We start from the raw sequence: 55,407 nt of genomic DNA on the forward strand, positions 1-55,407 counted from the left end.
TGCTGTGCAGCAGGAACAGCCCGTGCGGCGGCAGGCAGCGCCGCACCACCTCGAAGTAGGCGCGGTAGTTGCGCACGCCCACGTGCTCGAACATGCCGATCGAGAACACCGCGTCGAAGCGCTCGTCCACGTCACGGTAGTCCTGCAGGCGGATCTCGATCGGCAGGCCGGCGCACAGGCGTTGCGCGTAGGCGGCCTGCTCGGCGGAGATGGTCACCCCTACCCCGGACACGCCGTAGCGCTCGGCCGCGAACTTCAGCGCCTCGCCCCAGCCGCAGCCGATGTCCAGCACGCGCATGCCCGGCTGCAGCCGCAGCTTGCGGCAGACCAGGTCCAGCTTGGCTTCCTGGGCGGCGTCCAGGTCGGCGGCGTCGCGCCAGTAGCCGCAGCTGTAGACCAGGCGCTTGCCGAGCATGGCCGCGTACAGGTCGTTGCCCAGGTCGTAGTGGCGACGCCCCACCTCGCCGCTGCGGCTGCGGGTCTGCGGATTGCTCAGGCGCGCGACCAGCACGTCGCGCAATTCGGCCAGGCCGCGTACCTTCTCCCCCAGCCGCGCCTGGATCAGGCGCAGCAGCAGGCCGTCCAGCGAGCCGGTGTCCCACCAGCCGTCCATGTAAGACTCGCCCAGTCCCAGCGAGCCCTGCGCCAGCAGGCGCGTCCACAACCGCTCGTCACGTGGCTGCAGGTCCCATTCGCGATCCCCGCCGATCCTGACGTCCGCTTCGGCAAGCAACGCTTCGACCCGACGCCTGGCAAGGGATCCCGCCCCCATCAGCGTCCTCCTACTGCACGAACAGTGCCTGGTACTCCCCGGCCACGTAGGGCAGCAGCGTCGCGGCCGGCACCTGGGCGTACTGTACCCCGTCCGCGTAGGGGCCGACCTGGTAGGGCGGGAACACGAAGCGCAAGGCCGCGATCCGCCCGTCGGGGGCCGGCACCGGCTCGAACTGGGCGAAGTTGGCCGGATCCGGCCCGGTCCCCTCGTCGATCATCCGCAGCGCCGAATCCAGCAGGCTCTTGCGCTCCTGCGGGCTCAGCGCCCCGTCGATCGCGCGTACCTGGGCGGACGCGGCCAGCTGCTCGGCCACCTGGCGCGCCACCACCTGCCACCCTTCCGCCGAGGGGACCAGGCGCTCGGCGGTCAGCATCTCGCCGCGCCCGGGCAACCACACGAAGCGCGCCACCAGCGGCTGGCCGTGGGCGCCGCCGGTGTAGACGCTGCCGTCGGCGGCCACCGCAACAAGCTGCGGGCTCTGCATCAGCAGGCGGAAGCCCAGGGACAGGTCGTACGGTGCCGCCGGCGGTGCGTCCAGTGCCTCCACCGCCTGCATCAGCTCCTCGCGTGCCTGCTGTGCATAGGCCTGCAGGGCGGCCGCCAGTCCCGGATAGGCCTCCATCCCGGGCGGATAGCTGATGCCCACCATGTAGCGCGGGTCGCGCTCGATCACGTCCTCCAGCCGCACCGGCGCAGCCGGGGCCGCACCGGCTGCATCGGGGGCGACCACGTCCTCCGCCGGCGCGGCGGGGGCCGGCGCGGAGTCGTCGCGGCAGGCGGCCAGGGGCAGGATCAGGAGGGACAGGACGGTCCAGGTCCGGATGCGGCTCATGCATGTTTCCTTGGCGGGCGCCGCCGGCGCGCGCCTTCAACCGGCAAGGGTGTCGGCGAACTCGGGGTGCCGGGTAACCCAGGTCGCGGCGTACGGACAGGCGGGAACGACGCGCAAGCCCGCCTGGCGCGCGTGCTCGAAGGCGGTGCGGACCAGCTCCCCGGCGATTCCCCTGCCGCCGATGGCCTGCGGCACCAGCGTGTGGTCGATCAGCATCAACCCGCCCTCCAGCCGGTAGGACAGTTCGGCCTGTTCGCCGTCGGCTTCGGCCAGGAACCGGCGCGTGGCCGGGTCGTGGCGCACGGAAGGAGTCGCGGACTGGATGTTCATCGGCACCCCCTGTTGTCGGCGCGCGCCATTCTCCGCAGGCGGCGACAAACCCGCGTGAGGGCCGGACTTGCAAGCGCAACCGTGCTGAGGTTTGATTCAGCCATGTGAAGACGGCCGCAAAACAGACGGCTCATGGGCATACCGCAGCCACCGGGCGACGCGAGGTCGCCGCAACAACAGCAGCAATGGGACCAGGCCGAGGCCTCCCTGCTGGAAGGCCTCTACCAGATGGCCGTGGACGGCCGCACCGAAACCTCCGAGTGCAGCCGCCTGGCTTCGGATGTCTACCGCCGGCTCGAGGCGGCCTACAGCGACGAGCCACCGGCCAGCCCGGAACCCTCGCCCGCCGCCTGAACAGGCGGCGGGCGCCGGGATCAGCGCTGGTCGCGGCGGCGCTGGTTGCGGCGGTCGTGGGTGCTGGCGCTGCCCTGGGTCGCCCGCGCGCGGATCTCGCCCTGGTGCAGCTCCTGCTGCTTGCCCGCCACGTCGGGCGAGGCCTCCGCCGTGACCGTGCTCCCGCCGCTGGCCTGCTGGCCGTCCAGCAGGCGCCAGGCAGGCACCTGGCGCGCCTGCTCGTTGTGTGCCTCGAGCAACTCGTGCGTGCGCTGCAAGGCCTCTTCGGGCGTGAGCCTGCGCGGGCGCCGCCGGGCGCCGCCCGCCGCCCTGCGTGGCGTCTTCGCGGCGCGGGCAGCGGTGGACTTCCTGGCCGCGCCCTTCTTCGCAGCCACCTTCTTCGTGGCTACCTTCCTCGTCGGGGCCTTCTTCGTCGCAGTCTTCCTGGCCGTGGCCTTCTTCGTGGCGCTCTTCCTGGCTGCCGCCTTGCGCGCTGGCGCCTTCCCGGCGACGGTCTTGCGCGCGGACGTCCTTGCCGGCGCCTTACGGGCAGTCGACTTCCCGGCGACGGCCTTCTTGGCCGTTGCCTTCTTGGCCGTTGCCTTCTTCGCCGTTGCCTTCTTGGCCGTGGCTTTCCTGGCGGTGGCTTTCCTGGCCACCGTCCTCTTCGCGGCGGTCGTGCCGGCGGCGCTCCTGCGCGCCGCGGTCTTCTTCGCCGCGCTCGCGCCGGACTTGGTGCCCGACGCCGCCTTCTTCCCGGCGGAACCAGCCGCGCGGCGCGCGGGAGCCTTTCGTGTCGCCATGGGTGCCTCCGTCGCTGGGTCGCCCCGCGAGGCTGGCATGCCCGGCATTCAGGCCAGGTGATCCCCGCTCAGCGGAAGCGCGGGTTGACCAGCTGCTCCCAGAACACCTGCAGCACCTGCGGCTCCATCGCCACCATGAACAGTACGCCGTAGGCGGCACCGGCCAGGTGCGCGCTGTGGTTGATGTTGTCGCCGCCGCGGCGGTCCATCCAGATGCTGTAGCCGACGTAGAACAGCGCGTACAGCACCGCCGGCATCGGGATGAAGAACACGAAGATCAGCGACCACGGCGAGACCATGATGAAGGCGAACAACACCGCCGACACCGCGCCCGATGCGCCCAGGCTGAAGTAGCGCGGGTTGTCCTGGTTCTTCAGGTAGCTGGGCAGGATCGCCACCACGATGGCCGACAGGTAGAACAGCAGGAAGGTCAGCGGACTGCCGGTCAGCTGCAGCATCAGGCGCTCGATCAGGCGCCCGAAGAAGAACAGCGTGACCATGTTGAACAGCAGGTGGGGGAAGTCCGCGTGCAGGAAGCCGTGGGTCAGCAGCCGCCAGTATTCGCGCTGGCGGGCGATGGCCGGCGGCCACAGGATCAGGCGGTCGACCACGCGGCGGTCGTTGAATGCCCGCCAGGACACCAGCACGGTGACGGCAATCAGGGCCAGGGTCACGAGGGATTGCATGCTTGCTCAGGCCTTGCGGTAGTTGTCCTGCATCGGATAGCGGCGGGCGTAGGCGGCGAACGCCAGCGCGGCGAGGAAGGCGAAGCCGGCGAAGAAGAACATCAGGAACGCGTTCTCGCTCAGCCCGGTGCCGGCGATGCGGCCGATCACCGCCTCGTTGCGCACCGCCGCGTTGGTCAGCAGCACCCACAGGCTGCCGAAGGTGCTGGTCAGGTACCAGAAGGCCATGATCACGCCCTTCATCGCGTGCGGCGCCTGGCTGTAGGCGAATTCCAGCGCGGTGGCCGAGACCAGGATCTCGCCGAAGGTCAGCAACAGGTAGGGCAGGCCCTGCCACGCCAGCGAGACCGGGGCGCCGCCGTCGATCTGCAGCTGCAGCACGGCGGCCACGATCCAGGACGCGCCGGAGATTGCGATGCCCCAGCCCATCTTGCGCAGCGGCGTGATCCGGAAGCCCAGCCGCTCCAGCAGCGGGAACAGCACCAGGTTGTTGAACGGGATCAGCAGCATCACCAGCATCGGGTTCAGCGCCTGCATCTGCGCCGCGTCCTGCACCAGCCAGCTGGGCCACCACGGGGCGTCGTGCGGGATCACCATCTCCCGGCCCTGGATGATCCAGGTCGAGGCCTTCTGGTCGAACAGCGACCAGAACGGGGTGACCAGCGCGAACACGATGATGATGCGCAGCACCGCGCGCACGCCGTCCACCGCCAGGTCCGGATGCACCCCGCGGGCGCGCTCCAGCTGCAGCGAGGCGCCCCAGCCGCCCAGCGCGATCACCACGCCCAGCGCCAGGCAGGCGGTGATGACGAAGTTGAAGCCGGCCGGCCAGGCGCGCAGCCCGGTGGTGGCCGACAGCGCCCACAGCAGCAGCATCGCCGCCGCCACGGCCACGCCGGCCAGCGCCACGAACAGCCCCGGGCGGCCCTGGCCGGGCCGGCGCGCGCGCAGCGCGGTCTTGACCACCTCGAAGAACGCATGCGGGTCGCGCCCGGCCGCCGGCACGTTGACGTAGCGCCGGCGCCCCAGCCAGAACACGAAGGTGGCGACGAACATCAGCGCGCCAGGGATGCCGAACGCCACCGCCGGGCCGAAGTGGCGCAGGAACAGCGGCGACAGCAACGAGGCGAAGAACGAGCCGAAGTTGATGATCCAGTAGAACGCGTCGAAGACGACCTTGGCCTTGTCCTTGTTGCCCTGGTCGAACTGGTCGCCGCAGAAGCTCACCACCAGCGGCTTGATGCCGCCGGAGCCGAGCGCGATCAGGAACAGGCCGGTGTAGAAGCCGGTGGCGTTGTTCTCGAACAGCGCCAGGCAGGCGTGGCCGGCGCAATAGACCAGCGAGAACCACAGGATCGTGTGGTACTTGCCGAAGAAGCGGTCGGCCAGCCATCCCCCCAGCAACGGGAAGAAGTACACGCCGATCACGAACATGTGGAAGATGTCCTTGGCCGCGCCGTCGCGCTCCGGTCCGGCCGGCAGGTATCCCAGCAGCGCCGAGCTGATCAGGAACGGCACCAGGATGTTGCGCATGCCGTAGAAGCTGAAGCGCTCGCACGCCTCGTTGCCGATGATGTAGGCGATCTGGCGGGGCATGCGCCCCTGGCCGGCGGTGGTGGTGCTCATCCCGGGTCCGTCGCAAAAGAAACTGAGGGTACCCGATCCCGGCCCCGCGCCGGTACCGCCGCCAGCCATGGCTGCCGCCCGCCGGCGGCGCTGGCATCATGGCCGTTTTCGCCCCTGGTACCGCCGATGTCGTTCCGTTTCCGCCTCCCTCCGGCCTGGCTGCTGGTCGCGGCCTGCGCCCTGCCGCTCCCCGCCCCCGCTTCCGCCGATCCGCTGTCCACCGTGGCCGAGCGCTCCGGCTTCCAGCGCACCGGCCGCTACGACGAAGTCCCGGCGCTGGCCGCCGCCTTCCAGGCGCGCTGGCCGGACAAGGTGCGCGCGCTGAGCTTCGGCACCACGCCCGAGGGCCGGCCCATGCAGCTGCTGGTGGTCACCGCCACCGGCGCGTTCGAGCCGGAGCAGGCGCGCCGCCGCAAACTGCCGGTGGTGCTTGTCCAGGGCGGCATCCACGCCGGCGAGATCGACGGCAAGGACGCCGGCTTCCTGGCCCTGCGCGAGATCCTGGAAGGCAAGGCCGCCCCGGGCGTGCTGGACAAGGTGGTCTGGCTGTTCGTGCCGGTGTTCAACGTCGACGGCCACGAGCGCTTCGGCGCCTGGAACCGCCCCAACCAGCGCGGCCCGGAGGAGATGGGCTGGCGCACCACGGCCCAGGGCTACAACCTCAACCGCGACTACCTCAAGGCCGACTCGCCGGAGATGCAGGCCATGCTGGCCCTGGTGCGGCAGTGGGACCCGCTGGCGATGGTCGACCTGCACGCCACCGACGGCGCCCAGTTCGAGCACGACGTGTCGGTCCAGGTCGAGCCGGTGCATGCCGGCGACGAGGCCCTGCGCCAGGCCGGCCGCCAGTGGCGGGACGGGGTGATCGCCGACCTCGCCCGCGCCGGCTCGCTGCCGCTGGACTTCTACCCGTCCTTCATCGTCGAGGACGACCCGGCCTCCGGCTTCGCCGACGACGTCTCGCCGCCGCGCTTCTCGCACGGCTACTTCCTGCTGCGCAACCGCTTCGGCATGCTGGTGGAGACGCATTCCTGGCGCACCTATCCCGAGCGCGTGCGCACCACCCGCAACGCGGTGGTCTCGGTGCTGGAGCAGATGGCCAGGCACGGCGCCCGCTGGCGCGCCCTGGCCGAGGCCGCCGATGCCCGCGCCGCGCGGCTGGCCGGGCGCAGCGAGGCGCTGGCCTGGGATACCACCGACCAGGCCCGCACCATCGACTTCCGCGGCTACGCCTACACCCGCACGCCCTCGGAAGTGTCCGGCGCGCTGATGACCCGCTACGACGAGACCACGCCGCAGGTCTGGAAGCTGCCGCTGCGCGACCAGGTGGTGCCCACCCTGGAGGCAACCGTCCCCGCCGGCGGCTACCTGGTGCCGCCGGCCTGGGCAGCGCGGGTGCAGCCGCTGCTGGACATCCACGGCGTGCAGTACCGGCGCCTGGACGCGCCGCGCCCGGCGCTGCCGGTGCGGGCCTTCCGCGCCGAGTCCATCACCTTCGCCGCGCATTCCTCCGAAGGCCACCAGCGGGTCGAGCTGCAGGGCCGCTGGCAGGATGAGCGCCACGACGTCCCCGCCGGCAGCCTGTACGTGCCCGCGGCCCAGCCGCTGGCGCGCCTGGTGCTGGCCATGCTCGAACCGCAGGCGCCGGACTCGCTGGCCGCCTGGGGCGCGTTCAACAACGCCTTCGAGCGCAAGGAGTACATGGAGGACTACGTGGCCGAGCAGGTCGCGCGCGAGATGCTGCGCGACCCGGCGCTGCGGCGCCAGTTCGAGTCGCGCCTGGCCTCCGACCCGGAATTCGCCGCCGACCCGGCCGCGCGCCTGGAGTTCTTCTACCGCCGGCACCCGGCCTGGGACGAACGCTACGGCCTGTACCCGGTGCTGCGGCTGGAGCAGCCACTGCGCTGAACGCCTGCGGGCTTAATGATTCGAACACGCCGCCTTCGCGCCTGCGCGGCAGGGGAGCGCCTAAGGTGTCCGCTCCCTTCCCCCACCCCAGGAGCCCCCATGAGCAAGCTCACCGGCAAGCGCGTCGCCATCCTCGCCAGCAACGGTTTCGAGGAATCGGAACTGCTCGAGCCCTTGCGCGCCCTGCGCGACAACGGCGCGGAAGTGGACGTGGTCTCGCCCGAGCAGGGGCAGATCCAGGGCATGCGCCACTTCGACAAGGGCGACACGGTGGCGGTGGACCAGGCCGTGGCCGAGGCCGACGCCTCCGACTACGACGCCCTGGTGATCCCGGGCGGGCTGTTCAATCCCGACGCGCTGCGCGCCGACGAGCACGCGATCCGCTTTACCCGCTCGTTCTTCGAGGCCGGCAAGCCGGTCGGCGCGATCTGCCACGGTCCCTGGGTGCTGGCCGACGCCGGCGTGGTCGGCGACCGCGAACTGACTTCGGTGCCCAACATCCAGCGCGACCTGCAGAACGCCGGCGCGCGCTGGGTCGACCGCGAGGTGGTGGTCGACCAGGGCCTGGTCACCAGCCGCACGCCCGACGACCTGCCGGCGTTCTGCTCCAAGCTGGTCGAGGAGATCGCCGAGGGCCGACACAAGGGCCAGGAGCGCTCGGCATGACCCGCGCCGCGTACGCGCTTGCGCCGTTGCTGGCACTTGTCCTGGCCGGGTGCCAGCGTGATGCCGGACCCGCGGCGGAGGCGCCGCCGCCCGCCAGTCCCGCGGCCGATGCCGCGGCGGCCACCGGGATGGACCCCGCCGGCCCCGGCATGCCCGACGAAAGCGTCGTGGAAAGCCGCTGGCAGTGCGGCGAACAGCACCTGTCCGCCCGCTTCGACAACGGCGCCGGCACCGTCACCCTGACCCACGAGCGCGGCGAACTGGTGTTGCCGCAGGCCCGCTCCGCCTCCGGGGCGCGCTACGCCGACGCCAACGGCAACGAGTTCTGGAACAAGGGCGACGGGGCGACGCTGACCCTGTCCGGCCAGGAGGCCCGGCAGTGCCAGGAGGTCGCCGCCGGCACGGGCTGAGCGCCGGCGTAGTCCCCCAGACGCAACGGCCCGCCGGATGGCGGGCCGTCCTGCATCCGCGGTCGGGCGCCTCAGGCGGCGGCCGAGGCGCGCAGCGCCGCGATCCGCTCCGCCAGCGGCGGATGGCTCAGGAACAGCCGGCGCAGGCCCTCGCCCATGCCGCCGGCGATACCGAAGGCGGCGATCTGGTTCGGCAGGGTGCTGTGGCCGTGGTTGAGCGCCAGCTTCTCCAGCGCCGCGATCATCTTGTGGCGGCCGGCCAGCTGCGCGCCGCCGGCGTCGGCGCGGAACTCGCGCCGGCGCGAGAACCACATCGCGATCATGGTCGCGAACAGGCCGAACACCATCTCCAGCACCAGCACGATGGCGAAGTAGGCCATGCCGCGGCCCTCGCCCTCGCGGTTGCCGGACAGGTAGCCGTCGACGATGCCGCCGACCACCCGCGCCAGCACGATCACGAAGGTATTGAGCACGCCCTGCAGCAGGGCCATGGTCACCATGTCGCCGTTGGCCACGTGCGCGATCTCGTGGCCCAGCACCGCCTCGGCCTCGTCCGCGCTCATGTTGCGCAGCAGGCCGGTGGACACCGCTACCAGCGCGTTGTTGCGGTTGGCGCCGGTGGCGAAGGCGTTGATTTCCGGGGCATCGTAGATCGCCACCTCGGGCATGCCGATGCCGGCGGCCTGGGCCTGGCGGCGCACGGTATCGACCAGCCAGCGCTCGGCCTCGCTGCGCGGCTGGGTGATGACGTGGGCGCCGGTGGCGCGCTTGGCCATCCACTTGGAGGTCAGCAGCGAGACCAGCGAGCCGCCGAAGCCGAACATCGCGCCGAGTACCAGCAGGCCGGCCATCTGGTCCGGGCTGACGCCCAGCAGCGACATCACGATGCTGGCCAGGAACAGCACGGCGAGGTTGGTCGCGAGGAACAACGCGATACGGGTAAACACGAAACGGACTCCGGTGGGTTGCGTCGATGACACCGGGAAGATGGGCATGGCCACGCTTGAAATCAAGTGCGGCCGGCCGCGACCATGGCGCGATGGCGCAGGCATCCCAGGCATCCGACGTTCCCTACCGCGGCCGCTTCGCGCCCTCGCCCACCGGTCCGCTGCACGCCGGCTCGCTGCTGGCCGCGTTTGGCAGCTGGCTGTTGGCGCGCGCTGCCGGCGGCCAGTGGCTGGTGCGGATCGAGGACGTGGACCGCCCGCGCGAGGTGCCCGGAGCCGCCGAAGCGCAGCTGGCCACCCTGTCGGCCTTCGGCCTGGAGTCCGACCTGCCGGTGGTGCGCCAGAGCGAGCGCGAGCCCCTGTACCGCGCCGCCCTGGAGCGCCTGCTCGAGGCCGGCTTGGCCTTCCCCTGTTCCTGCAGCCGCAGCGACCTGGCCGCGGCCGGCGGAGTCCACCGCCGCTGCGTCGCCGCCGCCCCGCGCCCGCGGCCGGCGGTGCGGCTGCGGGTGGCCGACGGCAGCCAGGTCGCCTTCGAGGACGGCCTGCAGGGGCGCTTCGCCCAGGACGTGGACCGGGAGGTCGGCGACTTCGTCCTGCTGCGCGCCGACGGGTTCTGGGCGTACCAGCTGGCGGTGGTGGTCGACGACGCCGAGCAGGGGGTGACCGACGTGGTCCGCGGTGCCGACCTGCTCGATTCCACCCCGCGCCAGATCCTCCTGCAGCGCGCGCTGGGCCTGCCCACCCCGCGCTACCTGCACCTGCCCCTGCTGCTGGACGCCTCCGGGCACAAGCTGTCCAAGTCCAGCGCCGCGCTGCCGGTCGATCCCGCGGATCCGCTTCCCGCACTGCGTCATTGCTGGACCCTGCTGGGCCAGGACCCGGCACCGCTACGGGGCGAAAAACGGTTGGATGCACTGCTATGGCGCGCGATTTCGCACTTCGATCGTGCAAGGCTGCCGGCGCGCTTGCACTTTCATCAGCCCCTCACTACAACTTCGCCGGACATGTCTGAATAGCCGGGGCACCCGGCAGGGGCCTTGATGAACAGTCGCGTCGCACTTGTTACCGGCGGAACCGGCGGAATCGGCACCGCCATCTGCAAGCGCCTGGTGGACATGGGCCACCGCGTCGCAACCAATTACCGCAACGAGGAAAAGGCCCTGGCCTGGCAGCAGCAGATGCGCGAGGCCGGCTACGAAATCACCCTGGTCCCCGGCGACGTCGGCACCCCGGAGGGCGGTGCCGCCCTGGTGCGCGGGGTCGAGCAGGCGCTGGGGCCGATCGAGATCCTGGTCAACAACGCCGGCATCACCCGCGACACCACCTTCCACCGCATGAGCGCCGAGCAGTGGCACGAGGTGGTCAACACCAACCTCAACTCGGTGTTCAACGTCACCCGCCCGGTGATCGAGGGCATGCGCGAGCGCAAGTGGGGCCGGATCGTCCAGATCAGCTCGATCAACGGCCTCAAGGGCCAGTACGGCCAGGCCAACTACGCCGCGGCCAAGGCCGGCATGCACGGCTTCACCATCTCCCTGGCGCGCGAGAACGCCAGGCTGGGCATCACCGTCAATACCGTTTCCCCCGGCTACGTGGCCACCGACATGGTCATGGCGGTGCCGGAGGAAGTCCGCGCCAAGATCGTGGCCGACATCCCCACCGGCCGCCTGGGCCGGCCCGAGGAAATCGCCTACGCGGTCGGTTTCCTGGTCGCCGAGGAGGCCGCCTGGATCACCGGCTCCAACCTGGACATCAACGGCGGCCACCACATGGGCTGGTAGCCCGTCAAGGGGACGGGCGGCAGTTGCATGCGCTGCTGCGGTGCGCCATGCTCGGGCAACGTTGAAGACCCGAGTGAGCGCTCTAGATGGCTGCCACCCGCATCATCAAGAAGTACCCGAACCGCCGGCTGTACGACACCGAAATCTCCAGCTACATCACCATCGAGGACGTGCGCCAGCTGATCCTGGACGGCGAGTCCTTCGAGGTCCGCGACGCCAAGAGCGGCGAGGACCTGACCCGTTCGGTCCTGCTGCAGATCATCGCCGAGCAGGAGCAGGACGGCGAACCCATGCTGTCCACCCAGCTGCTGAGCCAGATCATCCGCTTCTACGGCGACTCGCTGCAGGGCTTCATGGGCAACTACCTGGAGCGCAGCATGCAGCTGTTCCTGGAACAGCAGCAGACCTTCCGCCAGCAGATGGGGAACCTGCTGGGGCAGACGCCGTGGACGGCGATGAACCAGCTCACCGAGCGCAACCTGGAACTGTGGCAGGAGTTCCAGCGCGGACTGGCCGGCAGCCTCGGCCGCCCGACCACGCCCCGCGAGCGCGACACCACCCCGCCCGGCAAGACCCGCCGCTAAGGTCGCCCGCTGCCGGCGTCACTGCCGGCAGAACCTCTCCCGGTACTCCATGGCTCTGGGCATCAGCGCCTGCAGGGTCTGGATGCGCGTGCCCGGGTTCGGGTGGGTGGAAGCGAACTCCGGCGGCGCCTGCCCGCCGGAGGCGCCGGACATCCGCTCCCACAGCCCGATCGCCGCGTTCGGGTCGTAACAGGCGGCCGCCGCCAGCATCAGCCCGACCTCGTCGGCCTGGGTCTCGTGGGTGCGCGCATACGGCAGCAGGTAGCCGTAGCCCATCGCCGCCATGACCATCTGCTGCTGTTGCGGGTCCAGCCCGCCGGCGGCGCCGGCCATCTGCCCGATCTGCGCCAGCTTCTGCTGGCTCATCCGCTGCGCGCCGTGGCGCAGCAGGGCGTGGGCGATCTCGTGGCCCATCACCACCGCCAGCGCGTCCTCGCTCTGTGCCACCGGGAACAGGCCTGTATAGACCGCCATCTTGCCGCCGGGCAGGCAGAACGCGTTGGCCTGGTCGGAAGGAATCACGTTGACGTCCCACTCGAACTGCCGCCAGTGGGTCGGCGCCTCCAGGCCATTGGCCGCGGCCAGCTCCGCAGTGACCTCGTCCACCTTGTCGATCAGCCGCGCGGCGATGCGCGCCACCTGCTGCGCCGCCGGGTCCGAGCGTGGCAGCGGCGGCTCCTGCGCCAGGATCTCCTCGTAGGCCTGCAGCCCCAGCGCGCGTTCCTGCTCCGGGCCCAGGCTGGCGTCGATCAGCACCGTCTGCCCGGTGTACGGGTCCTGGGTGCGGTTGGACAGGTAATAGCAGCCGCCGTAGGCGAGGAAGGCCAGCACCACCACCAGGCGCAGCCCTCCGCCCAGGCCGCCGCCGCGCCGGCGGGCGACCTGCCCGCGGTGAGGATCCATGCGCATCGCTCCCCCCTCCTCTGCCCTAGATGCTGCGCACCACGCGGAAGCCGATGCGCGCGCTGGTCACGTCCGAATCCACCCGCGAACGCCAGGCCGAGCGGGTCTGCGCCGGCGAACCGGCCCAGGAACCGCCACGCACCACCCGCGCCCGGCAACCGGGGTTGTACCAGGGCGCACCGTCGGCCGGGGCGCGCCGGTAGCTGGCATGCCAGCAGTCGGCGACCCACTCGGAAACATTGCCGGCCAGGTCGTGAAGACCCCATGCATTGGGCCGGAAGCGCCCGGCCGGGGCCACGCCCCAGTAGCCGTCGCCATAGCCGGGAAAGGCGTTGTTCCAGGTGCGGCCGCCGGGCGAGACGTCGTCGCCGCCGGTGAAGTTGCCGCTCTCCGGCGGCGGCACGCCGTGGTCGCCCCAGGGATAGCGCCCGGGGTTACCGGCGCGCAGTGCGTACTCGAACTCGGCCTCGCTGGGCAGGCGGTAGTGGCGCCCGGTCTGTTCCGACAGCCAGGCGGCATAGGCCTCCGCGTCGCGCACGCTCACGTGCAGCACCGGGTCGCCGGGGTCGGCGGGGCGGCCGTCGTAGCCGGAACGCCAGTCCACCCCGCTGCGGCGCACGAAGTTGCCGCTGCGCTCGTCGTACACCAGCGAGTTTCCGCGCCGGGTCGCGCGCGGGCGGGCGCCGGCCGATTCCACGAAGCGCGCGAACTCGGCCACCGTCACCTCGGTCAGGGACATGGCGAAGCCGCGGTTGAAGCGCACGTAGTGGGCCGGCTTCTCGGCGTCGGAGGCCAGCGGGTCGGAATCCTCCGAGCCCATCCGGAACGCGCCGTGCGGCACCACCACCATCTGCGGGCCACGGCTGCCGTCGGCCAGGGCGTCGGTGAACACCTGGCCCGGGCGGAACGGGCCGTAGTAGGTGACCAGGTCGATGCGCTCGCGCAGGTTCGCCGCCACCGGGTCGCCCGGGCGGGCGATGCGCAGCACCTCGGCCAGGCGCACGCGGGCGTCGCGCACGCCGTTGGGGCGCAGCAGGTCGCGCAGGGCGGCGTCGCGCAGGCCGGCCACCGCGCGCGCGCGCTGCGCCTCGATCCGCGCGCGCGCATCGGCCACCGCCCCGGCCATGTCGCCGCGCACCGCGCCCGCCTGCTCCAGCCAGCCGGCGGCCGCGTCGAACTCGAGCCGGTCGGCTTCGCCCTGGGCGCGGTCGACCAGGGCGCTTTCCACCGCGCCCAGGCCCTGGCGCGCATCGCGGTCCTGCGGCTCCAGCGCCAGGGCCTCGCGGAACCAGGCCAGGGCCCCGTCCAGCTGGCCGCCGCGCAGGTCCTCGCGCCCGGCGCGCACCAGCGCCGCCACCCGCCGCGCGCGCTCCACCCGCTGCTGCAGGCTGCGCACCCGGCGATCCTCGGCATCCAGGGTGCGCGCCACCGCGGCCAGGGCGACGGCACGCTCCAGGGCGCCGGACTGCGGATCGGTGGCGGCCTCGGCCAGGGCGCGGTCGGCGGCCGCCAGCACCGCCGTGGTGGTACGGCGCAGGCCGTCGCGGGCCTGCCGGTCCTGCGGATCGGTACGCGACAGGGCCAGGTAGATCGGGGCGGCGGCCGCGGCATCCTCGTACAGCCGGCCCTCGCGCAGGGCGGCCTCGGCCTGCCGGCGCAGGGCACGGCGGTCGGCGTCCTCGCCGATCTCCACGGCCGGCGGGGTCCAGGCCTCTACCACGTGGGCGCTTTCGTCGCCGCTGACGGTCACCCTGGGCAGGGCGATGTCCGGCGCTTCCGGCTGCGCCTGCGCGGTGGCGGGGGCCTGGCCGGCAGTCTCGTCCGCGTCCTGCGGCTGCGGGCCGCCGCAGGCGGCCACGCCCAGCAGCATCCCCGTCCACAGCAATGCCCGACCGCTCGCGCGCAAGACGCCTCCCTGGAGAAAACCTGCCGCCCGCCGGCGGATTTGCCGTTAGGCTATCCCAGCCAATACGCGCAAGACCACGCAAGACCGGAATCCCTAAGTGTCAGAAGTCCTCTGGATCGACCAGCCCGCCGAACTGCTGCGCCGCCTGCAGTCGGCGCCCTCCCGCATCGGCCTGGATACCGAATTCATCCGCGAACGCACCTTCTGGCCACGCCTGGCCCTGGTGCAGATGGCCGTGGACGGCGACGTCCTCCTGGTCGACGCCCTCGTCCCCGGCATGGCCGAGGCCATCGCCGCCTGGCTGGACGCCCCCCACGTGCTCAAGGTGATGCACAGCGCCAGCGAGGACCTGGTCACCTTCCGCTGCGCCTGCGGCACCGTGCCGCGGCCAATGTACGACACCCAGGTGGCCGCGGCCCTGGCCGGCTTCGGCGCCGGCATGGGCTACCAGCGCCTGGTCGCCCAGGTCACCGGCACCACGCTGGCCAAGGGCGAGACCCGCTCGGACTGGATGCGGCGCCCGCTGAGCCCCGCCCAGCTGGAGTACGCCGCCGACGACGTGCGCCACCTCGACGCGCTGTACCAGGCCACCCTCGCCCGCCTGCGCGAGCTGGGCCGCGAGGCCTGGCTGGAGGAGGACATGGCCCGCACCGCCGAGCAGGCCGCGCACGACGAGCCGGAGCGGTGGCCACACCTGGGCCTGCGCGCCGCGCAGTTCCTCGATACCGCCGGCCAGCGCCGGCTGTTGCGCCTGCTCCGCTGGCGCGAGCAGCAGGCGCGCGCCCAGGACCATCCCCGCAGCTGGATCCTGGACAACGACCTGGCCCTGGACCTGGCCCGCGACCCGCCGGCCGACGGCACCGCCCTGCAGGCGCGCCTGGAGGCCACGCCCAAGGCCCCGCGCAAGCTCGGCAAGTCGCTGTGGCAGGCCCTGACCACCGCCGTGGCCGACGAGGAGCAGATGCCGGCCGTGGCCGCCGAGCCGGACCGCAACGCGGTGCGCCGGCTGCAGGACGCGGTGGCCCGGCGCAGCGCCGACCTGGGCCTTCCCGACGGAGTCCTGGCCTCGCGCAAGCAGCTGGAAGCCCTGCTGGAGAGCGGCAGCTGGCCGCAGCCCCTGCAGGGCTGGCGCCGGCGCGAACTGGAGCCGGTGCTGCAGCCCTTGCTGGCCCGCACCGGCGCCGCGGGCTAGAATCCGCCCCTTTCCGGGCGGGCCGCGCCCCCGGCTCCGCCCGTTCCGGGCCGCCCGGCGGCCCCGACCGCGGCGCCGGCCGGGCCGGCGTCCCGGCCGCGTCCCGGCCCGCAGCCAGCGCCGGAGCCACTCACCGCAGGAATCCCCCGCCCGCCCCGCACCGGCGTCGCGCCGGTCCCGCGGCGGCTTGCGGCCCCGCCCGGTCGAGAGAACACCGTCCGCCCGATGCAGTCCCAGCCACGCCCCACCCCCAGCGGACCCCGCTTCGTCCGCCAGCTGGCCCAGCTGGCCGGCACGGCGGCCGACGCGCCAGCGCATCCGCTGTCGCAGCTGCTGAGCCACTGGCTGGAATGGAAGCAGGCGGTGGCGCTGGCACGGGTGCTGGACGCACCGGCGGGCACGGGCCCGGCGGCCGTGTCCCCGGCCGTGTCCCCGGCCGGGGACGCGGCGGCGGAACTGGCCGAGGCCCGCGCCGCGCTGGCGCAATCGATCGGCCGCGACCGCGCCTTCGCCGCGCCGCCCGAAGGCCCGCGCCCACCGTTCGAATGGAGCTACTTCCAGCAACGGCACATGGCCCTGCAGCACCTGCTGGAAAGCGGCAGCGGACGCTTGCGCGAGACCCTGCGCCAGCGCCTGGCCGCCCGCTCCCCGGCCCTGGCGCGGCTGGCCGCGGTGGACGCGGTGATGGAACAGGCCCTGGCCCGTCCCACCCGCAGCCTGCTGGGCCGCGCCACCGCGGTGCTGGAACACCGCTTCCAGGAACTGCTGTCCGCCAGCGACGAGGCGCCCGGGACCGAGGCGCCCGCCTGGCTGGAACGCTTCCGCCACGACATGCACGAGCTGCTGCTCGCCGAACTGGATATCCGCCTGCAACCCGCCGAAGGCCTGCTTGCCGCCCTCGGCCCCGCCCCCGATGGAACCCATGCAACGAATCCTCCCTGAACTGGCCACCTTCCTCGCCGGCCTGGCCGTGGTGTGCTGGATCGGCGCCGGCTATGCCGCCGGCCACCCGCTGGCCCTGCTGTTCACCCTGCTGGTGCTGGCCTTCTACCTGTTGGGCGCGCTGGAACTGCGCCGCTACCGCCAGGCCACCACCGGCCTGGAGCGCGCGCTGGACGGTCTGGACGCCGCGCCGGCCAGCCTGGAAGCGTGGCTGGCGCAGCTGGATCCGGGCCTGCGCGAGCCGGTGCGCCTGCGCATCGAGGGCGGCCGCCTGCCACTGCCGGGCCCGGCGCTGGTGCCGTACCTGGTCGGCCTGCTGGTGCTGCTGGGCATGCTCGGCACCCTGCTGGGCATGATGACCACGTTGCGCGGCACTGGCGTGGCCCTGGAAGGCACGGCCGAGCTGGACGCGATCCGCGATGCGCTGGCCGCCCCGGTGCGCGGCCTGGGCTTCGCCTTCGGCACCTCGATCGCCGGCGTGGCCGCTTCGGCCGCGCTGGGCCTGCTGTCGGCGCTGTGCCGGCGCGGCCGCGCGCGCGCCGCGCAGCGCCTGGACGCCGCCGCCGCGGGCGTGCTGCGCCCGTGGTCGCAGGCGTACCAGCGCGAACAGACGGTGCAGCTGCTGCAGGCCCAGGCCGGGCTGCTGCCGGCCCTGGTGGAACGCCTGGAACGGATGGCGGCCGCCCTGGAGCAGCGCGAGGCCGCCAGCGCCGAGCGCCAGCTGGCGCAACAGGAGGCCTTCCACGCCCGCACCGAGGCCACCTTCCGCGAGCTGGCCGGCTCGGTCCAGGCCACCCTGTCCGACAGCGTGGCCGCAAGCGCGCGCGAGGCCCGCGCCGCGGTGCAGCCGGTGCTGGAATCGACCCTGGCGGCGATCGCCGGCCACGCCGAGTCGACCCGCGACAGCGTCACCAACGCGGTGCAGCGGCACCTGGACGGCGCCGGCGAAAGCCTGCGCGCGCTGGGCGGGGAGATCGCCGCGCAGTGGAGCCAGGCGCTGCAGGCCCAGCGCGAAGCCGGCGCGGCCCTGCTGCAGGACCTGCGCGGTGGCCAGGAGCAGCTGGTCCAAGCCATGGGCCAGCAGGCCGAAACCCTGGTGGGGCGGATCGGCGCGCAGCTGGAACAGGCCGGCAGCGGCCTGGCCGCCGGCTGGGAACAGGTGCTGGCGCGCCAGGACGAGGCCAACCGCGCCGCCACCGAACAGCAGCACCAGGCGCTGGCCGAGGCCGCCGGCGCGATCGAGCGCCAGTCCGCCGCCCTGCTGGACTCGCTGGAGCAGGCGCACGCGCAGCTGCAGGCCGCCTTCGCCAGCCAGGAGCAGGAACGCCTGGCCCGCTGGAGCGCCACCCTCGAGCATGCCGGCGCCGCCCTGCGCGAGCAGTGGCAGCAGGCCGGCGAGCAGGCCGCGGCGCGCCAGCAGGCGGTGTGCGACACCCTGGCCAGCACCGCCACGCAGATCAGCGAGCGCACCCAGGCCCAGGCCGAGGCCACCATCGCCGAGATCTCGCAGCTGGCCCGCACCGCCGCCGAGGCGCCGCGGGCCGCGGCCGAGGTCATCACCGAGGTGCGCCGCCAGCTGTCCGAAAGCCTGGCCCGCGACACCGCCCTGCTGGAGGAGCGCAGCCAGCACATGGCCATGTTCGGCCAGCTGCTGGAAGGCGTGAACCGCGCCTCCGGCGAGCAGCGCGCCGCGCTGGAATCGCTGGTCGAGTCCACCGCCTCCCTGCTCGAGCGCACCGGCGCCCGCTTCGAGGAGCAGGTGCAGGCGCGCGGCGGGCAGCTTCAGGAAGCCGGCGCCCAGGTGGCCGCCGGCGCCGCCGAGGTCGCCAGCCTGGCCGAGGCCTTCGGCGCCGCGGTCGAGGCCTTCGCCCAGGGCAATGCCCTGCTGGTGGAGCGCATGCAGCAGATCGAGGCGGCGCTGGAGAAGGCCGCCGCGCGTAGCGACGAGCAGCTGGCCTACTACGTGGCCCAGGCCCGCGAGGTGATCGACCTGGGCGTGCTCAGCCAGAAGCAGATCGTCGAGGACCTGCAGCGCCTGTCGGCGCGGAGCGCGGCATGATCGAGCACGCCGGCGAAGAGGACGGCCTGGCGGCGCCGGTCTGGGCAGCGTTCGCCGACCTGATGGCGGTGCTGCTGGGCGTGTTCGTGCTGATCCTGGTCTGCGTGATCGGGGTGCAGCTGCAGCTGTCGGCGCGGCTGGACGAGGCGGTGCGCCAGCGCCAGGCCGAGGCGCAACAGCGCCAGGCGCTGGAACAGGCGCTGGCCGCGCCACTGGCCGACGGCCGCATCACCCTGGTCGACGGCCGCATCGGCATCCGCGGCAACGTGCTGTTCGCGCTCAATTCCGACCAGCTGCAGCCGGAGGGCCGCCAGGTCCTGCGCGCGCTGGCCGCGCCGCTGGCCGGCTACCTCAAGGCGCGCGAGCAGGTGCTGATGGTCAGCGGCTTCACCGACGACCGTCCGGTGCACGAGGGCAACCGCCGCTTCGCCGACAACTGGGAACTGTCGGCGCAGCGCGCGCTGACCGTGACCCGCACCCTGATCGAGGAAGGCGTGCCGGCCGACTCGGTGTTTGCCGCCGCCTTCGGCGAGCACCAGCCGGTCGGCTCCAACGCCGACGAGGAAGGACGCGCGCGCAACCGCCGCGTGGAAATCGCGCCCGTGCCCCGTCCCGTGCGCACCGCCGGTGCCGCCGATGCCGACTGAGGACATCCAGGCCCGCCTCGAGCGCTGGCGCGCCACCGGCGCCGACCGCACCCAGCCGCTGCGCTTCGCCGCGCTGCAGGCGCTGGCGCGGCGCGCACGGGCGCAGCAGGGCCTGGCGCGGGAGCGGACCGAGGCGCGCCTGGCACGCCTGGTCGAGCGCTATGCCCCCGCGCTGGACGCGGTTGCGCCCGCGCCCGCGCCCGCCCCGCCGGCGGCGCCCACACCGGGGCCGCTGGCGGAACTTGTCGCGCAGCTGGACGGCATCGCCCGCCAGCGCCACGGCACCACCGCCTCCAGCGAGGTGCAGGAAATGGCCGTGCTCGGCGAGCTGCGCCGGTTGTGGGCGCAGGTACGCAGCGAGAGCCAGCTGCGGCGCTCGCTGCAGGACCTGCCCGAGGACGCCGGCCCGCTCAACTCCGGCAAGCTGGTGCACCGCGCGCTGAACCTGATGGGGCAGCTGTCGCCGCAGTACCTGCGCCACTTCCTCGCCCACCTGGACACCCTGGCCTGGATCGGCCAGGTCGACCCACCGCCGGCACGGCCCGCGGAAAAGGCCGCCGCGCCGGCGCGCAAGCGCAGCCGCAAGCGCGCCGCCACCGCGGATTGAACGCATCGGCGGTTTCCTGCGCGGGGAGGCTTGGCGAACCGCAAAGGCCGCGCTAGAATGCGCGCCCTGACGTCACCGTCACCGTGGGGCCATAGCTCAGCTGGGAGAGCGCGTCGTTCGCAATGACGAGGTCGGGAGTTCGATCCTCCCTGGCTCCACCAATAATGAAACCCCAACCGTTCTCGGTTGGGGTTTTTTCTTGCCCGATCGCGCCGACTCCCGCGTGTTCGCGGGGATTCCTGCGGAAGCCTGCGGACTTCGGCATCCGGCCTATGGCACCGTCCGGGGCCACCTTCCACTCTCTCCCGGCCGTTTTTCTCTCCGGCCTCGCTCGCTGAAACTGGCACGAAGTCCGCAAGGCCACAACGCGACACCATACAGATCAATGGCTTACGCGCGGACGAATCAAGCGGTTTGATTGCAGCATCGGCAGGCACAGGAAACCATGATCGTTGTGTTTTGTCGGTAATTATTGACAACTACCGACGTTCCGCAACATTATGACGGCATGGGCAGTTCACACCAGAGCATTCTGGAACTTGCCGCCCAGCGCGGCCTTATTCGCCCACGTGATCTCAATGAGCGCGGGCTACCCACTGTCGCCCTCACGCGGCTGGTGCGGCAAGGGCTGCTCCAGCGCGTGGGACGGGGCCTGTATGCGATTCCGGACCGGCCCGTCTCGGAGCACGGCGCGCTGGCCGAAGTGGCACGCAAACACCCGCAGGCCATCGTCTGCCTGCTGTCGGCACTGCGCGTGCACGAACTCACCACACAGTCGCCATTCGAGGTCTGGCTGGCGATCCCGAACAAGGCGCGCGCGCCAAAGATGGATTATCCCCCGCTGCGCATCGTGCGCTTCTCTGGCGCAGCGCTGACGGAGGGGATTGAGGAACACTCCGTCGATGGTGTGCCGGTGCGCGTGACCAACGTCGCCCGGACGGTGGCCGACTGCTTCAAGTTCCGCAACAAGATCGGCCTCGATGTCGCGCTGGAGGCGCTGCAGGAAGCCTGGCGCGCCAAGCGTGTCAGCATGGATGAGCTGTGGCGCTTTGCTGAGCTGTGCCGAGTGGCCAATGTGATGCGGCCCTACCTGGAGAGTCTGACGTGAGCAAACGGAACACCGCCGCCTCGGTCCGCGCGCGACTGCTCGTCAAGGCCCGCACCGACAAGCAGGACTTCAACCTCGTCCTCACCCGCTACGCCTTGGAGCGGCTCCTGTATCGCCTGAGCGTCTCGGCTCATGCCGACCATTTTCTCCTGAAGGGGGCGTTACTGTTCGACCTGTGGTTCGACATCCCGCATCGTCCGACACGCGACGCCGACCTGCTGGGCTTCGGCTCGGCCGAGATTCCGCATGTCGAGGCGGCGTTTCGGGAGATCTGTGCGGTGGAACTGGACGACGGCATACGCTTCCAAGCCGACTCGGTACACGCGGAGGAGATCCGCAAGGAAGCCAACTACTCCGGTGTCCGGGTCACGCTCCTCGGACTGTTGGACGGTGCCCGATGCCACGTGCAGGTCGACGTGGGTTTCGGTGACGCCGTGACACCCGGCCCCGAGGCTGTCGATTACCCGGTGATGCTGCCGGACATGCCTGCCCCGAAGCTGCGTGCCTACCCCCGCTACACGGTCGTCGCCGAGAAACTGGAGGCGCTGGTGTCACTCGGCATCGCCAATAGCCGCATGAAGGATTACTTCGACCTCTGGATCTTGTCGCGCCACAGCGAATTCGACGGCGCGCTCCTGTCCAAGGCGATCCACGCCACCTTCGAGCGCCGCAGGACGCCGCTGCCGGACGGCGTCCCCTTCGGCTTAAGTGACGAATTCGCTCAGGATCGGCAGAAGCAGACCCAATGGCAGGCATTTTTGAGGAAGAATGCTTTGGTCGAGCTTCAGCTTTCCGAGGTCATTGCCGGGCTGCGTGCGTTCCTGTCATTCCCGCTGGACGCGCTACGGCAAGCTGCCGCTTTTCCGCTGGCGTGGCGTGCAGATAGCGGGTGGACGCCGAGCACCGAGGAATCTGGCCGATGACCTGGAATCCGGATCTGCTCTTGGAGGATTTTCGCCGTGTCGCCGGCATGGCCGGCGTCTCGTTGGCGCCCGATGCCATCGCGATCGATCGACGCCCTGCGCCGCATCTGCCGCCCAAGCCGCTACCGCCCGGCAAGATGGCCGTCTACGTCTTCGCGTTCGGGCAGCATGTGCTGAAGGTCGGGAAGGTCGGCCCCAACAGCGCTGCCCGCTACACGGCTCAACACTACAACGCCGGCAGCGCGAAGAGCACCCTGGCAGCATCGTTGATCAAACACGGCGAGCGCATCGGCGTCGCCGGCCTGAACGAGACGAACGTCCCCGGCTGGATCAGGGAGCACACCGATCGGGTGAACTTCATCCTCGATGCGGTGCTCGGCATCCACGTACTCAACCTGCTCGAAGCGTTCCTGCAGTGCCGCCTCCAGCCCGAGTTTGAGGGATTCTCCAGCCAACGGATGATCGATCGCGAGGGCGAACAGGAATGAAAGAAGACATCCTCGAACAAATGGTGGACGAGTACCTGCAGCACAAAGGGTACTTCACCAGGCACAACATCAAGTTCCGCCCTGCCGGCGATCACGCGGAGTACGACACTCGCCAGGACGCCGTGCACAGCGACATCGACGTGATCGGCATCCACCCGCGACTCGACGGCGCGCGTCGGGTGATCGTGGTGAGCTGCAAGAGCTGGCAGAGTGGCTTTCGTCCCGAATACTGGATCGACGCCATCGCGAAAAACAAGGTGGTCTCGGGGCGCGAAGCGTGGCGCGGATTTCGCGAGCTGACCAAGGAGAAATGGGCAACGGCGTTCAGGGCGACGGTCGCCGAGCTGACGGGATCGTCCTCGTTCACCTACATCACGGCCGTCACGAAAGTCATCGGCAGCCGATCGGCCTGGCAGGACAACGCGACGTTTCGTGAGCATCTCGGCGGTAACCCCATCGAGATCTTGACCTTCGGCGACATGCTGAAGGAACTCTTCCCGTTCATCGATACCACTCCGGCCTCATCCCAAGTCGGACGGGTTCTGCAGCTGATCAAGGCCTCCGGCTGGTCTCTCGACAAGTAAGCCAACCTGAAGGGTCAGAGCCAGCGGCAATCAGCGATCGATGATGGCTCGCTGCTCATCCCACAACAGCGGCGTCCCCGACGCCAGATCAAACAGGGTGACGTGATTCGGCAGCGTATCGTCCAGGATCGCGGCCACGATGTCCGGCGCCAGCGTGGTCAGGTTGACCATCCGGCTCACGTAGCTGTTGTCGATCTCCTCCCGCGCGGCGATCTCCTTCAGTGACGTCGCTTCCCCCGACTCCAGCATGGCCAGCCAGCGGTGCCCCCTGGCCAGCGCCAACTGGAGCGGCGTCGGTGTCATATCCCACGGCCTTACGGGAGCGGTTTCGCCGTTCGGCAGCGTGATCAGCTTGCGCCCGCTGCGCCGCTTGATCTGGATCGGCACCGACAGGGTCAGCCGGCCGTCACTCGTCTGGAGGATGTCCGGCTCGCCGGTCTTCTGGATGCGGATATCGCTCATGCCAACGCCTCCTCCGTCTGCTTGACGGGCTCAGGACGCAGCTCCAGCACCAGACGCTCGATGCCGTTGGCGCGCAGCCGCACCTCGAGATCGTTGGGCGACACGATGACTTTCTCAACCAGCAGCCGGACGATCCGGCTCTGCTCGGCCGGGAACAGCTGATCCCAGATCGCGTCGAGCCGGGTCATGGCCACCGTGACCTGCACTTCGTCCAGGGTCGGGTCGAGTTCGATCGCCTGCGGCAACACCTCGCCCAGAAGATGGTGCGCGCGCAGGATCGCACGCAACTGCCGCGGACCCGGCCGTTGGTGGCCAGGATGGCGTGAGCCTGATCCCACAGCTCCCGGTCGATGATCGGCGGATGCTCGGCCGGGTACCACTGCTCCTTGTGGCGCAGTTCGCCGAGGGAGGTGCGGTTGTTGAGCAGCTTGTACACCAAACTCTTGTCGATCAGCTTGCCTTCCCTGACCTTGCCGTCCTGCGTGGTCCAGGATTTCGACGTCACGCCGTCCAGCCTCAACTCCTTGACCAGCATCGTGCTGGAGCCGAGCTCGACGAAACGGCGGAAGATGTGGCGGACCAGCTTGGCCTCGCTTTCGTTTGGGACCAGCCGGCGGTTCTCGACGTCGTAGCCAAGTGGCGGCACGCCGCCCATCCACATGCCCTTGCGCTTGCTGGCGGCGATCTTGTCGCGAATACGCTCGCCGGTCACCTCCCGCTCGAACTGGGCGAAGGACAGGAGGATGTTCAACATCAGCCGCCCCATCGAGGTGGTGGTGTTGAACTGCTGCGTGACCGAGACGAAGGACACCCCATACCGCTCGAACACTTCGACCATCTTGGAGAAGTCCGCCAGACTGCGTGTCAGACGGTCGATCTTGTAGATGACAACCACATCGATCTTGCCGGCCTCGATATCCGCCAACATCCGTTTGAGCGCCGGCCGGTCCATGTTGCCGCCCGAGAACGCGGGATCGTCGTAATCGTCGGCAACTGGAATCCAGCCCTCGGCGCGCTGGCTGGCGATGTAGGCATGGCCCGCGTCGCGCTGCGCATCGATGGAGTTGTATTCCTGGTCCAGGCCCTCGTCCGTGGACTTGCGCGTGTAGACCGCGCAGCGCATGCGACGCTTCAAGACTTCGCTCATCGCCGGCCTCCCTTCCTAGTGCCGGACTTGGGATTGGCCGACGGCTTGAGTCCGAAGAACAGCGGACCGAACCACCGTGTGCCCGTGATCTCGCGGGCGATCATCGAAAGGCTGGCGAATGTGCGCCCCTGGAATTCGTACTGACCATCGGCGGTCGCGACAACCCTGTACTCGACGCCCTTGTATTCCCGGGTCAGCACCGTGCCGGCCGCCGGCCGATAATCGCGGTCGTGCTTCCTGACCTTGCCGGTTTCCACCAGATCGGCGATCCGCCGCTTGTTGCGATCCAGCAGTGGACCGGCCAGCCTTTCGTAGACATCCGGACGCCATAATTGATGGCAATGACCGAGGTGTTTATGGGCAACAGCAAGCAGTACACGGATGAGTTCCGGGCCGAAGCGGTGAAGCAGGTGATCGAGCGTGGCTTCACGGTGGTGGACGTCGCCTCCCGGATCGGCATTCCCAAGCACACGCTCTATGGATGGGTGCAGGCCGCCAGGAAGGCGACACCGGCATCCGGTGCTGCAGTAGCGCCGACCGACTCAGCCGAGATCCGCCGGCTCAAGGCCGAGCTGCGGCGGGTGACCGAGGAGCGCGACATCCTAAAAAAAGCCGCCGCGTACTTTGCCAAGGGGTAAGGGCGAAGTACGCGTTCATGCGTGCGCACGTCCGCGAGTTCCGTCTGGTGGCGATGTGCCGGGTGCTGGGTGTGCAACGCAGCGGCTATTACGCCTGGCTGCGCCACGGCGCCAGCACTCGCGAACGTGAGGATCAGCGTCTGCTGGGCCTGATCAAGCATCACTGGCTGGCCAGCGGGACAGTGTATGGCTATCGCAAGATCACCCTGGATCTGCGCGAGGCTGGCGAGCACTGTAGCCGGCACCGTGTCCTGCGCTTGATGAAGGCCGAGGGCCTGCGTGCGCAGGTCGGGTATGGCCGCAAGCCGCGCCATCGCGGCGGCCCCGTGGGCCTGGTGACCAATGTACTCAACCGGGACTTCACGCCAGAGGCCCCGAACAAGATCTGGGTTGACCTGAGACGGATCGTGTAGCCATTTGGCTGGTGAGTTCTCTACCCTTAACAGGCAAGGAGAGCTCCATGAAGAAGCGATTCACCGACGAGCAGATCATCGGCATCCTGCGCGAGGCCGAGGTCGGCGCCATGTCGATCAAGGCCCTGTGCAAGAAGCACAACCTGACCGAGCAGGCCTTTTTCCGCTGGCGCAACAAGTTCGGTGGCCTGGACGTGCCCGACGCCCGGCGGCTCAAGGACCTCGAGTCCGAGAACGCCCGGCTCAAGCGGCTGGTGGCCGAGCAGATGCTGGTCATCGACGGGATGAAGGAGATCGTCCGAAAAAAATGATGACCCCGTCGGAACGACGCGACACGGTCCAGGTGCTGGTCCGTCGGGGTATCTCGCAGCGAAAGGCCCTTCGTTACCTGGGCCTGAGCCGCCGCATCGCCAGCTACGCCCCGCGCCAGGCCGCCAAGGACCAGGCGGTGGCCGAGCGGCTGCTGGCCGCGTCGCCGAAGGTGCCGCGGTTCGGGTATCGCCGCATGGCGGCCTGGTTGGACCTGGGCGAGGCCCGGGTGCGGCGCCTGTGGCGCCAGCTGGGTTTGAACATTCCCCGCCGCCGGCCGCGCCGCCGCCGTTCCGGCAACGACATCCGCCTGCCGGGCGCGGTTCGCCCGAATGCGGTCTGGAGTTACGACTTCGTCCACGACCAGATGGTCGACGGACGCGCCTTGAAGATGCTGTGCGTGATCGACGAATACACCCGGGAGTGCCTGGCGATCGAAGTCGGGGCAAGCCTGCGGGCGCAAGACGTGATCCTGACCCTGTCGCGACTGATGCGGATCTACGGCAAACCGGCCTTTGTCCGCTCCGACAACGGCGCCGAGTTCACCGCGGCCAAGGTGATGCGCTGGCTGCGCGACGCGGCGATCGGCCCGGCCTTCATCGCGCCGGGTAGCCCCTGGCAGAACGGGTTCGTCGAGAGCTTCAACGGCAAGCTTCGGGACGAGCTTCTGAACCGGGAATGGTTCCGCAGCCGCGCCGAAGCGAAGGTGCTGATCGAACGCTGGCGGCAGTTCTACAACGAGCAGCGGCCGCACAGCGCCCATGGCTACAACCCCCCGGCGACCGTTCGCCGGAACTGGTCGGAACCCGATACCATTCACCCCGGACTCACTGCCTGATTGGCTACAAGTTCCATACTCAGGTCAGGGTCACGGACATCACCTACATTCGCACTTACGAGGGCTGGCTGTTCCTGGCGGCAGTGATGGACCTGTATTCGCGCCAGATCGTGGGCTGGGCCACGGCACCGACGATGACCAGCGATCTGGTGCTGCAGGCGCTGGTCGCCGCGGCATGGCGTCGCAAGCCGGGACCGGGCGTGATGGTCCACTCCGACCAGGGCTGTCAGTTCACCAGCAGCGATTGGCAGTCGTTCCTGAAGGCTCACCGGATGGTGCCGAGCATGAGTCGTCGCGGGAACTGCCATGACAACGCGGTGGCCGAGAGCTTCTTCAGCGTCTTGAAGAAGGAGCGGATCAAGCGAAGGATCTACCCGACACGGGCCACTGCGGCATCGGACGTGTTCGACTACATCGAGATGTTCTACAACCCCATCCGCCGACATGGTTCCGCTGGCGGACTGTCACCGGTAGAGTTTGAGAGGCGCTACGCGCAGAACGGCGACTGAGTGTCTACGGAAATCTGGCCGGTCCACCGCGCCAAATGGGCCGATGCACTGTCCATCAGCGTGCGGCCGGTGATCACCTATTGGTTCATGGCGCTGTACTGCGCGGCCAAGACCGCCGCCTTCGTCGGCGCGGTCGATGCAGGCGTCGGATGGATTCCGGCCATCCAGGCCGCCTGGACCGACGCCGACCAAGCCCTATGGGCCGGCGTGCTGAACTTCTGGTTCCTCGGCCGCGTCTTCGACCGGGTGCGCGCATGATTCCGGTCCCGCGGGCGGCCATCGAACTGGCCAAGCGCTTCGAAGGGTTTGAACGCAAGGTGAAGCGCGGCACGGAAATCAGTGCCATCCCCTACGTGTGCCCCGCAGGTTTCTGGACGATTGGTTACGGCCATCTCTGCGATCCGAAGCACCCACCGATCAGCGAGGCCGAAGCCGAGGTCTATCTGGTTCGAGATCTGCAGACGGCACTCGCCGCAACGCTGCGCTACTGCCCGGTGCTGGCCACCGAACCCGAGAGCAGGCTCGCCGCCATCGTGGACTTCACGTTCAACCTCGGCGCGGGGCGGCTGCAGACGTCGACGCTACGGAGGCGAGTCAATCAGCGCGACTGGCCCAGCGCCGCAACCGAGCTGCGGCGCTGGGTCTTTGGCGGTGGCAAGGTGCTGCCGGGGCTTGTCACGCGGCGGGAGGCCGAGGCGACTTGCCTGCTCCGCGCCGCCTGATAGGCCGGGTCGACTCGATCAAATCCCCGGTTGCAGCTCCACACGCACTTCGCGCGTTTTGCCGGCCCGTTCCACTGACAAGACCACCACATCGCCGACCTTCCTGTCGTCTAGCCGCGCGAGCAGCTTAGCCACATCGTCTGTCGCCTTGCCATCAACACCGATGATGCGGTCGCCGGGCACGATGCCTTGCGACGTGACTTCGACACCCGCGAGGCCGGCCTTGTGCGCTGCCGAACCAGGGGTAACACGCAGCACGAACACGCCCTTGCTTCCAGTCAGCGCCAGCAGGCGCTGATTGAGTTGTTCGTCCACCTCAATGCCCAGCGCCGGACGGATGTACTTACCAGTCTTGATGAGTTGCGGGACTACGCGCATGACGGTGTCCACCGGCACGGCGAAACCAATCCCGGCCGAGGCGCCGGAGGGGCTATAGATCGCCGTGTTGATGCCGATGAGCCTTCCTGCCGAATCGAGCAGCGGCCCACCAGAGTTGCCAGGGTTGATGGCGGCGTCGGTCTGGATGAGGTGATCGATGGCCGGGCCGCCCGCTTCTCCGGGTAACGAGCGGTCGAGCGCGGAGACGATGCCGGTGGTGAGCGTCCAGTCCAGGCCGAAGGGGTTGCCGATAGCGAACACCTTCTGACCCACTTTGAGGTCGGCACTGGTGCCGACCGGCACGGCCGGCGGGCGCTTGAAACCGACGCCGATCTTGAGCACAGCGATGTCGTGCGCTGGGCTTACCCCCACCAGCGCGGCCTGGTAGTCGCGGCCGTCGGCCAGTTTGACGGTGGCTTCGGACGCGCCCTGGATGACGTGGAAGTTGGTGACGACGTGGCCGGCGTCGTCCCAGATGAAGCCCGAGCCGGTGCCACGCGGCACGGAGAAGACGTTACGCGTCCAGACATCGCGTACTAATTGCGCGGTGGTGATGTAGACCACCGAGGCGCGCGATTTTTCGAACAGTTCGATGGTGGCTTTCTCGTCCGCCGCCAGGTCGCCGCGCGCCGTCACAGTCCGTTCTGCCGCCTCGCGCGGACTGAACCAGTCCTCGATGGCGGGCAGAAACTGCCACAGCAGCATGAGCGCGGCAATGCAGGCGGTGATGAAGAGCCAGCGACGGATAAAGTGGTCCTGTGGCGGGCGACCGTACGGGTCGGGGTAGGCCATGAGAACTCTCCTGTTGATAGGCAATCAGCGCCATAGCCCGCTCGGGCGCCAGCGCGGCGGGCGCGGCGTCACAGCGGATTCCGGCAAGAAATGGGGCGCGTGAAACGGCAAGGCTGTTGCTGGTCCAGGCGCCAACGTCAGCAGGCGTGAGATACGATCTTGCGTTGCCGGATGGGTGCGCAACCAGGAAGGCTCGGGATTGCCCCATCCCGGCCACAGCCAGGCACGCCAGGAGCGACTGACCCGCTCGATCTTCGCCAGCGCGGACGCCAGCCCTTGCGGGTCGCCGGTCAGTTCCGCCGCGAGGCGGTCAGCGTCGAACTCACGCACGCGAGACAAGCCGAGCTGTGCGAGCAGGGCCAGCTGGGGCGAGGCGGCCAGCAGAAGCAGTCCAGGCCAATTGACCGCCACCGCGCCGGCCAGCAGTGCGGGCAAGCTGAACACAATAGCGATCTGTCCGACCATAGCCAGCAGGCTCGTGAGGCGACTGACGGAATCCGCCAGCCCCATGACACGCAGATCCTCATTAGCGATGTGCGCGACCTCGTGCGCGAGCACACCCGCCAGTTCGCGCGAACTCAGGTTGCGCAGCAGGCCATCGGTGAGGGCGATCGATGCATGCTGCTTCGAGCCGGTGGCGAAGGCGTTGACGACGGCACTGGGCACGTAGTGCGGCACCGGCGTGGCGGGCAAACCGGCACGGGCGGACAGCTCGCGCAACAGAGCCCAAATTTCCGGGGCTTCGTGCGGGCGCAAAGCGCGTGCGCGGTACAGGCGCAAGGTCAAGGCGGATGCGGCTGCCGGTTCCAGCAACAGCGTGCCTGCAACTGCAAACAGCGCGAGCCACAGGCCGCTTTCCCCGAACAGCAGGCTTCCTGCGGTGGCTGCGATCCCGATCAGGGTCAGGACCAACAGCCCAGTCTGCAGGCGGTTGAGCCAGCGGTGTTGCAACAACGCCGCGCGCGGGTCACTGGGATGATGACGGATCATGCTCAGATGTCTTGGCGGCGCGGTCGTCGCGCTCGCGCAGCAGCCAGTAAGTGGCACCGAGCGCCAGTGTGGCTCCTGCAAGCGCGGCGATCTTGCCAGGGCTCGCCTCGGCGTCGAGGATCACGAACTTGCGCGCCAGCGCGATCAGGCCGATGAGGATCACGGTCTTGACCTGGATGATGCTGTCCCGACGCAGCGCCACGCGCACGATGGAATGCTTGAACTCCATCGCGATCAAGAGCGTCATGATCATGCCGAACACACTCTGGAATACCTTGTGATCCAGGGGATTGAAGGCATCGAGGACCAGCAGCGTGAAGACGATGGCGATGAGCTGGAACAGCGACACCACGATGATGACGGCAATTACCGCCGACAGAACGAGGGCGACGACCTGCTCGAAGCGCTCGTAAACCGTCATCAACCGCCACTGGGAGCGCATCTCGTCAAGGGCCGTGTGGCCAGATTCTTTATGCATAAGCGTTGCGCTCCCTCTTTCAATGAAACGTTAATGGAACGGGGAGTCCGAGAAGACGACTCGATTGCACCTGAATCATCGGGGCAATTGCGAAGCCACCCAGCGCATAATGTCCTGCGCGCCCGTGGCGCCCGCCTGACGTGCAACCTCATGCCCCCCTCGGAACAAAATCAGGGTTGGAATGCTGCGAATACCGAACTGGGCGGCCAGGTGAGGCTCGGCCTCGGTATTTACCTTGGCCAACCTCACCTTGGGTTCAAGCAGGGAGGCTGCCTGCTCGAACTGAGGCGCCATCATCTTGCACGGTCCGCACCACGGCGCCCAAAAGTCAACCAGCAGCGGCAGGTCACTGCGCTCCAGATGACGGGCGAAGGTCGCTGTGGTCAGATCAATGGGTTCTCCGGTGAACAGCGGGGGCTGGCACCGCCCGCAATTGGGCTTCTCTGCCAACTTGTTGGCTGGCACGCGATTGATGGATTGGCAGTGTGGGCAGACGATATGAATGCTGTCACTCATGAGGTGGCCCCTTGGGACACAGAGGAAGTAATGGCTCCGGCAGTTGGGTCGCTGTGACATGGGGATTCGAGCTGTAGCCCTTGTGTCAGTTGCCGGATGCTGTATTCATCCAGCGTTTCCCGTGCGAGCAGTTCGCGCGCGCACCGCTCCAGCACTTCCCGGTTGATTTCGAGAATTCGGTATGCACGATCAAACACACCCATCACGATGTCACGGATGGCTTGGTCGATGCGTGTCTGAGTCGATTCGGCTACCCGGCAGCCACCCTGTACCAGTTCAGGCGCATCAAGAAAACGCGGCCTCTGTGCCTCAAAAGCAACGTACCCCAAGCCCTCATCCATGCCGAAGCGCGTAATCATGTCGCGGGCGATGTCGGTGGCCCGCGCGAGATCGTCTGAAGCCCCTGTGGACAGCTCGCCAAACACGAGCTTCTCAGCCGCGCGCCCTCCCAGGAGCACGGCGATCTTGTGCTCCAGGTCGGCACGTGTCATCAGAAATCGGTCTTCGGTGGGCCGCTGCAGGGTGTAGCCGAGTGCACCGATGCCACGCGGAACGATTGAAATCTTGTGTACCGGATCGGTGCCGGGCAGCGCCAGCGCCACCAGCGCATGCCCCATCTCGTGATAGGCCACGGTTTCCCGCTCCTTCGGATTGAGCACACGGTTCTTCCTTTCCAGGCCGGCCACGATGCGCTCGATGGCGGCGGTGAAGTCTTGCAGTTCCACAGCCTGCGCCTTGCGCCGCGTCGCGTTCAGCGCTGCTTCGTTCACGAGATTGGCCAGATCAGCGCCGGAAAAGCCGGTGGTTAGCGCCGCCACCTGTTCGAGATCGATATCCTGAGCCAGCGTCACCTTCTTGACGTGGACCTTCAGGATATCCAGGCGACCTTTCTTGTCGGGCCGGTCCACCAGCACCTGACGGTCGAAGCGACCGGCGCGCAGCAGCGCCTGGTCGAGGATTTCGGGCCGGTTGGTGGCGGCGAGGATGATCAGCCCCACCGAGCTGTCGAAGCCGTCCATCTCGGTGAGCAGCTGGTTGAGCGTCTGCTCACGCTCGTCGTGGCCGCCGATGGGCCCGCCGACGCCGCGTGCACGGCCCAGCGCGTCGAGTTCATCGATGAAGATGATGGCCGGCGCCTGCCCGCGCGCCTGCTCGAACAGGTCGCGCACCCGCGCCGCGCCCACGCCGACAAACATCTCGACGAACTCCGAGCCGGAGATAGAGAAGAACGGTACCCCGGCCTCGCCCGCCACGGCCTTGGCCAGCAGGGTCTTGCCCGTGCCGGGCGGGCCAACCAGCAACACACCTTTCGGGATGCGCGCGCCGAGGCGGCCGTAATCCTGCGGGTTCTTCAGGAAGTCGACGATTTCGACCAGCTCGGCCTTGGCCTCATCGACACCCGCGACATCGGCAAAGGTGACGCCGGTGTTCTTCTCCATGAACACCTTGGCGCGGCTCTTGCCGATGCTCAGGAAGCCGCCCATGCCCTGCTTCTCGGCGAAGCGGCGGAACAGGAAGAACCAGACGCCGAAGAAGGCCACCGCCGGCAGAATCCAGGAGAGCACATCACGTAGCCAGGTGCTTTCCACCACCCGCGCGTAAGGCACGTCGTACTTGGACAGCCGCTCGGCCAGGTCGGGTTCGACGCGAGTGGCCACGATGGTGGTCTTGCCCTGGCTGTCCGGCGATTTCAGGCGCCCGGTGACCGTGCGGTCCGACACCAGCACTTCGGCGACGCGCCCCTCGGCCAGCGCCTTCTCGAATTCGCTGTAGGGCACGGGCTCGACGGTCTTGGCCGCCTGCCAGTAGTTCTGCAGCGTCAGCAGCAACAGGCCGGCGACGATCCAGTAGCCAATGTTCCATTGATCTTTCTTTTCCATGGCAATGTTCCTCGCAAGTCGTGCCGCTAGAGAATGGGGGTGAACAGACGGGCCACCCCGTCGCGCAAGCGGATGGCCAGCGGGCGGGCGCGCAACGCCATGGCCGATATCTCGTTCGATGCATCACGGGCGGCATCAAAAAGGGATTCCAGCCGCGTAGACAGCGCGGTGTCGTACACCTCCACATTGAACTCGAAGTTGAGGCGCAGGCTGCGCGCATCCCAATTGGCCGAACCCAGGCAGCACCACTGGCCGTCTATCAGCATCAGCTTGCTGTGGTCGAACGGGCCAGGCCGTTCGAAGATGCGTACACCGTGCTCCAGCACCTGCCAGTAGTGGGCGCGCGCGGCCCATTGCACCGTGGGATGGTCGCCGTTTGCGGGCGTCAGCACCTCGACGCGCACGCCGCGCAACGCGGCCGTGCTCAGCGCCGCGATCATCGGCTGATCGGGCACGAAGTAAGGTGTCCAGATGCGCACCGAATGCTTCGCCGCGCTCAAAGCGCCCATGAAGGTCCAGCGCAGCCGGTCCAGGGCCTCATCGGGACCGGCCTCGATGCCGCGCGCCCAAGAGGTTCCTTGCTCATCAGCCGTTGCGGGCGGTTCGCCCCAGAAACCCTCGTTGAGCCGCTCGCCCGTGGTATCGCACCAATCGTCGGTGAAGCACCGCATCAGATGCGCAACCACCGGCCCGCGCAGACGAAAGTGCAAATCGTGACAGGCCTGCTCCGGCGCATCGGGCCGCCAATACGGGCTGACGATGTTCATGCCGCCGGTGAAACCCGTCTCGCCATCGATCACCAGCAGCTTGCGGTGATTGCGCAGATGAGCGGCATGCAGGCGCGCGGGAATCAACGTCGGGTTGAACGTCGCCACCGGAACGCCGGCGCGCTGCAAGGCGCGGTAGGCGCTGCGGGGCGTCCAGCGGACATACACGTCGTCGATCAGCACCCGTACTTGCACGCCGCGCTCATGAGCCCGGCGCAGCGCATCGACGAACTGCGCCCCGATGCCTTGGCTGTCGAAGATGTACGAGGTCAAGGCGACGCTGTACCGCGTCGATTCGATGGCGGCGAGCATGGCCGGGTAGGCCTGCTCGCCATCGACAAGCGGCTCGATGCGGTTGCCGCCGGTCAGCGACTGGCCGGTGGCGCGTCCCACTAGGTGGGCCAGACCGGCAAGCGGCGGCGATACAGCCTCGGGCATCGTGGGCGAGAGGTCCTGCCGAGCAGCAGGATCTGCCCCCGAGAAGAGCCGCCGCGCCCGCCGCTGGTAACGGTTGATGCCGAACAGCCCATACAGCAGCGAACCGCCCAGCGGCAACAAGGCGATCAGCAGTACCCACAGCGTGGCCGATCGAGGGTCACGCTTGTAGATGACCGCGTGCCCCGCTGTGGGGATAGCGACCGCCAGCGACACGAGGGTGGCTGCCCATGTCAGCCCGTTGGGGTCGGACACGACAGCCTCCTCATGACTCAAGATTCGCCGCCCGCTGACTTCTTCTTGCGCGCAGGCTTGCTCGCGTCGCTAGGCGGCGTCTCGGCCGCGTTCGCGGCATCGGGCTTCTCAGGCTCGGCCGGCTTCGCGGGTGGCTCCTGGCGCTCGAAGACCACCCGTTCGGCCTTGTCGTCCCAGCGGGCGCTGACGTGATCGGCCTTGCCGATACCGCCACCCAGCATCTCGCGCGCCAGTGCCGTCTCCAGCTCGCTGCGGATCAGCCGCTTGAGCTCACGCGCGCCGAACTCGGGCTTGTAGCCTTCCTCCGCGAAGTGATCGATCAAGGTCTGGTCGAAGGTCAGCGTCACGCCCTGGCTGGCGGCGTTGCGGGCCACACGATCGAGCTGCAGGCCGACGATATGGCGGATCTCCTCCTTGCCCAGCGCGTGGAAGACGATGATTTCGTCGATGCGGTTGAGGAACTCGGGGCGGAAGTGTCCGCGCAGCACGTCCATCACCTCGGCCTTGGTCTTCTCGTATTCTTCGCCGGCGGCGCCACGGGCCTTCAGCCGACGCTGGATGATGTCCGAGCCCAAGTTCGAGGTGGCGATGATGATGGTATTGGTGAAATCCACCACCCGGCCCTTGCCGTCGGTGAGCCGCCCGTCGTCGAACACCTGCAGCAGGATGTTGTAGACGTCGGGGTGAGCCTTCTCGATCTCGTCCAGCAGCAACACGCTGTAGGGCTTGCGACGCACCTTCTCGGTGAGCTGGCCGCCCTCGTCATAGCCCACATAACCCGGAGGCGCGCCCACCAGGCGTGCCACGGTATGGCGTTCCCCGTACTCGGACATGTCGATGCGCAGCAGCGCACCTTCATCGCCATAGATGGACTCGGCCAGCGCCTTGGCGAGCTCGGTCTTGCCCACGCCGGTCGGCCCGAGGAACAGAAAAGTCGCCACCGGCTTGCTGCCTTCGCGCAGGCCCGCGCGCGACAACCGCACGGCATCGGCCACCGCGCGCACCGCTTCGTCCTGGCCCACCAGGCGCTCGTGCAGCCGCTGCTCCAGATGCAGCAGCTTCTCGCGTTCTTCCACCGTCAGCTCGTTGACCGGAATGCCGGTCAGACGCGAGACGATCTGCGCGACATGCTCGGCCTTGACTTCGGCGCTGCCCGAGGCGCGCTCGCGTTCCCATTCCTCGACGAGCTTCTTGAGTTCAGTCTCCTTGGCCTCGATGCGCTTGCCCAGCTCGGCGGCCTTGTCGTACTGCTTGCGCGAGGCCACATAGTCCTGCTCACGCCGTAGCTGGTGCAGTTCGGACTCCAGCTCTTGCACCGCCACCGGGCGGGCCGTGGCCGACAGCTTCACGCGTGCGGCCGCCTGGTCGAGCAGGTCGATGGCCTTGTCAGGCAAAAAGCGCGCGGTGATGTAGCGGTCCGACAACTCGGCGGCGGCGATAATCGCATCCTCGGTGATGCTGACCTTGTGGTGCGCCTCGAAGGTGTCGCGCAGGCCGCGCAGGATCATCATGGTCTGCGCTACCGTCGGCTCGGGCACCATCACCGGCTGGAAGCGACGCTCCAGCGCGGCGTCCTTCTCGATGTACTTCTGATACTCGTTGAGCGTGGTGGCGCCGATCAGGTTCAGTTCGCCGCGCGCCATCATCGGCTTGAACACGTTGGCCACGTCCAGCCCGCCTTCGCCGCCACCCTGGCCTGCACCGACGATGGTGTGCACCTCGTCGATGAAGAGAATCAGCTCGCCCTGGTGCTCGGTCACTTCCTTGAGCACCTTCTGCACGCGCTCCTCGAACTCGCCCCGGTACTTGGCGCCAGCCACCATGGCATTGATGTTGAGTTCCACCAGGCGCTTGTCGCGCAGCGTCTCAGGCACTTCGCCGGCCACCATGCGCTGCGCCAACCCTTCGACGATGGCGGTCTTGCCGACGCCGGGCTCGCCGATCAGCACCGGATTGTTTTTCTTGCGCCGGGCCAGCACCTCGATGGTGGTCTCGATCTCCTGCGCACGGCCGATGACTGGATCGAGTTTGCCCTCGCGCGCCATCTTGGTGAGGTCGCGCGAGTATTTATCCAGCTCGGGCGTGTTGGTCGGCGTCTCGGCGCGGCCATCCTCGGCCCCTTTGCCGACCACCTTGCTTACCTGCTGGCGCAGCGCTTGTGGCGTGAGGCCGTAACGGCGCAGCAGGTTGGCCGCCAAACCTTCGCCTTCCTCGGCGAGCCCGATCAGGAAATGCTCCGGCCCGACATAAGAGTGGCCGAGTTCGTTGGAGGCCACGAAAGCACGGCTGAGCGCGTCCTTGACCCGGGGCGACACGCCGATCTCGCCCTCGAACGGCTTATCGCCGCGCTTGGCTTCGGATTCGATCTGGCGCTTGAGGTCATCGACCTTGATCTTGAACTGCCCCAGGATGGTCTTGACCACGTCGCTGCCGGATAGCGCCAGCAGCAGGTGTTCGGTATCGACTTCGGCGCGCCCGAACTCTGCAGCGTGTCGGGCGGCCTCCTGCAATAGGGCCTCGGACTGTTCGCTGATACGGCTGGCGAGCCCACTGCCGCGACGGCGCGCGGTGCCCGTACCGGCCGGGGCGGGTTCGCCGAACGAGGCATCGACGACCTCGTCGGTATCGGCCGCCATGGACGGTGCGTCGTCACCGATGCGGAAGAAGTCGCTGCCAAGGAAGTCTTCGAACAGCCCGCTGCGCGAGCCGAACAAGGCTTCCAGCGGTGAGACGGTGCGCTTTTGCTGGCGCACCAGTTGGCGATAGTGATCGTCACACAACAGCATGGTGCTGTGGCGACCATTGAGATTGGCTTCCACCCGCACCGTGGCGGGTTGGCCGCAGACTTGGCATTGTTTTCTGGCCATGCTGATGCTCCTGTAAAGATCTGACGAGGCCCCGCCGATCACGGTCATCTCTTTGTGGTTTTTGAGAAAAACGCGCTGCCCCGCGTCAGCCGTTGATCGGGATCGAGCGCCCCTGCTTGGGCGTACTGGCCTCGCGCTTTTCCATCGTGATCGTGAGCACGCCGTTCTTGAAAGCGGCCTTGATCGTGTCCTGGTTGGCATCGGCCGGCAGGTTCAGAGCGCGCTGAAAGCTGCCGTAGGAGCGCTCCACCCGGTGGAAACCGCCGTCTTTCGTTTCCTGCTCCTGACGCTTTTCACCGCGCACCAGCAGCACGTCGTTGTCGAGCGTGATCTGGATGTCTTTTTCCTCGACGCCGGGCACTTCCAGGGCGATCTTGTACTGCTTGTCGGTCTCCTGGATGTCCAGCGCCGGTTTCAGCAGGCCCGGCCACTCCGACGGCCAGCGTGGCATGGCCAGCGTCGGGAAACCGAAGCCTCGAAACGCGTCGTCGAACAGGCGATCGATCTCGCGATGCAATTGCAGGATGGGGCTGACCGGCCCACCCGCCACCGGCAGGTCATTGCGCTGCACCGGCAGCGAGGCAGTGCTCTGTTGTTCTTCCTGCTCCTTCTTGAACCAGTTCCAGGGAGCCAATTGCTTAAAATCAATGTCCATGTCACACCTCCAGAAGAAAAATTGAAGACTCTCGCTCACGCCGTTTGCCTGCGGCGACGGACAGCGCGCCCAGACGACACGGAGTGTTCCGCTGACTTTGGCTGCTCATCTGTGCGTATCACCTCCTTCTTTCTGCCTGCTTGGATCTGATCATTGATCCATCGATCGATTTCACTTTGACGAAACCGCCACGTCCCGCCGACCTTGAAGGCCGGAATCTCCCCGTGCGAGGCGAGCCGGTAAAGCGTCCGCTTGCCGACTTTCAAGTAGGCAGCCAACTCGTCGAGTGTGAAAATCGCCTGCTGGCGCGCTGTCATATCACCCCCACAAGTTCCGCCTTCGTACAGCCTCAATCGAGGATTTTTTGCAAAACCTTGCAAGAACATTGCGCCTAACATGCAGGAAGTCAAGAGTCAACATCCCGCGATCTGCTTGGCGAATGATGTGACTCAAATTTCCAGAGAGGGTGTGCTGGGGCAGTCCGATCCGGCGATAGGCAAAGGTTTAATCGGGAGCGGATGCCGCCGTGTTTCGAAACGTCGGTACTTGTCGACATCTACCGACGAAACGGAACAAGTGCCGACGCGGGAAGACCTTTCTGGATTGCCACTACCATCCACGCCGGCAGGTGAGTCCTGGTTTCGAGCACGGCGTTCCAGTCATCCCGCCCGATGCGCCCAACCAACTTGCCGACGTGGTTTCGGCGAGGTCCGGGCCAAGCCATTCAAGGGCTATGACGACATCACCGGCGAGACTATCGCCCAGCACCAACATCCACCTGGGGGCACGGCGGATCTCGATGACCTGCTTGCCGAGATTGAGCGTCCGCGCGCGGCCGTCGGTCAGGTAGATCTGTCGGACGGGGACCTGCGTGGTCAGCCCCAGGGCACTGGCCGCAGCCGCGCCATGACGGACGATGGCGTGCCCCGTGATGCGCGTGAGGGACTGGACCAGTTTGTCGGCGGGCGGCGGGACTGGACCGAAGCGGCTGGCCGTCACGGCGACGTACATGCCGCGCGCCACGCGCCTCAAACGCCCATGCCGTGCCAAGCGAACCAACTGCCGCGACGCTTGATCGCGATTGACCAAGTGCTCCAGGTCCAGGCTCCTGAGCAAGGCGCCCTCCGGCTGCGCATCGATCCAGCGGCTGACGATCTCAGTTTGTTTGGCCATGGGCAACGACCGCAGACTGGCTGGTTGATATCTGCAGGCACGACTCCTCGTAGGCTTCGATGTCGACTTGGCGGTAAATCACCCGACCACAGAGTTTCAGGAATTTCGGCCCAATTCCCACGCTACGCCAGCGTTCGAGGGTGGCTTCGCTGATACTCCAGCGGGCGGCCAGTTGTTTTTGATTGAGGTGAACGACGTCCATCTTGGTCTCCTTCCGCATGAGTTGGCAGGAGTCCATGAAGGCGCTGTTCGGTCCGCCAGCCAGGTCAATTCAGAAGACGCGCGGTTACTACGGGAGATCGTTCAGCTCGTAGCTGGTACTGCGCCCGCCCGCATTCGATTTCCGCAGCACGCCGCGCGCGAGCAGGTCGTTGATGTCGCGCAGCGCCGTGTCTGGCGAGCACTTGGCGATCGCCGCCCACTTGCTGCTGGTGAGCTTACCTTCAAAGCCATCGAGTAGCCGGTTGAGCAATTTCACCTGTCGCTCGTTCAAAGGTGTGGCTGCCCAGTGCTGCCAGAAGCGTGCCTTGGTCAGCACGGCATCGAGGGTGTGCTGCGCCTGATCGACGGCGCGATGCAGGGTGTCGAGGAACCAGGCCAGCCACTCGGTGACGTCCATGGACCGCTTCTGGGTGCGCTCCAGAATATCGTAGTAGGCCTTGCGCTCCCGCTGGATCTGCGCCGACAGGCTGTAGAAGCGCTGCGGGCTGCCGTCGGCGCGCGCCAACAGCAGGTCGCCGATGGCCCGGGCGATACGGCCGTTGCCGTCGTCGAACGGGTGCAAGGTCACGAACCACAGATGGGCAAGCCCCGCCTTGACGAGCGGTGGCTCACCCGAGTCCGCATTGACCCATTCGAGGAAACGACCTGTCTCGGTCTCCAGTCGATCGGCGGGCGGCGCCTCGAAATGCACGCGCTGGCGGCCGATGGGGCCGGAAACCACCTGCATGGGGCCACTGGCGTCGTCGCGCCAACTGCCGACCTTGATCCTGGAGAGGCCGGAGTAACCAGTGGGAAAGAGCGCCGCGTGCCAGCCGAACAACCGCTCGCGGGTCACCGGCGCCGCGCAGTTGACCGTGGCGTCGAGCACCATCTCCACCACGCCTTCGACATGACGATCGACTGGAGCCAACGCCCCGATGTCGACGCCCAGCCGGCGAGCGATGCTTGAGCGCACGGACTCGACGTTGAGCTGCTCGCCCTCGATTTCGCTGGTCTTGACCACGTCTTCGGTGAGCGCCGCCAGGCTGGCCTGATCGCGCAGCGCCATGCCCACGTCGGCCAGACGCCCCAGCAAGAGCCCTTGAGCACGACTCACATCCGCCATAGGGCCAGCGAGCGCCGCCAGGTCGAAGCGCCAGTCCGGCCAGTCACTGGCCTGCCAGATGTACTTGTAATCGCCGCTGTTCATGCGGAGATTATGGGCTTCATTCTCCGCATGCGCAAGTTATTCACCGCATATAATGCGGCGATAGAAGGTGCGATTCCCCGCACCCCGGGCTGCCTTACCCCGGAATGGGTGTGAATGGGTGTGCTCTTGGTCGGGAGGACGGACGCGGGTTCAATTCCCGATTCCGGAATCGAACCGGACCAGAGAAGCATACGAATTTGAACGGCCATATCGGTGACCGATCCACGGGAAAAACCGCTTGATCGTCCGCTGCCTCTGGCCTGTCAACCCCCGCTTTTCGCAGCAGCCAGCAGGACTTATCAACTTGCCGGAACGCCGGTATCGCGTACTTTCTTCAACGGTCGTTTGGCGCGGGCTGCCGCCCCACCACCAATATTCCAGACAAGGCCCGGGCAACCCCCGGGCCTTGTTCTTTTCCGGCTTCCGCTGCGATGCTCGCCGCCTCGCCGGTCGCGGCACGGAAAGGAACGCCATGGCACCCCGTCCCTGGATCGCCCTCGCCCTGCTGGCGGGCCTCGTTTCCGCCCCATCCCATGCCGGGATGCGGGTGTTCCCCGATCCCGCCGCCACCGGCCAACGCATTGCCGCGAACGTGGGCGGCCGCACCGCGCCGCATCCGCAAGGCATCGCCCACCAGTGGCCCGGCGTCTACTTCGAGACCGCATTCGATGGCAGCGAGGCCGTATTCGAGCTGGTTCATCCGCCGCTGGCCCTGCACGTGCTGGTGGACGGCGAGCGCATCGACACGCTGCGCCAGGCCACGCCGGGGCGCTACCGCGTGACCGGACTGGCCCCGGGCCGGCACCAGCTTCGCCTGGAAACGGCGAGCGAAAGCCAGTCCAGCGTGCATGTCTTCGGCGGCTTCCTGCTGCCGGAAGGGAGCAAGCCGGCGCCGATGCCGCTGCGGGCACGCCGGATCGAGTTCATCGGCGACTCGCATACGGTCGGCTACGGCAGCATCTCCACCCACCGCGAATGCAGCAGCGAGGAGGTCGATGCAACGACCGACACCAGCGCAGCCTTCGGCCCGCAGGTGGCGAAGCACTACGGCGCGGACTACCGGATCAATGCCATTTCCGGCCGCGGCGTGGTCCGCAACTACGACGGCCACGATGGCGACACCCTGCCCGTCGCCTGGCCCTACCTGCTGCTCTCGCACGAACACCCCGACAACGACGCCTCCTGGCAGCCGCAGCTGGTGGTGATCGCCCTGGGCACCAACGACTTTTCCACCGCACTGCACGAGGGCGAACCCTGGGCCGACCGCGCCGCCCTGCGTGCCGATTACGTGCGCACGTATGCCGGCTTCGTACGCCAGCTGCGTGCACGCTGGCCGCAGGCGCACTTCGTGCTGTGGGCCACCGGCTTCTTCGAGGGGGAAATCCGCGAGCACGCGCGCCAGGTCGTCGAAACCCTGCAGCGCGAGGGCGAGCACCGGATCAGCTTCCTGCCGGTCGACGGCCTGGACATGCAGGCCTGCCACTGGCATCCATCGGCGGCCGACCATGCCCGCCTGCGCGACGCGCTGGTGGCGCACATCGATGCCCTGCCCCCGCCCTGGGAAACGCCCGTGGACTGACTCAGTGCGCGCGCCTGCGCCACGGCCGCCGTGCGCGGAACAGCACCAGGTAGCTCCCGGCGACCCAGGCCAGGCCCGCGGCCCAGCCGGCCAGCACGTCCGAGGGGTAATGCACGCCCAGGTACAGGCGCGACAGCCCCACCAGCAGCACGAACGCGGCCGCCGCCGCCACCACCGGCCAGCGCCAGCGGGTGCGCCATGCCAGCAGGATCGCGACCATGGCCAGGGTCATCGAGCCCATGGCATGGCCGCTGGGGAAGCTGAAGGTGGTCTCCGGGGCGATCGATTCCCACAGGTCCGGGCGCGCGCGCTGGAAGCTGTGCTTGGCGGCCAGGTTCAGCAGCGCCGAGCCGACGAAGGACACCACCGCGAAGGTCGCCTCGCGCCACTTGCGCTTCAGCAACAGGACCAGCGACAGCAGCACGTCGAGCGGGATCACCCCGTACTCGTAGCCGGCATGGGTGACGGCGACGAAGAACGCGTCCAGGCGCGGCCCGGCCAGGCCGTTGAGCCAGCGCAGCAGCGCCTCGTCGGCGTGCACCATTTCCTCCAGCTCGTGGACCTCGTCGGCCAGCTCGGCGAACAGCCACAGCGGGGCCAGCACCCCGAGGAACAGCAACAGCAGCAGGCCCAGCCTGCGGCGCGGCGGCAGCACCGGCGCCGCGGAGTCTCCCGGAGGCGGCTCAGCCGGCCTTCCGGGCATACCGGCTCTCGACGTACTCGTCGATCAGGGCCACGAACTCGGCGGCGATGTTCTCGCCCTTGAGCGTGACCTTCTTTTCCCCGTCCACGAACACCGGCGCCGAGGGCGCCTCGCCGGTGCCCGGCAGGGAGATGCCGATGTCGGCATGGCGCGACTCGCCCGGGCCGTTGACCACGCAGCCCATCACCGCCAGGGTCAGGTTCTCGGCGCCGGGGTGGGACACGCGCCATTCCGGCATCTTCGCCCGCACGTGTTCCTGCACGGTCTTGGCCAGCTCCTGGAAGAAGGTGCTGGTGGTGCGGCCGCAGCCCGGGCAGGCGGTGACCATCGGGGTGAAGGCGCGCTGGCCGGTGGTCTGCAGCAGCTCCTGCGCCACCACCACTTCCTGGGTGCGCGGCTGGCCCGGCTCCGGCGTCAGCGAGATGCGGATGGTGTCGCCGATGCCTTCCTGCAGCAGCACCGCCAGCGCCGCGGCGGAGGCCACGATGCCCTTGCTGCCGATGCCGGCCTCGGTCAGGCCCAGGTGCAGGGCGTAGTCGCAACGCGCAGCCAGGTCGCGGTACACCGCGATCAGCTCCTGCACGCCGCTGACCTTGCAGCTGAGCACGATGCGCTCGGCCGGCAGGCCCAGCTCCACCGCGCGGTCGGCCGAATCCACCGCCGAGCGGATCAGCGCCTCGCGCAGCACCCGGCCGGCGTCCCAGGGTTCGGCGCGCTGGCTGTTCTCGTCCATCAGCCGCGCGGCCAGGGCCTGGTCCAGCGAGCCCCAGTTGGCGCCGATGCGCACCGGCTTGCCGTACTCGATCGCCTTCTCGATGATCGCGGCGAACTGGGTGTCCTTCTTCTTGCCGAAGCCGACGTTGCCCGGGTTGATCCGGTACTTGGCCAGCGCCTCGGCGCAGGCCGGCTCGGCGGCCAGCAGCTGGTGGCCGTTGTAGTGGAAGTCGCCGATCAGGGGCACGTCGATGCCCATCATCAGCAGCTTCTCGCGGATCCGCGGGATCGCCGCGGCCGCCTCCGGGGTGTTGACCGTCAGCCGCACCAGCTCCGAGCCGGCGCGCCACAGTTCGGCCACCTGCTTGACCGAGGACGCCACGTCCGCGGTGTCGGTATTGGTCATGGACTGGACGACCACCGGGGCACCGCCGCCGACCGGCACGCCGCCGATGTTGACCTGGCGGGTGGGACGGCGCGGCCAGGGTCCGATGGAAGCCGGCGGCGTGGGCTGGGTGACGGCATCGTGCTGCATGTGCGCATTCTAGTCGCCCGCGGCCGAACATGGCCGAACCGGCGCATTCCGGCCGGCGGCCGACGCGGCCTTGCCACCGACCGCGGCATACTCGTCGCACCCGGCCCGCGCGCCCAGGACACCGCCATGCTCAAGCCCAGCTACCCGCTCTACGTCGCCAACGCCGCCGAAACGCCCAATACCGACCTGGAAGTCCGCGACAAGTACAGCGGGGAGGTCGCCACCCGGGTGGCCATGGCCGACGCGGCCACGGTGGAGCGGGCGATCGCCGCGGCGGTGGAGGCCGCCCCGGCCATGGCCGCCCTGCCCCCGTTCCGCCGCCAGGCGGTGCTGGAGCATTGCATCGCCCGCTTCCGCGAGCGCGCCGAGGAGCTGGCCCTGGCCCTGTGCATCGAGGCCGGAAAGCCGATCAAGGACGCCCGCGGCGAGGTCACCCGCCTGATCGACACCTTCCGCATCGCCGCCGAGGAGGCGGTGCGGATCGAGGGCCAGACCGTGAACCTAGAGATCTCCGAGCGCGGCCGCGGCTACCGCGGGATCTGGAAGCGGGTGCCGATCGGGCCGTGCAGCTTCATCACCCCGTTCAACTTCCCGCTCAACCTGGTGGCGCACAAGGTGGCCCCGGCGATCGCCGCCGGCTGCCCGTTCGTGCTCAAGCCGGCCGGCAAGACCCCGGTGGGCGCACTGATCATCGCCGAGATCCTGGCCGAGACCGACCTGCCCAGGGGCGCATTCTCGGTGTTCGCCTGCGACAACGAGGTGGCCGCGCCGCTGGTCGAGGACGACCGGATCAAGCTGCTGTCCTTCACCGGCGGCCTCATCGGCTGGGACTTCAAGGCCCGCGCCGGGCGCAAGAAGGTCACCCTGGAGCTGGGCGGCAACGCCGCCTGCATCGTCGACGCCGACCAGGGCGGGTGCCTGGACCACGTGGTCGAGCGCCTGGCCTTCGGCGCCTACTACCAGTCCGGGCAGAGCTGCATCAGCGTGCAGCGGATCCTGGCCCACGCCGACGTCTACGACGCGCTGAAGGACAAGCTGGCGGCGAAGATCGCCACTTTCGTCGCCGGCGACCCGAAGGACGAGAAGACCTTCATCGGCCCGATGATCGACGAGGACGCGGCGCGCCGACTGGAAGGCTGGATCGAGTCGGCGCGCAAGGCCGGGGCGAAGGTCGTCGTCGGTGGCGGCCGCAAGGGCAACATGCTCGAGGCGACCCTGCTGGAGGACGTGCCGGCGCATTGCGAGCTGCAGCGCCAGGAGGCGTTCGGCCCGGTGGCGCTGCTGCAGCGCTTCGAGGATTTCGATTCGGCCCTGGAGACGGCCAACGATTCGGACTTCGGCCTGCAGGCCGGCGTGTTCACCGACAGCCTGGACCACGCCATGCGCGCCTGGGACCGGCTGCAGGTCGGCGGCGTGGTGGTCGGCGACGTGCCCAGCTTCCGCATGGACAACATGCCCTACGGCGGGGTGAAGGATTCCGGCTTCGGCCGCGAGGGCGTCAAGTACGCCATCGAGGACATGAGCGAGATCCGGCTGCTGGTGATCCGCAGCTGAGCCGCCGCGCTCAGCGCACCCGGCAGGCCGAGGGCCGGCCCAGCAGGTAGCCCTGCCCGGCGCTGCAGCCCAGCTCCAGCAGGGTGGCGCGCTGGGCCTCGGTCTCGATGCCCTCGCCCACCGTCTCCATGCCCAGGCTGTGCGACAGCGCCAGGATCGCGCGCACCAGGGCCAGGCTTTCCTCGCGCCCGCCCTCGGCGTCCAGGCCGGCGACGAAGCTGCGGTCGATCTTCAGCCCCAGGATCGGGAACCGGTGCAGGTACGACAGCGCGGAGAAACCGGTGCCAAAATCGTCCAGCAAGGCGCCCACGCCGCGCGCGCGCAGGCTGTCGGGCATGCGCCGGATGCGCGGCGCGTCGTCCATCAGCGCCACCTCGGTGATCTCCAGGCGCAGCCGCGCCGGGTCGGCGCCGGCGCCGTCCAGCAGGCCCAGCAGGCGGCGGGCGAAACCCGGCGAACGGAAGTGGCGCGGCGAGACGTTGACCGAGATGTAGCCGCTGCCGCCGCGCGCCAGCTCCTCGATCACCTGCTCGTACAGCAGCCAGTCGACCTGCTCGATCAGCCCGCTCTCCTCGCCCAGGGCGATGAACGCCGCCGGCGACAGCAGGCCGCGCTTCTCGTGGCGCCAGCGCAGCAGGGCCTCGTGGCCGACCACCGCGCCATCCTCCAGGCGCACGATCGGCTGGTAGTACGGGATGAACTCGCGGCGCTGGATCGCCCGGCGCAGGTCCGCCTCCAGGTCCAGGCTGCGCACGGCCTGCTCGCGCATGGCCTCGTCGAACATGGCGTAGCGGTCGCGGCCCTCGTTCTTGGCCCGGTACATGGCCGCGTCGGCGTCGCGCAGGAGCTCCTCGCCGCTGCGGTAGCGCGGGTGCCACAGGGCGATGCCCATGCTGGCCGAGGGGAACAGTTCGCGGCTGGCGACCCATAGTGGCTGGCCGATCACGCCCAGCAGCCGGCGCGCCAGCTCGCGCACCTCATCGTGCCCGTCCGGGCAGGCGGCCAGCACCGCGAACTCGTCCCCGCCCAGGCGCGCGACCACGTCGCCGGGGCGCATGGCCGACACCAGCCGCCGCGCCACCTCCACCAGCAACTCGTCGCCTGCGGCGTGGCCGATGCTGTCGTTGACCACCTTGAACCGGTCCAGGTCAAGGAACAGCACGGCGAAGGCGTGCCCGGCGCCATCGCCGGCGCGCCGCAGCGCGGCGCCCAGCGAATCCAGCAGGCAGGCGCGGTTGGGCAGCCCGGTCAGGGCGTCGTGCAGGGCCTGGTGGGTGAGCCGCTGCTCGGCGCGCAGGCGCTCGCCGATCTGCGCCAGCAGCTGCTCGTTGGCCCGCTCCAGCTCGCTGGTGCGCTCGGCCACGCGCCGCTCCAGGTCCGCATGGGCCAGGCGCAGCCGTTCCTGCGCCGCCTGCCGGGCCAGGCCGGTGCCGATGTTGTGGGCCACGAACGAGAGCAGGCGTTCGTCGTCGCTGCTGAAGCTGATCTTCGGGTCGTAGCTCTGCACCGCGATCACGCCCACCACCTCGCCGTCGCGGCGCAGCGGCACGCCCAGCCAGCTGCTGGCCCGCACCGGGCCGGGGTCGTGCACCTCGCCGGCGGCGATCAGGCGGTCGATGTCCGCGCGGTGCGCCAGCAGGGTCGTGCCGGTGCGCATCACGTACTCGGTCAGGCCCTTGCCCGTACGCCGCGGCGGGCGGTGGTCGCCGCCCTGGTCCACCGAGTACACGAACTCGATGGACTGCTGGTCCTCGCTCAGCAGGGCGATGTAGAAGTTGCGCGCGTAGATCAGCTCGTCCACCGCGGCGTGGACCTTGGCGTAGTACTGCTCCAGGCTCTCGGAGCTCATCGCCATCTCGGCGATGCGGAACAGCGCGTGCTGCAGCCGCTCGGCGCGCTGGCGCTCGAGCACCTCCTCCTGCAGCTCGCGGTTGGCCCGTTCCAGTTCCAGGGTGCGCTCCAGCACCCGGCGCTCCAGTTCCACCTGGGCCTGGCGCCGGTCCAGCATGGTCTGCACGTGCTGGGCGACGAAGCCCAGCAGCGTGCGGTCCTCCTCGCTGTAGCAACCGGCGCGGTCGTAGCTCTGCACCACGATCGCGCCGCATACGCGCTCGCCGCGGCGCAGCGGCACGCCCAGCCAGTCCAGGCTGTCCGAGCCATGGCGCCGGCTGCGCTGCGGCAGGCCCAGGGCGCGGCGGATCCCGGCCGAGGGCCCGCGCAGGGCGCGGCCGTGGCGCAGCAGGGCCAGGGTGAGGCTGTCGGCCATCTCCTGCACCGGCCACTCGCGGCCGCCGTCCGCCAATTGCGGGTCGCGGTCGTCGGCGTAATAGAGGAAGCGCAGGCTGCCGCGCCGCTCGTCGTACTCGACGATGTAGCAACTGGGCGCGTACATCAGCGTGCCGATGATGCCGTGCAGGCGCGCCAGCACTTCCTGCATCTCGACCTCGCCGCCGGCCAGGTCGGCGATCTCGTACAGCGCCTGCTGCAGCCGCCGCGACTGTTCCAGTTCCTGCACCCGGGCCTGCAGCCGGCGCTCGTGCAGCTCCGCTTCCAGCAGGGTGCGCGCCGCCGCGCACCAGGCCTGCCGGCGCGCCGGTTCCAGCGTGTCCGGACACCCGGCCAGCGCGGCCAGCCGGGCCTCGCCCTCGTCCCAGGCCGCGCCCAGGACCCCGTCGGGCACCGGGCCGCCGTCCAGCACCTGCTGCAGCCGCGCCCAGGCCTCACCGTCGCTGGCACCGGCGCAGGTGGCCAGGCCCGCGGCCTGCCAGCCCAGGGCCATCCACCCTGCCTCCGGCAGCAGGGACGCAAGCACGGCCCAGGTCCGCCCGGGCCCATCGGGCACGGCGGCACCGGCGACCGGTGCCGCACCCTCAAGGCCACTGCAATGGATCATCTGTCCTGGATCGAGCTTGCCGGCAACGGCGGGCGCCAGCATAACGGTCCGCCCCCGCCGATTTCTCGACCCCAACGCACTGTTCTGTGCGTTGTATCCAACATGAGCACGTGCCCCGCCGCCGCCGCCCTGCCCCTGCCCGCCGCGGTGCCGCTTGCGTCCGGCGCCGGGCGCGCTAGGGTGCCGCACATGGAGCAGGCGGTGGACCCACCCGGAGACGAGATCCTGATGCAGGCCTGGGCCGCGGGCGACGTTGCCGCGTTCGAGGCGCTGTACGCGCGCCACCGCCTGCCGCTGTTCCGCTTCCTGCTGGGCCAGCTGCATGACCGCGCCCTGGCCGAGGAGCTGTTCCAGGACGTGTGGCAGCGGGTGGTGGCCGCACGCGACGGCTGGCGCCCGGACGCGCCGTTCGCGGCCTGGCTGTACCGCATCGCCCACAACCGACTGGCCGACCACTGGCGCGCGCTGAAGCACCGGCCGCCGGCGCCGGCCGACGCCGACGAGCGCACCACCGCGCTGGCGGACCCGGACGACCCGGAGCGGCACGCCAGCCGTTCGCAGCAGGCCGCGCGCCTGTACCGGGCGCTGGACGAGCTGCCGGCCGAGCAGCGCGAGGCGCTGCTGCTGCGCCTGCATGGCGAACTGCCGCTGGAGGAGATCGGCCGCATCACCGGGGTCGGCCGGGAGACGGTGAAGTCGCGGCTGCGCTATGCCATGGACCGCCTGCGCGGGAGGCTGCAAGCATGAGCCGGCACGCCCCCCTGACCCCGGAGGAACTGGAACTGCGGCGCCAGCTCGAGGCGGCTGCCGGCCCGGGGCCGTCGCCGCAACTGGATGCACGCATCCTCGCCGCGGCGCGCCAGGCCGCGGCACCCCCTGCGCACCCGGCAACCGCCACGGCGCCGGTGGCCCGCGGCTGGCGGCGTGCGCGGCGGCGGCGCTGGATTGCTCCGCTGGGGCTGGCGGCATCGCTGGTGCTGGCGTTCGGCGTGGCCTGGCAGTTGCGCGAACCGCCGGTGCCCGGCCAGGCGTTGCCGGCGGCAGCGCCGGCGGCTGCCGACCGCTCTGCACCAGCCGCGGCGCAGGCCGTGCATGCACCGGCAGCAGAGGAGGCGGCGCCGGCCGCGGATGCGGGTGCCGCGGATTCCGCCGCCACCCCGGCGGTGCAGCGCCCCGCCGCCGCGGTCGCGCGCAAGCTGCCGCCGCCGCCACCGGACGACGCTGCCGTGGCGATGCCGCGCGCGCCCTTGCCGGCCGCTCCGGCGCCGGTCGCGGCAATGGCGGAACCGGCGCCCGCGGCCTCGCCAGCTGCCGAGGTGGCCGCGGCCGCGGAAGCCACGCGTGCGGCGCAGGACATGGCCCGCGCCCGCCAGGCGCAGGGGGCCGCGCGCCGCGCTGCCGAACGTTCCCGCCAGGAGGCCAGTGCAATGCGCCCTGCGCCTGCGATGGCGCCGCGGCAGGCGATCGCCGCCCCGCCACCGCCTCCGGCATCGGCGCCGGTATCCGCGGCCGCGATCGAGGACGGGCCACCGCCGGTGGCCATGGCCCTGGCCGATCCGCAGGAATGGCTGCAGTGGATCCGCGGGCTGCAGGCCGACGGCGACATCGAAGGCGCACGCGCGAGCCTGCAATGGTTCGTGCGCGAGCACCCGCAACTGGAAGTGCCCGAGGACCTGCGGCCGTTGCTCGAACAGGCGCCGTGAGTGCGACCGGCGCGTGCACACGCGCCGGTTAGAATGGCGGCGATGACCGATACCCTCGCCGCGCCCGCCAGCCACCTGCTCGAGGTCAAGCACAGCCGGTTCCTGGCCAATGCCGCGCCCGTGGCCACCCCGGAGCAGGCACTGGAGTTCGTGGCCTCCGCGTCCCACGCCGATGCCACCCACAACTGCTGGGCCTACCGCATCGGCCAGGACTACCGATCCAGCGACGACGGCGAACCGGCCGGGACCGCCGGCCGCCCGATCCTGGCCGCGATCGACGGCCAGGGCTACGACCGCGTGGCGGTGGTGGTGACCCGCTGGTTCGGCGGGATCAAGCTCGGCGCCGGCGGCCTGGTCCGCGCCTACGGCGGCGCGGCGGCCGAGTGCCTGCGCCTGGCCAGGCGCGAGCCGCTGGTGGAAATGGTCGAGCTGGAACTGGAGTGCCCGTTCGATGCGCTGGGCACGGTCCATGCCGCACTGGCGGCGCACGCGGCCGAAAAGACCTCCGAGGCCTTCGTGGCCGACGGCGCGCGCCTGGGCCTGCGCCTGCCGGCAACCCAGGCCGAGCCCCTGCGCGCGCGCCTGCGCGACGCCACCCGCGACCGCGTGCGCGTCGCCATTCCCGGAAGCAACCCGTGAGCGAAAAGACCCCAAAGGATGGCAGCCGCCTGCAACGGATCGGCAGCCTGCGCACGCTGTGGCCATTCGTGGCCCGCCACCGCGGCCTGTTCGCGGCCTGGCTGGCGGCGCTGGCGCTGTCCTCCAGCGCCACCCTGAGCCTGCCGGTGGCGGTGCGCTACATGATCGACCGCGGCTTCGGCGGCGGCGCCATGATCAACCAGGCCTTCGCCGTGCTGTTCGCGGTGGCCGTGGTGCTGGCGCTGGCCACCGCCGCGCGCTTCTTCTTCGTGTCCCTGCTGGGCGAGAAGGTGGTGGCCGACCTGCGCGAGCGGCTGTACGCGCACCTGGTCGGGCTGGACCCGGCCTTCCACGACCGCAGCCGCAGCGGCGAGCTGGTCTCGCGCCTGTCCGCCGACGCCGAGCTGCTGCGCAGCGTGATCGGCACCACCATGTCGGTGGCCCTGCGCAGCAGCGTCACCGTGGTCGGCAGCCTGGTCATGCTGTTCGTCACCAGCCCGCGGCTGGCGGCCTACTCGCTGGTGGGCATCCCGCTGTCGGTGCTGCCGATCGTGCTCGGCGCACGCCGGCTGGAGAAGGCCTCCCGCGCCAGCCAGGACCGGGTCGCCGACGCCAACGCCCTGGCCGCCGAGAGCCTGGGTGCGGTGCGCACGGTCCAGGCCTACGCGCGCGAGCCCTACGAACGCGCCCGCTTCGGCGAGGCGCTGCGGGTCGCGGTGGCCACCGCGCGGCGGCGCATCGCCGCGCAGTCGCTGGTGACCGCGGTGGCCATCGTCCTGGTGTTCGGCGCGATCGTGCTGGTGCTGTGGTCCGGTGCGCACGACGTGGTCGCCGGCACCATGAGCGCCGGCACCCTGGGCCAGTTCGTGCTGTACGCGCTGATCGGCGGCGGCTCGGTCGGCGCCCTGGCCGAGGTATGGAACGAGCTGCAGCGCGCGGCCGGCGGCATGGGCCGCATTTCCGAGCTGCTCAACGAACAGCCGGCGATCGCCGCGCCGGCGCAGCCGCGCCCGCTGCCGCGGCCGGTGCGCGGCGCGATCCGCTTCGAGGGCGTGCGCTTCCACTATCCGGAACGGGCCGACGCCCCGGCGCTGGATGGCTTCGACCTGGAAGTGCACCCGGGCGAGACCGTGGCCCTGGTCGGCCCCTCGGGCGCCGGCAAGAGCACGGTGCTGTCGCTGCTGCTGCGCTTCCACGACCCGCAGTCCGGGCGCGTGCTGCTGGATGGCATCGACCTGCGCGAACTCGACCCGGCCGACCTGCGCGCGCAGGTGGCACTGGTGGCGCAGCAGCCGGTGCTGTTCGCCGCCAGCGCGATGGACAACATCCGCTACGGCCGGCTGGAGGCCAGCGACGAGGAAGTGCGCGCGGCGGCGGCGGCGGCCGAGGCCGACGGCTTCATCTCCGCCCTGCCCCGCGGCTATGCCAGCGAGCTGGGCGAGCGCGGCGCGCGCCTGTCCGGCGGCCAGCAGCAGCGCGTGGCCATCGCCCGCGCCCTGCTCAAGGACGCGCCGGTGCTGCTGCTGGACGAGGCCACCAGCGCGCTGGACGCGCAGAGCGAGCGCGCGGTGCAGCATGCGCTGGAGAACCTGATGCGCGGCCGCACCACCCTGGTGGTCGCCCACCGCCTGGCCACCGTGCTGCGCGCCGACCGCATCGTGGTCATGGACCAGGGCCGGATCGTGGCCGAGGGCACCCACGAGCAGCTGCTGGCCCAGGGCGGGCTGTACGCCGAGCTGGCGAAGCTGCAGTTCCTGGACTGAGCCGCGGGCACTACGGCAGCGCCCGTTCCATCACCGCGGCGAAGTCGATGCCGGGCGGCAGCGTGCCCATGGCCAGGCCGTGGGCGCCGTCCAGGCGGCTGCGCACGAAGGCCCCGGCGACCGGACTGCCCGCCGCGTGCAGGGCCGCTCCCTGCAGCACCAGGGCGATGCGCTCGACCAGGTGGCGCGCCCGGATCTCCAGTTCCTCGCGCGGCTGCGCGAGCAGGCCGGCGATGGCCGCGGCCTGGCGGGCGAGCACCGGGTCCATGCTCGCGGCCCGTTCCAGCGCGGCCCGCAGCGCCTGCGCCGCCTGTGGCTCGCGCGCCAGCGCGCGCAGCACGTCCAGGCACTGGATGTTGCCGCTGCCTTCCCAGATCGAGTTCAGCGGTGCCTGCCGGTACAGCCGCGGCAGCACCGATTCCTCCACGTAGCCGGCACCGCCCAGGCATTCCTGGGCCTCGTTGACCAGCGTTGGCGCGCGCCGGCACAGCCAGTACTTGCCGAGCGCGGTGGCCACGCGGGCGTAGGCCGCGGCCTGCGGATCGCCCGGCCCCGCGTCCACCGCGGCGGCCACGTCCAGCGCGAACACGGTGGCCGCCTCCGATTCGATCGCCAGGTCGGCCAGCACGTTGGCCATCAGCGGATGCCCGGCCAGCACCCGGCCGAAGGCCATCCGGTGGCGGGCGTGGTGCAGCGCATTGGCCATCGCCCAGCGCACCTGCGCCGCGGCGGCGAGCATGCAGTCCAGCCGGGTCAGCATCACCATCGGGATGATCGTGGCCACGCCGCGCCCGGGCTCGCCCACCGGCCAGGCCAGGGCGTCGCAGAACTCCACTTCGGAAGAAGCATTGGACCAGTCGCCCAGCTTGTCCTTCAGCCGCATCAGCCGGAACGCGTTCTTCGACCCGTCCGGCAGCCGCCGCGGCAGCAGGAAGCAGCCCAGCCCGTCGGGGGTCTGCGCCAGCACCAGGAAGCCGTCGGACATCGGCGCGGAGAAGAACCACTTGTGCCCGACCAGTTGCCAGGCATCGCCGCCTGGCAGCGGGGTGGCGGTGGTGGCATTGCCGCGCACGTCCGAGCCGCCCTGCTTCTCGGTCATGCCCATGCCCAGGGTGAGCCCGGCTTTTTCCGCCATCGGCAGGTCGCGCGGGTCGTAGGCCGGCGTCGCCGCGCCGCGCGCCCATGCCTCCAGCGCCGGCGCCTGGCGCAGCACCGGTACCGCGGCGTGGGTCATGGTCAGCGGACAGCTGGTGCCGGCCTCGGCCTGGTGGTGCAGATAGGCCAGCGCCGCGCGCGCCACGTGGGCGCCGGGCACCGGTTCGTGCCAGGACAGGCCGACCACGCCGTGCGCCTTGGCCAGCTCCATCAGCCGGTGGTAGGCCGGGGGGAACTCGACCAGGTCGATCCGCCGCCCCTGGGCATCATGGGTGCGCAGGCGCGGGCGGTCGCGGTTGGCGTCGAAGCCGAGGCGGTACAGCTCGTCGCCGGCCAGCGCGCCATAGGCCTGCAGGCGCGGGACGAACGCGCCCGCGCCACCGCGCGACACCGCCTCGCGCAGGGCCAGGTCGTCGCCCCACAGGTCGCGCGGCACCAGCGGCGGCGGCTGGTTCGCGACGGCGTGGGTCTCGAAACGGTTCGGCTGCATGCGCTCCTCCTGCCACCGGGATGGCCGGCCGCGCCGCCGCGCGGTCAGCCGAACTCGAAGTTCATCTCAGGCCCCGCCGGGGCCACGAACCCGCCGGATACATAGTCCACGCCCAGCGTGAACAGCTGGCTCATGGTGGGCGCGTCGCCGACCTGCTCGGCCAGGGTCGCCATCCCGTCGGCCTGGGCGCGGGAGGTGATCTCGCGCACCTTCTCCAGTGCATCGCCGCCCTTGCCCAGGTCGTCGGTCAGGCCCGGGTCGATCTTGAGGAAGGCCGGGCGGAAGTGCGCCAGCAGCTGGAAGGAATCCAGGCCGGAGCCGAACTGCTCCAGGCCCATGCGGCAGCCCAGCGAGGACACCGCCGACAGGAACTGCTGGGCGTCGCGCAGGTGGGTGAACACCTTGGCCTCGGATGCCTCCAGCCACAGGCGGTCGCCGGACACGCCGTTCATCGCCAGCTCGGTGCGGATCAGGGTGGCCATGGCGTCGCCGGCGAACGAGTCCGGGCACAGCCGCACCAGGATGCGGGTGTTGCGGCCGGCGCGGTCGCGCTCGGCCAGGGTGGCGATCGCCTTGCGCACCACCCAGCGGTCGATCTCGCCCAGCAGGCCGTGCTCCTCGGCGATGGCGGCGAAGGCCGAGGGCCGCACCAGCTCGCCGTTGACCTCGATCCGCAGGTGCGCCTCGTACAGCTCGCCGTTGTCGCCCTGCAGGCCCAGCACCGGCAGGTAGTGCAGGACGAAGCCGTCGCCGGCCAGGGCCTCGCGCAGGCGCTCGACCCAGCGCGCGATGCGTTCCTCCTCGGCGCGGTCTGCCGCGCCCGGGTCGAATACCTGGACGCTGTTGCCACCCATTTCCACCGCCGCGTGCAGGCAGTGGTTCGCCTTGGACAGGATCTGCGGCACGCTGGCGATCTTCTCGCCCACCTGCACGCCGCCGATGCTGGCGGTCACCGCCACCGAGCGGGTGCCGACGCTGACCACGTGGGTGGCGATGGCGTCGCG

55 protein-coding genes, 1 tRNA gene and 3 pseudogenes (2 of these 59 running past the window's edge) are annotated in these 55,407 nt (G+C 69.6%); 28 read left to right on the forward strand and 31 right to left on the reverse strand.

Annotation, left to right across the window (positions count from 1 at the left end):
- The 3 genes in view from cfa to EIM47_RS09820 are tightly spaced (at most 36 nt apart) and all read right to left on the reverse strand, a layout consistent with a single transcriptional unit that may run on beyond the window.
- Positions 1-772 carry the 5' portion of a cyclopropane fatty acyl phospholipid synthase gene (cfa, locus tag EIM47_RS09810; protein ID WP_125076790.1) on the reverse strand. 350 nt of this gene lie to the left of the window's left edge, so 772 of the gene's 1,122 nt are visible here — the first part of the coding sequence; it begins with the start codon at positions 770-772; the stop codon falls past the left edge of the window.
- Between the two features lie 10 nt (positions 773-782).
- Positions 783-1,607: a DUF3298 and DUF4163 domain-containing protein gene (locus EIM47_RS09815; protein ID WP_028914948.1), complete on the reverse strand. Its 825-nt coding sequence runs from the start codon at positions 1,605-1,607 to the stop codon at positions 783-785.
- Positions 1,608-1,643: 36 nt separating this feature from the next.
- Positions 1,644-1,937: a GNAT family N-acetyltransferase gene (locus tag EIM47_RS09820; RefSeq protein ID WP_019397938.1), complete on the reverse strand. Its 294-nt coding sequence runs from the start codon at positions 1,935-1,937 to the stop codon at positions 1,644-1,646.
- Positions 1,938-2,069: 132 nt separating this feature from the next.
- On the opposite strand from EIM47_RS09820, the gene EIM47_RS09825 reads away from it, so the two are divergent.
- A complete protein-coding gene (locus EIM47_RS09825) occupies positions 2,070-2,291 on the forward strand; it encodes a hypothetical protein (protein ID WP_125076791.1) in 222 nt (73 codons plus the stop codon).
- A 20-nt stretch (positions 2,292-2,311) separates the two neighbouring features.
- Here EIM47_RS09825 and EIM47_RS15950 read toward each other — a convergent pair whose 3' ends face one another.
- The 4 genes and pseudogenes from EIM47_RS15950 to EIM47_RS09840 form a co-directional block, all read right to left on the reverse strand.
- Positions 2,312-2,548: a hypothetical protein gene (locus EIM47_RS15950; RefSeq protein WP_125111826.1), complete on the reverse strand. Its 237-nt coding sequence runs from the start codon at positions 2,546-2,548 to the stop codon at positions 2,312-2,314.
- 105 nt (positions 2,549-2,653) lie between these two features.
- Positions 2,654-3,121, reverse strand: a pseudogene (locus EIM47_RS15955) (histone H1-like repetitive region-containing protein); the annotation flags it as partial.
- Between the two features lie 20 nt (positions 3,122-3,141).
- Positions 3,142-3,759 (reverse strand): rhomboid family intramembrane serine protease, encoded by a 618-nt coding sequence (locus EIM47_RS09835; protein WP_125076793.1) that lies wholly within the window; start codon positions 3,757-3,759, stop codon positions 3,142-3,144.
- A 6-nt stretch (positions 3,760-3,765) separates the two neighbouring features.
- Positions 3,766-5,385: an oligopeptide:H+ symporter gene (locus EIM47_RS09840; protein WP_125076794.1), complete on the reverse strand. Its 1,620-nt coding sequence runs from the start codon at positions 5,383-5,385 to the stop codon at positions 3,766-3,768.
- 126 nt (positions 5,386-5,511) lie between these two features.
- On the opposite strand from EIM47_RS09840, the gene EIM47_RS09845 reads away from it, so the two are divergent.
- The 3 genes from EIM47_RS09845 (at position 5,512) to EIM47_RS09855 (ending at position 8,369) form a co-directional block, all read left to right on the forward strand.
- Positions 5,512-7,293 carry a M14 family metallopeptidase gene (locus tag EIM47_RS09845; RefSeq protein WP_240626209.1) on the forward strand — a complete coding sequence of 594 codons (1,782 nt, stop codon included), beginning with the start codon at positions 5,512-5,514 and terminating at the stop codon, positions 7,291-7,293.
- A 99-nt stretch (positions 7,294-7,392) separates the two neighbouring features.
- The gene (locus EIM47_RS09850) at positions 7,393-7,959 is read left to right on the forward strand and encodes a type 1 glutamine amidotransferase domain-containing protein (protein WP_019397657.1); all 567 of its coding nucleotides are present in this window, start codon (positions 7,393-7,395) and stop codon (positions 7,957-7,959) included.
- Positions 7,956-8,369, forward strand: a complete 414-nt coding sequence (locus EIM47_RS09855) for an MliC family protein (RefSeq protein ID WP_084220816.1) — start codon at positions 7,956-7,958, stop codon at positions 8,367-8,369. Before EIM47_RS09850 ends, EIM47_RS09855 begins: the two co-directional genes overlap by 4 nt.
- Positions 8,370-8,440: 71 nt before the next feature.
- Here the strand turns inward: EIM47_RS09855 and htpX are convergent, their stop codons facing one another.
- Positions 8,441-9,316, reverse strand: a complete 876-nt coding sequence (gene htpX, locus EIM47_RS09860; protein ID WP_026010304.1) for a protease HtpX — start codon at positions 9,314-9,316, stop codon at positions 8,441-8,443.
- A gap of 92 nt (positions 9,317-9,408) precedes the next feature.
- On the opposite strand from htpX, the gene gluQRS reads away from it, so the two are divergent.
- From gluQRS to phaR, 3 genes are all read left to right on the forward strand, one after another.
- Positions 9,409-10,332: a tRNA glutamyl-Q(34) synthetase GluQRS gene (gene gluQRS, locus EIM47_RS09865; protein ID WP_125076795.1), complete on the forward strand. Its 924-nt coding sequence runs from the start codon at positions 9,409-9,411 to the stop codon at positions 10,330-10,332.
- A 24-nt stretch (positions 10,333-10,356) separates the two neighbouring features.
- Complete coding sequence (phbB, locus tag EIM47_RS09870) at positions 10,357-11,097, forward strand: acetoacetyl-CoA reductase (RefSeq protein WP_026010305.1); 741 nt, start codon at positions 10,357-10,359, stop codon at positions 11,095-11,097.
- An 86-nt stretch (positions 11,098-11,183) separates the two neighbouring features.
- On the forward strand, positions 11,184-11,681 hold the full coding sequence (gene phaR, locus EIM47_RS09875) for a polyhydroxyalkanoate synthesis repressor PhaR (protein WP_019397662.1): 498 nt from the start codon (positions 11,184-11,186) through the stop codon (positions 11,679-11,681).
- An 18-nt stretch (positions 11,682-11,699) separates the two neighbouring features.
- Here the strand turns inward: phaR and EIM47_RS09880 are convergent, their stop codons facing one another.
- A complete protein-coding gene (locus EIM47_RS09880) occupies positions 11,700-12,590 on the reverse strand; it encodes a M48 family metallopeptidase (protein ID WP_026010306.1) in 891 nt (296 codons plus the stop codon).
- Positions 12,591-12,609: 19 nt separating this feature from the next.
- Complete coding sequence (locus EIM47_RS09885; RefSeq protein WP_240626210.1) at positions 12,610-14,490, reverse strand: SUMF1/EgtB/PvdO family nonheme iron enzyme; 1,881 nt, start codon at positions 14,488-14,490, stop codon at positions 12,610-12,612.
- A 97-nt stretch (positions 14,491-14,587) separates the two neighbouring features.
- On the opposite strand from EIM47_RS09885, the gene rnd reads away from it, so the two are divergent.
- From rnd to EIM47_RS09935, 10 genes are all read left to right on the forward strand, one after another.
- Positions 14,588-15,682, forward strand: a complete 1,095-nt coding sequence (gene rnd / locus EIM47_RS09890; RefSeq protein ID WP_019399671.1) for a ribonuclease D — start codon at positions 14,588-14,590, stop codon at positions 15,680-15,682.
- Between the two features lie 225 nt (positions 15,683-15,907).
- Positions 15,908-16,624 carry a DUF3348 domain-containing protein gene (locus tag EIM47_RS09895; protein WP_125076796.1) on the forward strand — a complete coding sequence of 239 codons (717 nt, stop codon included), beginning with the start codon at positions 15,908-15,910 and terminating at the stop codon, positions 16,622-16,624.
- Entirely contained in the window at positions 16,605-18,683 is a 2,079-nt protein-coding gene (locus EIM47_RS09900; RefSeq protein WP_019399673.1) for a DUF802 domain-containing protein, read from the forward strand. Before EIM47_RS09895 ends, EIM47_RS09900 begins: the two co-directional genes overlap by 20 nt.
- Complete coding sequence (locus EIM47_RS09905; protein ID WP_019399674.1) at positions 18,680-19,330, forward strand: OmpA family protein; 651 nt, start codon at positions 18,680-18,682, stop codon at positions 19,328-19,330. Before EIM47_RS09900 ends, EIM47_RS09905 begins: the two co-directional genes overlap by 4 nt.
- On the forward strand, positions 19,320-19,937 hold the full coding sequence (locus EIM47_RS09910; RefSeq protein WP_125076797.1) for a DUF2894 domain-containing protein: 618 nt from the start codon (positions 19,320-19,322) through the stop codon (positions 19,935-19,937). The genes EIM47_RS09905 and EIM47_RS09910 overlap by 11 nt, the downstream gene beginning before the upstream one ends.
- An 85-nt stretch (positions 19,938-20,022) precedes the next feature.
- Positions 20,023-20,098 (forward strand) — tRNA-Ala (locus tag EIM47_RS09915).
- Between the two features lie 347 nt (positions 20,099-20,445).
- A complete protein-coding gene (locus EIM47_RS09920; protein ID WP_125076798.1) occupies positions 20,446-21,045 on the forward strand; it encodes an AbiEi antitoxin N-terminal domain-containing protein in 600 nt (199 codons plus the stop codon).
- The gene (locus EIM47_RS09925) at positions 21,042-21,968 is read left to right on the forward strand and encodes a nucleotidyl transferase AbiEii/AbiGii toxin family protein (protein WP_019397543.1); all 927 of its coding nucleotides are present in this window, start codon (positions 21,042-21,044) and stop codon (positions 21,966-21,968) included. Before EIM47_RS09920 ends, EIM47_RS09925 begins: the two co-directional genes overlap by 4 nt.
- The gene (locus EIM47_RS09930) at positions 21,965-22,456 is read left to right on the forward strand and encodes a hypothetical protein (protein ID WP_125076799.1); all 492 of its coding nucleotides are present in this window, start codon (positions 21,965-21,967) and stop codon (positions 22,454-22,456) included. The genes EIM47_RS09925 and EIM47_RS09930 overlap by 4 nt, the downstream gene beginning before the upstream one ends.
- Positions 22,453-23,040 (forward strand): NERD domain-containing protein, encoded by a 588-nt coding sequence (locus EIM47_RS09935; protein ID WP_028914937.1) that lies wholly within the window; start codon positions 22,453-22,455, stop codon positions 23,038-23,040. The genes EIM47_RS09930 and EIM47_RS09935 overlap by 4 nt, the downstream gene beginning before the upstream one ends.
- Before the next feature lie 30 nt (positions 23,041-23,070).
- On the opposite strand, the gene EIM47_RS09940 is transcribed toward EIM47_RS09935, so the two are convergent.
- Genes EIM47_RS09940 through EIM47_RS16110 form a run of 4 tightly spaced genes read right to left on the reverse strand, consistent with a single transcriptional unit; the run spans position 23,071 to position 25,119 of the window.
- Complete coding sequence (locus tag EIM47_RS09940) at positions 23,071-23,502, reverse strand: hypothetical protein (RefSeq protein WP_028914936.1); 432 nt, start codon at positions 23,500-23,502, stop codon at positions 23,071-23,073.
- A complete protein-coding gene (locus EIM47_RS15750) occupies positions 23,499-23,690 on the reverse strand; it encodes a hypothetical protein (protein WP_205948709.1) in 192 nt (63 codons plus the stop codon). Before EIM47_RS15750 ends, EIM47_RS09940 begins: the two co-directional genes overlap by 4 nt.
- Positions 23,687-24,649, reverse strand: coding sequence for a recombinase family protein (locus EIM47_RS09945; protein WP_205948710.1), 963 nt, complete (start codon positions 24,647-24,649; stop codon positions 23,687-23,689). The genes EIM47_RS15750 and EIM47_RS09945 overlap by 4 nt, the downstream gene beginning before the upstream one ends.
- Positions 24,646-25,119 (reverse strand): DUF2924 domain-containing protein, encoded by a 474-nt coding sequence (locus EIM47_RS16110; RefSeq protein WP_198015035.1) that lies wholly within the window; start codon positions 25,117-25,119, stop codon positions 24,646-24,648. Before EIM47_RS16110 ends, EIM47_RS09945 begins: the two co-directional genes overlap by 4 nt.
- Between EIM47_RS16110 and EIM47_RS09955 the strand changes: the two are divergent.
- From EIM47_RS09955 to EIM47_RS09975, 5 genes and pseudogenes are all read left to right on the forward strand, one after another.
- A pseudogene (locus EIM47_RS09955) lies at positions 25,006-25,679 on the forward strand (IS3 family transposase); the annotation flags it as partial. The gene EIM47_RS16110 and the pseudogene EIM47_RS09955 sit on opposite strands and share 114 nt — an antisense overlap.
- A 68-nt stretch (positions 25,680-25,747) precedes the next feature.
- Positions 25,748-26,847 (forward strand): IS3 family transposase gene (locus EIM47_RS09960; protein WP_125076800.1). Its coding sequence is split into 2 segments (ribosomal slippage): positions 25,748-25,997 and positions 25,997-26,847, totalling 1,101 coding nucleotides; the frame shifts between segments, so codons are not numbered across the junction.
- Between the two features lie 20 nt (positions 26,848-26,867).
- Positions 26,868-27,356: pseudogene (locus tag EIM47_RS09965) on the forward strand (IS3 family transposase); the annotation flags it as partial.
- On the forward strand, positions 27,357-27,614 hold the full coding sequence (locus tag EIM47_RS09970) for a hypothetical protein (protein WP_232210984.1): 258 nt from the start codon (positions 27,357-27,359) through the stop codon (positions 27,612-27,614).
- The gene (locus tag EIM47_RS09975) at positions 27,611-28,078 is read left to right on the forward strand and encodes a lysozyme (RefSeq protein ID WP_028914932.1); all 468 of its coding nucleotides are present in this window, start codon (positions 27,611-27,613) and stop codon (positions 28,076-28,078) included. The genes EIM47_RS09970 and EIM47_RS09975 overlap by 4 nt, the downstream gene beginning before the upstream one ends.
- A gap of 18 nt (positions 28,079-28,096) precedes the next feature.
- Here the strand turns inward: EIM47_RS09975 and EIM47_RS09980 are convergent, their stop codons facing one another.
- The 12 genes from EIM47_RS09980 to EIM47_RS10035 form a co-directional block, all read right to left on the reverse strand.
- A complete protein-coding gene (locus EIM47_RS09980; protein WP_019400019.1) occupies positions 28,097-29,248 on the reverse strand; it encodes a trypsin-like peptidase domain-containing protein in 1,152 nt (383 codons plus the stop codon).
- Between the two features lie 24 nt (positions 29,249-29,272).
- The gene (locus EIM47_RS09985) at positions 29,273-30,238 is read right to left on the reverse strand and encodes a zinc metalloprotease HtpX (RefSeq protein ID WP_125076801.1); all 966 of its coding nucleotides are present in this window, start codon (positions 30,236-30,238) and stop codon (positions 29,273-29,275) included.
- The gene (locus tag EIM47_RS09990) at positions 30,216-30,716 is read right to left on the reverse strand and encodes a phosphate-starvation-inducible PsiE family protein (protein ID WP_037034643.1); all 501 of its coding nucleotides are present in this window, start codon (positions 30,714-30,716) and stop codon (positions 30,216-30,218) included. Before EIM47_RS09990 ends, EIM47_RS09985 begins: the two co-directional genes overlap by 23 nt.
- A gap of 75 nt (positions 30,717-30,791) precedes the next feature.
- Complete coding sequence (gene trxC, locus EIM47_RS09995; protein ID WP_125076802.1) at positions 30,792-31,232, reverse strand: thioredoxin TrxC; 441 nt, start codon at positions 31,230-31,232, stop codon at positions 30,792-30,794.
- Entirely contained in the window at positions 31,229-33,112 is a 1,884-nt protein-coding gene (gene ftsH / locus EIM47_RS10000; protein ID WP_125076803.1) for an ATP-dependent zinc metalloprotease FtsH, read from the reverse strand. Before ftsH ends, trxC begins: the two co-directional genes overlap by 4 nt.
- Positions 33,113-33,138: 26 nt before the next feature.
- Positions 33,139-34,569: a cardiolipin synthase gene (gene cls, locus EIM47_RS10005; RefSeq protein WP_125076804.1), complete on the reverse strand. Its 1,431-nt coding sequence runs from the start codon at positions 34,567-34,569 to the stop codon at positions 33,139-33,141.
- A 17-nt stretch (positions 34,570-34,586) separates the two neighbouring features.
- Positions 34,587-37,436: a heat shock survival AAA family ATPase ClpK gene (clpK, locus tag EIM47_RS10010; protein ID WP_026010803.1), complete on the reverse strand. Its 2,850-nt coding sequence runs from the start codon at positions 37,434-37,436 to the stop codon at positions 34,587-34,589.
- An 85-nt stretch (positions 37,437-37,521) separates the two neighbouring features.
- Positions 37,522-38,091: an Hsp20/alpha crystallin family protein gene (locus EIM47_RS10015; RefSeq protein ID WP_125076805.1), complete on the reverse strand. Its 570-nt coding sequence runs from the start codon at positions 38,089-38,091 to the stop codon at positions 37,522-37,524.
- Between the two features lie 35 nt (positions 38,092-38,126).
- A complete protein-coding gene (locus EIM47_RS10020; protein ID WP_084220814.1) occupies positions 38,127-38,408 on the reverse strand; it encodes a helix-turn-helix domain-containing protein in 282 nt (93 codons plus the stop codon).
- A gap of 292 nt (positions 38,409-38,700) precedes the next feature.
- A complete protein-coding gene (locus EIM47_RS10025; protein ID WP_125076806.1) occupies positions 38,701-39,264 on the reverse strand; it encodes a DUF6088 family protein in 564 nt (187 codons plus the stop codon).
- The gene (locus tag EIM47_RS10030) at positions 39,248-39,466 is read right to left on the reverse strand and encodes a DNA-binding protein (protein WP_125076807.1); all 219 of its coding nucleotides are present in this window, start codon (positions 39,464-39,466) and stop codon (positions 39,248-39,250) included. Before EIM47_RS10030 ends, EIM47_RS10025 begins: the two co-directional genes overlap by 17 nt.
- Positions 39,467-39,553: 87 nt before the next feature.
- Positions 39,554-40,675, reverse strand: coding sequence for a Fic family protein (locus EIM47_RS10035; RefSeq protein ID WP_029577187.1), 1,122 nt, complete (start codon positions 40,673-40,675; stop codon positions 39,554-39,556).
- A 472-nt stretch (positions 40,676-41,147) separates the two neighbouring features.
- Here EIM47_RS10035 and EIM47_RS10040 point away from each other — a divergent pair, with 472 nt between their 5' ends.
- Entirely contained in the window at positions 41,148-42,254 is a 1,107-nt protein-coding gene (locus EIM47_RS10040; protein WP_050992271.1) for an SGNH/GDSL hydrolase family protein, read from the forward strand.
- A gap of 1 nt (position 42,255) precedes the next feature.
- Here the strand turns inward: EIM47_RS10040 and EIM47_RS10045 are convergent, their stop codons facing one another.
- Positions 42,256-42,909 (reverse strand): phosphatase PAP2 family protein, encoded by a 654-nt coding sequence (locus EIM47_RS10045; protein WP_240626211.1) that lies wholly within the window; start codon positions 42,907-42,909, stop codon positions 42,256-42,258.
- 28 nt (positions 42,910-42,937) lie between these two features.
- Complete coding sequence (gene ispG / locus EIM47_RS10050; protein ID WP_125076809.1) at positions 42,938-44,206, reverse strand: flavodoxin-dependent (E)-4-hydroxy-3-methylbut-2-enyl-diphosphate synthase; 1,269 nt, start codon at positions 44,204-44,206, stop codon at positions 42,938-42,940.
- Between the two features lie 126 nt (positions 44,207-44,332).
- Here ispG and EIM47_RS10055 point away from each other — a divergent pair, with 126 nt between their 5' ends.
- On the forward strand, positions 44,333-45,760 hold the full coding sequence (locus EIM47_RS10055; RefSeq protein ID WP_125076810.1) for an aldehyde dehydrogenase family protein: 1,428 nt from the start codon (positions 44,333-44,335) through the stop codon (positions 45,758-45,760).
- 10 nt (positions 45,761-45,770) lie between these two features.
- On the opposite strand, the gene EIM47_RS10060 is transcribed toward EIM47_RS10055, so the two are convergent.
- The gene (locus tag EIM47_RS10060; RefSeq protein ID WP_125076849.1) at positions 45,771-48,539 is read right to left on the reverse strand and encodes an EAL domain-containing protein; all 2,769 of its coding nucleotides are present in this window, start codon (positions 48,537-48,539) and stop codon (positions 45,771-45,773) included.
- Positions 48,540-48,842: 303 nt separating this feature from the next.
- On the opposite strand from EIM47_RS10060, the gene EIM47_RS10065 reads away from it, so the two are divergent.
- From EIM47_RS10065 to EIM47_RS10080, 4 genes are read left to right on the forward strand one after another with little or no spacing between them, the layout of a single operon-like run.
- A complete protein-coding gene (locus EIM47_RS10065) occupies positions 48,843-49,400 on the forward strand; it encodes an RNA polymerase sigma factor (protein WP_019400004.1) in 558 nt (185 codons plus the stop codon).
- Entirely contained in the window at positions 49,397-50,356 is a 960-nt protein-coding gene (locus EIM47_RS10070; protein ID WP_125076811.1) for a hypothetical protein, read from the forward strand. The genes EIM47_RS10065 and EIM47_RS10070 overlap by 4 nt, the downstream gene beginning before the upstream one ends.
- A gap of 33 nt (positions 50,357-50,389) precedes the next feature.
- Entirely contained in the window at positions 50,390-50,995 is a 606-nt protein-coding gene (locus EIM47_RS10075) for a YigZ family protein (RefSeq protein ID WP_125076812.1), read from the forward strand.
- Complete coding sequence (locus EIM47_RS10080) at positions 50,992-52,758, forward strand: ABC transporter transmembrane domain-containing protein (protein WP_019399358.1); 1,767 nt, start codon at positions 50,992-50,994, stop codon at positions 52,756-52,758. The genes EIM47_RS10075 and EIM47_RS10080 overlap by 4 nt, the downstream gene beginning before the upstream one ends.
- Before the next feature lie 10 nt (positions 52,759-52,768).
- Here EIM47_RS10080 and EIM47_RS10085 read toward each other — a convergent pair whose 3' ends face one another.
- Together EIM47_RS10085 and EIM47_RS10090 are read right to left on the reverse strand one after the other, a co-directional pair.
- The gene (locus EIM47_RS10085) at positions 52,769-54,403 is read right to left on the reverse strand and encodes an acyl-CoA dehydrogenase family protein (RefSeq protein ID WP_125076813.1); all 1,635 of its coding nucleotides are present in this window, start codon (positions 54,401-54,403) and stop codon (positions 52,769-52,771) included.
- 44 nt (positions 54,404-54,447) lie between these two features.
- Positions 54,448-55,407 carry the end of an EAL domain-containing protein gene (locus EIM47_RS10090; protein WP_019399360.1) on the reverse strand. The gene runs 1,107 nt beyond the window's last position, so the window shows 960 of its 2,067 coding nt (coding positions 1,108-2,067); its start codon lies beyond the right edge, outside the window; the stop codon is at positions 54,448-54,450.

Source organism: Pseudoxanthomonas sp. SGT-18, from assembly GCF_003931645.1.
In the GTDB taxonomy this organism is placed as follows: domain Bacteria; phylum Pseudomonadota; class Gammaproteobacteria; order Xanthomonadales; family Xanthomonadaceae; genus Pseudoxanthomonas.

Coding starts and splice junctions, on each gene's coding strand:
- EIM47_RS09815 (WP_028914948.1), bottom strand. CDS start 1,607: ATGAGCCGCATCCGGACCTGGACCGTCCTGTCCCTCCTGATCCTGCCC.
- EIM47_RS09820 (WP_019397938.1), bottom strand. CDS start 1,937: ATGAACATCCAGTCCGCGACTCCTTCCGTGCGCCACGACCCGGCCACG.
- EIM47_RS09825 (WP_125076791.1), top strand. CDS start 2,070: ATGGGCATACCGCAGCCACCGGGCGACGCGAGGTCGCCGCAACAACAG.
- EIM47_RS09835 (WP_125076793.1), bottom strand. CDS start 3,759: ATGCAATCCCTCGTGACCCTGGCCCTGATTGCCGTCACCGTGCTGGTG.
- EIM47_RS09840 (WP_125076794.1), bottom strand. CDS start 5,385: ATGAGCACCACCACCGCCGGCCAGGGGCGCATGCCCCGCCAGATCGCC.
- EIM47_RS09845 (WP_240626209.1), top strand. CDS start 5,512: ATGTCGTTCCGTTTCCGCCTCCCTCCGGCCTGGCTGCTGGTCGCGGCC.
- EIM47_RS09850 (WP_019397657.1), top strand. CDS start 7,393: ATGAGCAAGCTCACCGGCAAGCGCGTCGCCATCCTCGCCAGCAACGGT.
- EIM47_RS09855 (WP_084220816.1), top strand. CDS start 7,956: ATGACCCGCGCCGCGTACGCGCTTGCGCCGTTGCTGGCACTTGTCCTG.
- gluQRS (WP_125076795.1), top strand. CDS start 9,409: ATGGCGCAGGCATCCCAGGCATCCGACGTTCCCTACCGCGGCCGCTTC.
- phbB (WP_026010305.1), top strand. CDS start 10,357: ATGAACAGTCGCGTCGCACTTGTTACCGGCGGAACCGGCGGAATCGGC.
- phaR (WP_019397662.1), top strand. CDS start 11,184: ATGGCTGCCACCCGCATCATCAAGAAGTACCCGAACCGCCGGCTGTAC.
- EIM47_RS09880 (WP_026010306.1), bottom strand. CDS start 12,590: ATGCGCATGGATCCTCACCGCGGGCAGGTCGCCCGCCGGCGCGGCGGC.
- EIM47_RS09895 (WP_125076796.1), top strand. CDS start 15,908: ATGCAGTCCCAGCCACGCCCCACCCCCAGCGGACCCCGCTTCGTCCGC.
- EIM47_RS09900 (WP_019399673.1), top strand. CDS start 16,605: ATGCAACGAATCCTCCCTGAACTGGCCACCTTCCTCGCCGGCCTGGCC.
- EIM47_RS09905 (WP_019399674.1), top strand. CDS start 18,680: ATGATCGAGCACGCCGGCGAAGAGGACGGCCTGGCGGCGCCGGTCTGG.
- EIM47_RS09910 (WP_125076797.1), top strand. CDS start 19,320: ATGCCGACTGAGGACATCCAGGCCCGCCTCGAGCGCTGGCGCGCCACC.
- EIM47_RS09920 (WP_125076798.1), top strand. CDS start 20,446: ATGGGCAGTTCACACCAGAGCATTCTGGAACTTGCCGCCCAGCGCGGC.
- EIM47_RS09930 (WP_125076799.1), top strand. CDS start 21,965: ATGACCTGGAATCCGGATCTGCTCTTGGAGGATTTTCGCCGTGTCGCC.
- EIM47_RS09935 (WP_028914937.1), top strand. CDS start 22,453: ATGAAAGAAGACATCCTCGAACAAATGGTGGACGAGTACCTGCAGCAC.
- EIM47_RS09940 (WP_028914936.1), bottom strand. CDS start 23,502: ATGAGCGATATCCGCATCCAGAAGACCGGCGAGCCGGACATCCTCCAG.
- EIM47_RS15750 (WP_205948709.1), bottom strand. CDS start 23,690: ATGACCCGGCTCGACGCGATCTGGGATCAGCTGTTCCCGGCCGAGCAG.
- EIM47_RS09945 (WP_205948710.1), bottom strand. CDS start 24,649: ATGAGCGAAGTCTTGAAGCGTCGCATGCGCTGCGCGGTCTACACGCGC.
- EIM47_RS09975 (WP_028914932.1), top strand. CDS start 27,611: ATGATTCCGGTCCCGCGGGCGGCCATCGAACTGGCCAAGCGCTTCGAA.
- EIM47_RS09980 (WP_019400019.1), bottom strand. CDS start 29,248: ATGGCCTACCCCGACCCGTACGGTCGCCCGCCACAGGACCACTTTATC.
- EIM47_RS09985 (WP_125076801.1), bottom strand. CDS start 30,238: ATGATCCGTCATCATCCCAGTGACCCGCGCGCGGCGTTGTTGCAACAC.
- EIM47_RS09990 (WP_037034643.1), bottom strand. CDS start 30,716: ATGCATAAAGAATCTGGCCACACGGCCCTTGACGAGATGCGCTCCCAG.
- trxC (WP_125076802.1), bottom strand. CDS start 31,232: ATGAGTGACAGCATTCATATCGTCTGCCCACACTGCCAATCCATCAAT.
- ftsH (WP_125076803.1), bottom strand. CDS start 33,112: ATGGAAAAGAAAGATCAATGGAACATTGGCTACTGGATCGTCGCCGGC.
- clpK (WP_026010803.1), bottom strand. CDS start 37,436: ATGGCCAGAAAACAATGCCAAGTCTGCGGCCAACCCGCCACGGTGCGG.
- EIM47_RS10015 (WP_125076805.1), bottom strand. CDS start 38,091: ATGGACATTGATTTTAAGCAATTGGCTCCCTGGAACTGGTTCAAGAAG.
- EIM47_RS10020 (WP_084220814.1), bottom strand. CDS start 38,408: ATGACAGCGCGCCAGCAGGCGATTTTCACACTCGACGAGTTGGCTGCC.
- EIM47_RS10025 (WP_125076806.1), bottom strand. CDS start 39,264: ATGGCCAAACAAACTGAGATCGTCAGCCGCTGGATCGATGCGCAGCCG.
- EIM47_RS10030 (WP_125076807.1), bottom strand. CDS start 39,466: ATGGACGTCGTTCACCTCAATCAAAAACAACTGGCCGCCCGCTGGAGT.
- EIM47_RS10035 (WP_029577187.1), bottom strand. CDS start 40,675: ATGAACAGCGGCGATTACAAGTACATCTGGCAGGCCAGTGACTGGCCG.
- EIM47_RS10040 (WP_050992271.1), top strand. CDS start 41,148: ATGGCACCCCGTCCCTGGATCGCCCTCGCCCTGCTGGCGGGCCTCGTT.
- ispG (WP_125076809.1), bottom strand. CDS start 44,206: ATGCAGCACGATGCCGTCACCCAGCCCACGCCGCCGGCTTCCATCGGA.
- EIM47_RS10055 (WP_125076810.1), top strand. CDS start 44,333: ATGCTCAAGCCCAGCTACCCGCTCTACGTCGCCAACGCCGCCGAAACG.
- EIM47_RS10060 (WP_125076849.1), bottom strand. CDS start 48,539: ATGGCCCTGGGCTGGCAGGCCGCGGGCCTGGCCACCTGCGCCGGTGCC.
- EIM47_RS10065 (WP_019400004.1), top strand. CDS start 48,843: ATGGAGCAGGCGGTGGACCCACCCGGAGACGAGATCCTGATGCAGGCC.
- EIM47_RS10070 (WP_125076811.1), top strand. CDS start 49,397: ATGAGCCGGCACGCCCCCCTGACCCCGGAGGAACTGGAACTGCGGCGC.
- EIM47_RS10075 (WP_125076812.1), top strand. CDS start 50,390: ATGGCGGCGATGACCGATACCCTCGCCGCGCCCGCCAGCCACCTGCTC.
- EIM47_RS10085 (WP_125076813.1), bottom strand. CDS start 54,403: ATGCAGCCGAACCGTTTCGAGACCCACGCCGTCGCGAACCAGCCGCCG.